Below are 57,671 nucleotides of genomic sequence, written 5' to 3' on the forward strand. Positions count from 1 at the left end.
ACCAAATAAAACTGCATAAGATGATTCGCGCACAGAAAGGCCTGAATACAAGGCCTGGTCCCTTAGGGAGTTCATCCAGGGTATTAGGATAAATGCAGCGCCCACTGCGCATGCCAACATACCTAGCAATATCCAGCGCATTGAACGGTAGCGCGACAACTCATGACGCACTAAAACGCTTGCCATCACCATTAATAGCGAGGAGATAACAACGCCTGCATAGGCTGTGACTTTAAAAAGATTCGCGGCCACCATGCCGGCGACTTGCCTATCACCTAGGCTTGAAAAAAGAATAGGTATAACTAAAAAACCAATAGCAATAAAGCCACCAACCCAGAGTCCTGATATCAGGCTAAATATTCTCTGGGTTCGGATGTGATGCATTAGACGTAACGCACAGCCAAGATTTCAACTTCGCGATTACCACCTGGTGCTTGCACTGCAACAACATCACCCTCTTCTTTGCCGATCAATGCACGAGCAATTGGAGAGCTGATAGAAATTTTATTGAACTCAATGTCAGCTTCATCGTCACCCACTATCTGATAGGTCAATTTAGTACCATCTTCTAGATCTTCCAAATCAACAGTCGCACCGAAAACTACGCGGCCTGTCACATCAAGTGAGGCTGGATCTATGATTTGTGCTGCCGAAAGTTTGCCCTCTAGCTCTTGAATACGGCCCTCAATAAAGCCTTGTTTTTCTTTAGCAGCATCGTATTCAGCATTCTCTGACAAGTCGCCTTGAGCGCGAGCTTCGGAGATGGCAACAATTACTGAGGGGCGCTCTACATGCTTAAGGCGGTGCAACTCTTCCTTGAGAAGTTCTGCACCGCGCTTGGTAATCGGAATTGTGCTCATGCTACTAACCTAACTTAATTTCGTGCGCAAAATTACGCGTATAAATGTCAATTTTAGATTAAATAAGCGCCCGATGTAAGTTTTGTAATGAATAGACCTCAAGCGACTCAAGCTTGCCATTTTGTGAAGCCAGCAACCCATCCATAACCGCACGTGCCGCGCTAATCGTCGTGTAATACGTCACACCATTAGCTTGTGCGCTAGTTCGAATCGATCTTGAGTCAGCAATCGCCGTCCGGGTCTCATCCACGGTAGTAAATACCAGCGAAATCTCACCATTCTTGATGAAATCCACAATATGTGGACGTCCATCCTTCACTTTATTAACCACCTTAACTGGTAAACCAGCTGCTTCAATTGCTGCTGCAGTACCTTTAGTCGCAACCATCGGGAAGCCCAGTTGATGTAACAACTTAGCAACTTCAATTGCTTTAGGCTTGTCACTATCTTTGACAGTCAAAAGAACTGTTCCGCTCTTAGGCAATTTGATGCCGGCACCCAACTGCGACTTAAATAAAGCCTCGCCAAAAGTCTTGCCAACACCCATCACTTCGCCAGTGGAACGCATTTCTGGTCCGAGAATTGGATCAATACCTGGAAATTTATTAAATGGGAATACAGCCTCTTTAACAGAGAAGTATGGCGGCTTCACTTCAGTCTTAATACCCTGCTGCTCTAGAGTCTGACCAACCATACAACGTGCCGCAATCTTCGCCAACTGCAAACCAGTGGCTTTTGATACAAACGGTACGGTACGTGAAGCGCGTGGATTTACTTCCAAGACATAGATGACATCTTTGCCATCTACATTCTGAATCGCAAACTGAACGTTCATTAAACCAACAACATTCAGTCCTTTAGCCATCGCTGCAGTTTGACGTTTAATTTCATCAACCGTTTCATCTGACAAAGAATATGGCGGCAAAGAACAAGCTGAGTCGCCAGAGTGCACACCGGCCTGCTCAATATGTTCCATTACGCCGCCAATGAAGACGGCCTCACCATCGCTAATACAGTCCACGTCGCACTCAATGGCATCATTTAAAAAACGATCTAACAGAACTGGAGAGTCATGTGAAACCTTTACAGCTTCACGCATGTAACGCTCAAGGTCGCGACCATCATGGACGATTTCCATTGCGCGACCACCTAAAACATAAGAGGGGCGAACTACTAATGGGTAGCCAATTTCTTCAGCAAGCTTGAGAGCTTCTTCTTCAGTACGTGCCGTACGATTAGGTGGCTGACGCAAACCAAGATCTTGAAGTAGCTTTTGGAAGCGTTCACGATCTTCTGCAGCATCGATCATGTCAGGCGAGGTACCAATGATTGGCACACCATTACGCTCTAGATCGAGAGCCAATTTCAAAGGGGTTTGACCGCCATACTGAACGATCACACCTTTTGGTTTTTCTTTGGCAACAATTTCTAATACATCTTCGAGTGTTAATGGCTCAAAGTACAAGCGATCAGAAGTGTCGTAGTCAGTAGAAACGGTTTCAGGGTTGCAGTTGACCATAATGGTTTCATAACCATCATCACGCATTGCTAAAGCAGCATGTACACAGCAATAGTCAAATTCAATGCCTTGACCAATTCGGTTCGGACCTCCGCCCAAAACCATAATCTTCTCTTTATTGGTCGGCTGTGACTCGCACTCACCATGCTCCGCTTCGTAGGTTGAATACAAGTAGGCGGTGTTTGTTGAGAACTCCGCAGCACAGGTATCGACTCGCTTATAGACAGGGACCACTTTCAAGCGATGACGTGCAGCACGAACTGAAGCCGCGTCAACTTTAAGTAGCTTAGCTAAACGACGATCAGAAAAGCCTTTTTGCTTTACAAAACGCAATTCAGGCGCTGTTAGGCTATCAATCTTGCGCTGCTTAAGTTCAGTTTCAATCGTAATGAGCTCTTCAATTTGCTCTAAGAACCAAGGATCAACCTTCGTTTCAGCGTAAATCTCATCAAGACCCATTCCCATGCGGAAAGCATCTGCTAGGTACCATATCCGATCAGGGCCTGGCTCATTGATTTCATTAATGATGTCATCTAGGTCCGTAGAAAACTCGTCAAGACCATCAACACCAACCTCTAAACCACGGAGTGCCTTTTGGAAAGACTCCTGGAATGTGCGGCCAATCGCCATTACTTCACCAACAGACTTCATCTGGGTTGTTAAACGAGAATCAGCTTGCGGGAATTTCTCAAATGCAAAACGAGGAATCTTCGTAACAACGTAATCGATTGAAGGCTCAAATGATGCTGGTGTTGCGCCACCAGTAATATCATTCTTGAGTTCATCGAGCGTATAGCCAACAGCCAATTTAGCAGCAATCTTCGCAATCGGGAATCCCGTAGCTTTAGAGGCCAACGCCGATGAGCGTGAGACCCGGGGATTCATCTCAATAACGATCATACGACCGTCAACTGGATTTATCGAGAACTGAACGTTTGAGCCCCCTGTATCAACGCCGATCTCTCTTAGAACCGCAATCGATGCATTACGCAGAATTTGATACTCTTTATCCGTTAAAGTTTGCGCGGGTGCTACGGTAATGGAGTCGCCGGTATGAACACCCATCGGATCTAAGTTTTCAATTGAGCAAACAATGATGCAATTGTCACTGCGGTCGCGCACGACTTCCATCTCGAACTCTTTCCAGCCAAGGAGAGACTCTTCAATTAAGAGCTCACGTGTTGGTGATAAATCGAGACCACGCTTACAAATTTCTTCAAACTCTTCGCGGTTATAAGCAATACCGCCACCTGATCCGCCCATAGTGAATGATGGACGAATGACTACTGGGAAACCGGAACTGCCGGTCTCTTTCATAATTTGTTGCTGAACTTCATGCGCCTCGTCCATTGAGTGCGCAATGCCCGACTTTGCAGAGCCAAGACCAATTTTGGTCATCGCCTCTTTAAATTTCTGACGATCTTCTGCTTTATCAATGGCTTCTGGTGAGGCGCCAATTAATTCACAACCGTATTTTTCTAACACGCCATGACGATGAAGATCTAATGCACAGTTCAGAGCTGTTTGGCCACCCATGGTTGGCAAAATTGCATCGGGCTTTTCAGTAGCAATAATCCGTTCAACCACTTCCCAAGTGATTGGCTCAATGTAAGTCACATCAGCCATCTCGGGGTCGGTCATGATGGTTGCGGGATTACTGTTCACCAAAATAACTTTGTAGCCCTCATCACGCAATGCCTTACAGGCTTGCGCTCCAGAATAGTCAAACTCACAGGCCTGTCCAATCACAATCGGACCAGCACCAATAATCAGGATGCTCTTAATGTCGCTACGCTTAGGCATTATTTGCCCTCCTTCTTGCTGGCAGCATTCATAAGCTCCACAAATCGATCAAATAAATAGGCAATGTCATGAGGACCAGGGGAGGCCTCAGGATGACCCTGAAAACAGAGTGCTGGCTTATCTTTCCAAGCCAAACCTTGTAAAGATCCGTCGAACAAGGAAACATGAGTGACGCGAATATTGTCTGGCAGAGTATTCGCATCAACAGCAAAGCCATGATTCTGCGAAGTGATCGCAACGCGACCGGTATCTAAATCTTTCACTGGATGATTAGCGCCATGATGACCAAACTTCATCTTCAAAGTTTTTGCACCAGCAGCTAAACCCATGATTTGGTGACCCAAACAGATGCCAAAAGTCGGCACACCCTTTTCAATAATTTCTTTTGCAGCTGCAATGGCGTAGTCACATGGGCCAGGATCTCCAGGGCCATTTGAGAAGAACACGCCATCGGGATTCATTGCCAAAACTTCTGCGGCAGTAGTTTGTGCTGGTACCACCGTCAATTGACAGCCACGCTCAGTCAGCATGCGCAAGATATTGCGTTTCACACCAAAGTCGTAAGCAACTACCTTTTTGATTGGCTTGCTGGTATTCAATGTTCTATAAGCAGGCGTGCCATTTGGCCCATGAAGATCCCATTCGGCCTCGCGCCAATCATAGGCTTTCTTGGTAGTCACTACCTTTGCAAGATCTAAGCCTGACATGCCAGGAAAAGCTTTAGCCAGCTCAAGAGCCCTCGCTCCCAAAGATTCATAGCTATCGCCTAATTTGCCAGCAACAATAGCGCCGGATTGCGCGCCTTTGTCTCGCAGAATTCTGGTGAGTTTGCGTGTATCTATGCCAGCAATTCCTAAAACACCTGCTTTAGTAAGGTAGTCATCCAAAGAACCCTCTGAGCGGAAATTGGATACGCGTTTTGGAAGATCCTTCACTACCAAGCCTGCCGCATGAATCTGATCTGATTCCGCATCTTGAGCGTTTACACCGACATTACCGATGTGCGGATAAGTTAAGGTAACAATTTGGCGTGAGTAGCTGGGATCAGTAATGATCTCTTGATATCCAGTCAATGCGGTATTGAATACGACTTCGCCAGTAGTTTCGCCAGGGGCGCCAATGCTAAAACCGGGAAATAATGTGCCGTCGGCTAGGGCCAACACGGCTGGGGGAAAAGAAGGAAGCAAGGGTGACAAACCATCTCCAGTCCCTGCTCCATCCGACGCTCAAAACCCCAAAAAAGACTAGCCCGGGGATATTTTTGCGGGTGGTGAGTGTCTTTAAGCGCTAGGGTATTTATTAAGTTTCGAACCTTGCAATCATAACATTTTTGCTCGTAAACCCTTGGATATGCAGCCAAATGGGGGCTGGAAGGTAAAAAGCTCCCCTAGCCTAATGGATGGGAGAGCAATTTATCTAAAAATGGGTGTTTTAAGTCTTGGCGCCTTGCTCAATGATGGTCTTAATTTGAGCTAAAACAGACTGGTCATCCATCGTGCTGATATCGCCAGGATCGCGTCCTTCGGCTACAGCCTGAAGTGCGCGACGCACAATCTTGCCTGAGCGTGTCTTTGGCAACGCAGTAACTATATAAACTCGCCCAGGTCGCGCAATCGCTCCTAAGGTGGTATCGACAGTCTTCATACACTCTGCCTCTAAGGCAGCAGTATTGGAGGCGTCTTTAGGAATCACAAATGCAATTGCAGCCTGGCCTTTCAACTTATCTTCAATGCCAACCACGGCAACCTCTGAAACATTCGGATGACTAGAAATACTTTCTTCGATTTCGCGTGTACCAAGTCGATGCCCGGCAACATTAATCACATCATCGGTGCGCCCTAAGATAAAGAAGTAACCATCCTTATCTTTGATACCCCAGTCAAAGGTTGAGTAAATTAACTTACCAGGAATGGTTTCCCAATAGGTGCTGACAAAGCGCTTGTCATCACCCCAAACTGTTTGCATACAACCAGGAGGTAATGGGCCTTCGATGGCAATAACACCCTTTTGATCTGGACCCAGCTCCTCAGAGGTGGCATCGTCGAGCAATTTCATGTTGTAACCAAAAGAAGGCACGCCTGGTGAGCCAAACTTATGAGGCATCACCTCTACTCCGTGTTGAATGGCTAGCATTGGCCAGCCAGTCTCTGTCTGCCAGTAGTTATCGACAATCGGCTTATTAATTGCTCCATGAATCCAACTTGCAGTTGGCTCATCTAAAGGCTCGCCCGCTAAGAATAAAGCGCGTAATTTTGAAAGATCGTACTTCGTTAAGAATGCAGGATCTTGCTTCTTAAGAACTCGCACAGCTGTTGGTGCAGAAAACATTACAGACACTTTGTACTTATCTACCAGCTCCCACCAAATGCCTGCATCAGGACGCAATGGCGTACCTTCATACATGATGGTAGCCATACCAGAAAGCAAGGGCGCATAAATAATATAGCTGTGACCGACAACCCAACCAATGTCTGATGTACAAAACATCGTTTCGCCAGGATTACCTGTGAAGATGTGCTTCATAGAAGCTGCTAGTGCCACAGCATAACCACCGGTGTCGCGTTGAACGCCTTTGGGCTTACCAGTTGTACCGGAGGTATACAAAATATAAGAAGGATGAGTCGCATCAACCCACTCAACCGGAACCACATCATTCAGATGCTTTTGACGCTCGCTTGCGTAATCTAAATCACGACCTGCCTCTATTGTAAATTCAGTGAGACCGCGATTCACAATCAATACTTTTTCTGGTTTGTATTCAGCCAAAGTAATTGCTTCGTCTAACAATGGTTTGTAAGGAACAGCCTTACCGCCACGAGCGCCAGCTTCGGAAGACACAATCAGCTTTGGTTTTGCGTCGTCAATACGGGATGCCAAGCTATGTGATGCAAATCCACCAAACACTACAGAGTGAATAGCGCCAATACGCACACAAGCAAGCATAGCAAAACAGGCTTCGGCAATCATCGGCATATAGATCAGTACGCGATCACCCTTTTTAACGCCATTGGCTTTGTAAATTGCAGCCATACGATTCACTTCCTCGTATAACTCTTTAAATGTATATGTCTTCTCTTGATTGGTTTCAGTAGACACTGCCACTAAGGCGATTTGATCAGCACGATCTTTTAAGTGACGATCAACTGCATTAAAGCAAAGATTCGTTAAGCCACCCTCAAACCATTTGGCAAATGGCGGGTTGTTGTAATTGAGAACTTTATCGAAGGGCTTTTCCCAATGAATCAATTGCGCTTGCTCACCCCAAAACCCATCTGGGTCATTTATTGAGCGTTCATGGTGTGCTTTATAGGACATGGTCAACCTGATTTCTTAAAAGTTACTTAAATTACTGGCTTTTGCTTGCCCCCTTACTGCCGTTATTGCTTCCAGGGGAGGCTGAACTACCATTTTTCGCAGATTTTGCAAGTCCTGTCGATGCGGATTTATGCTGAGATGCAGCATTTTTATCGGAAGAATTACCCTTAGATCCGCCTTTTTCAGCAGTTTTTGAGGCACTCGCTGGAGGACACTTAGCAGGTTTAGCGCCTTTAGCCCCCTTAACAGGCTTTGGACATTTAGCTGGAGGTGGAACTGGTTTTTCCAAGCTAAGACTAGCGTTGTCAGCCATGGCAGAAGACACATCGCCTAGTCGTCGACTTGTTTTCGGAATTAATACAGTAGAGCCGGCACGTATGCGCATCCCTCTAGGTATGCCATTAATTTCCCTTAAAGTATCCACATCCACGCCCAAAGTTTTCGCCGCCTGGTCAACACTTTCTGTTTTGGCAATTTGCACCGCCGTCCACGAAGATAGTGGCTTGGTGTATTGCTTTAGATTGTCTTGAAAGATCTCTGCATGGGCGAACGGCAACAGAATTTGCTGATTAGCGTTGCTCAAAATGACGGGTTTATTAAAAGATGGATTCAGGCTATGAAATTCATCTGTAGGTATTTCTGCTAACTTAATTACTAATGCCACATCAATGTCACTACCCACATCCACAGCCACAAAGTATGGGTGATTTTCAAGATCAGGTAAAACAATTCCGTAAGCCTGAGGATCTAAAACGATTTGTCGATAAGCCATCAACTTCGGAACGTAATTACGGGTCTCACGCGGCAAGGTCAAGCTCTCATAATCGGCTGGCAAGCCTGCGGCAATATTACGCTTTTGAGCTTTCGAAATATTTCCAGCGCCCCAGTTATAGGCAGCGAGTGCAAGCTCCCAGCTGCCAAATTGGTTATTAAGGCGCTGCAAGTAATCTAATGCTGCATCAGTCGACTGCACAACATCTCGACGCTCATCCCTAAAAACGTTTTGCGTTAAGCGAAAATCTTTGCCTGTGGCAGGCATAAATTGCCATAGTCCAACTGCTTTAGCACTGGATTTAGCATTTGTTACGAAAGCGCTCTCAACAAATGGCAGGAGCGCAATTTCTGTGGGCATATTACGAGCGTTGACTTCCTGAACGATGTAAAACAAATATCGCGAGGAACGTGTCATGGAGCGATTAACATAATCAGGCCTAGCAGCTAACCAACGCACCTGCTCTATTTCAAGCGGAGTATTCAGTGGTTCCATTTGAAAACCATCACGTATACGGATCCACAAGTTATCAGAAGGCGCATAGACCTTGCTCACAGATTGATTTTTGAGATTAACCCTTGTAGCCCTGGAAGCCTTTGTATTGGCTTTTGTTGGAGTGTCCGAAGACCACTCTCCAGTGCTCGCACATCCGCTTAACAAAGCAGCAATGAATATTGCTGCATACATCATTCGCATCAGAAACGATCTTTCCAAGCGCGGATAACGGCTAGTACATGCGCAGGGCTCGGCAAAGCAGTTTGACCTGAAACCTCTTTAGCCATTGCAATAACTTCTGGTTGATCGCAACGCATAAAGGGGTTGACTTGAAGCTCCTGACCAATGGTTGTTGGGAGGGTTGGTAAACCTTGCTCACGAAGTGATTTTGCTTGCTCAGACCATGAAATCAGATTGAGATTATTTGGCTCTACTGCAAGGGCAAAACGAATATTCGACAGGGTGTATTCATGAGTGCAGTAAACCAAGGTATTTTTTGGTAATGCTGCAAACTTTCCGAGTGACTCTGACATTTGAGTTGGCGTTCCCTCAAATAATCTGCCGCAGCCCGATGCAAAAAGAGTGTCGCCACAAAAAAGCATAGGCTCAACAACGTTAGCCTGCATATTTGCAAAATAGGAAATGTGACTTAAGGTGTGCCCAGGAACTTCAAAGACTTTAAAGCTTATACGAGGCTCAGAAATTTCTACCTTGTCATCCTGCATAACAACAACAGTTCTACCGGGGATGTTGTCCCCTACTGGACCCCACACGGGGATATCAGCCCCCAAGTTTTGCAACAGATTGAGAATGCCACCAGTGTGATCGGCGTGGTGATGGGTAATTAAAATTCCTTTAAGGGTCAATTTGCTTGACTTTAAATATTCAAGGACTGGCGCAGAATCGCCCGGATCAACTACTAAAGCAGAAATGCCATCGCGAATGCACCAAATATAGTTATCATCAAAAGCCGGTATTGGCCAGACCCGCAATAAAGTATTCTTATCCATACACCAATGATACCAACCCCACCCATCCCCTCTCAGATGCCTGCACCTCCCTGGAGCTCATGGGAAAAATGGCTTCAATCGCCTCCTGGACGCTATGTTCTGGACTGGGAACAACGCTGTTTTGATCAAATTGTGGCTGACGTCTTTGGTTTTCATGCCGTCCAAATTGGCCTGCCTCAAATAAACACCTTAGTTGAAAATCGGATGCCTTTGCACGCAATTCTGATTCACTCAAACGATAGCCTTACTAACGCCGCTCGTTACAACTGGCACCTGATTGAAGGCAACCCCACTGAGCTTCCGTTTGCTAATGAAAGCCTAGATTTAATTGTCTTGCCCCACGTTTTAGAGTTTGCTGCTGACCCACATCAAATATTGCGTGAAGTAGATCGAGTGCTTAGACCTGAGGGTCGCTTAATCATTTCTGGTTTTAATCCTGCAAGTCTATGGGGCGCAAGACAATACCTCAGTAGATTGATAGGCAACCCCTACCTTCCCAGGGATGGTCAATTCATTAGCCTTATTCGCATTAAAGACTGGCTGGAGTTACTCAACTTTTCTTTAGACCGCGGCCACTTTGGTTGTTATAAATTTCCATTACAAGGGGAATCTGTCATGGGGAGAATGAACTTTCTCGAAAAGATGGGAAATCGTTGGTGGCCTATATTTGGTGCAGTTTTTTTAGTTTCGGCTATAAAAAGGCAAAAAGGCATGCGCCTCATTGGTCCCGCTTCATTAGTGAGAATCCCAGCTATTCAGCAATTAACGCCTGCCGCTGAGCGAAGTAATATTCAAAAACACCTCAAAAGTAGCCGCACTAAATAGTTGCACTGAGTAGCTTCACTGAGTAACCAAGTAAATTATTGCCATGTCGCATTCAAAAGCCCATAGTCACCAACCCCACCACCCCCACATCGTGATTTACACCGATGGGGCCTGTAAAGGCAATCCTGGACCTGGAGGCTGGGGGGCAGTTTTGAGATCCGGCGGCCATGAAAAACATATTCATGGGGGTGAAAAGCTCACTACCAACAACCGCATGGAGATTTGCGCAGTTATTTATGCCTTAAAAGCCCTTAAACAGCGCAGTAACGTAGAGCTCTGGACTGACTCCCAATATGTTCAAAAAGGCGTAACCGAATGGCTTGAGGGCTGGAAAAAAAGGGGCTGGAAAACGGCCAGCAAAGATCCGGTTAAAAATGCCGATCTTTGGCAAGAGCTAGATGCCCTGCTCCCAGACCATGAAATCTCCTGGCATTGGGTTAGAGGTCATAACGGACACCCTGGCAATGAGCTGGCCGATCAGCTTGCTAACAAGGGTGTAGAGGAATTCTTGCCCTAAAGCTAGACCCCTGCTGAAGACACCTTTTAGGCCATCTTATGAGAGAATGGATCTGCCTTAAAGGCACTGAAAACAGCTTACAACCCACATAAAATCTAGAAAAACGAGACTGTGTCAAAAATAGAATCCTCACTCGATAAGGCCGTTGCCAAACTCGTGCAATTTAAAAATATAGGCAAAGCCCGCTTATGCGCACTTTGGCAAAAATATTCCCCTCAAATTGACCAACTCAAGAAATTGGATTACGCCACCGTTAAATCCTTTGCGGTGAGATTTAAATGGCGCATTTTGTTGGTCCTGATCATTCTTTATGCAGGCTCTAAAGCGTATGACTACTTTTTTCCCACCTCCGAAAAAGCCGGTGGCCCTGTAACAATTACTTCTGTTGTAGTTGAAAAGAAAGATGTACCCCTCATCATTGAAGCAACGGGTACGATCGTTTCCAATAGCATTGTTGATATCAGGCCCATGGTTACCAACACAGTAGCCAAGATTGAAGTTAAGGACGGCCAAGAAGTTAAAGCCGGTGACCTACTCTTCACCCTAGATGATCGTAACGATAAGGCGAACTACGAGAAGCTCAAGGCCCTAGCCGATGATGCTCAAAAGCAATATTTACGGGCCAAGGAGCTCGTAGCAAAAAACTTTATTTCTAAGGCTGGTTTAGAAACAAGTCTTGCTAATGCCAAGTCTGCTCAAGCTGCAGCACGCTCCGCAGAGGTGCAGCTCTCTTTTGATTACATTAAGTCCCCTATTGATGGTCGCGCCGGTATTGTTAATGTGTTCCCAGGTTCCCTGGTTCAGGCTAGCAATATTGTTTCTACGACAACCAGCTCTACTGCAACCTCAAGTGTTGGCTCGATGGTGACTATTACCCAATTAAATCCAATCAACGTTCAGTTTGTAATTCCTGAAAAAGATATCCCGATCATGCTAGAAAACCAGCTTGATGGCGAAGCAATGACAGTCAAAGTGGTGGTTGGTGATAGCGGTAAAAAAACATATGAAGGCAAAGTATTGGTGATTGATAACCAAGTAGACCCTTCAATCGCTGCTGTCCGCGTTAAAGCGCAAATTCCTAATAATGACAAGACTTTATTGCCGGGCCAGTTTGCTCGCGTCTCTCTGGTGGCTAATACACTAAAGGATGCCCTGGCAATTCCTTCGCAAGCAGTCATCATTAATGCTCGCGGCAAAATGGTCTATGTTGTAGACAAAGAGGGTAAAGCCGTTTCTAAACCTATCAAAGTAGTTTATGAATACCTAGGATCAACCGTGGTTACTGGCATTGAACCAGGTGACCGAGTGGTTGTTGAAGGAAAGCAAAACCTACGACCAGGAAGTAAGGTGCGAGAGGCTAAGAACACAGCGCCAACAGCTACCCCAAGCCCGGCTGCCTCTACAACTCCACCAGCCCCAGAGAAGAAATGACACTTTCCGAGTTATGTATTCGGCGTCCGGTAATGACGGTACTGCTCTCAGTAGCAACCGTCATAGCAGGTGCTGTTGCCTACGTCAAAATTCCGGTAGCCGCTTTACCAAGCTTTAATACACCGGTGATTTCTGTCAGCGCTTCCCTGCCGGGAGCGTCGCCAGAAAATATGGCATCTGCTGTTGCATTACCACTTGAGAAAGAGTTCTCCACCATTGACGGCATTAATGTCATTAGCTCAACCAACTCTCTGGGCAGCACCAGTATTACGCTGGAATTTAATAATGATAGAGATATTGATAAAGCTGCAGTAGACGTTCAGGCGGCCTTGTTGCGTGCGCAAAAGCGACTGCCAATCGAAATGACAGTACCGCCTTCGTATCGCAAAATCAATCCGGCAGATACACCGGTATTGGTAGTGCGCATGAGCTCGCCTTCTATCAGCCTCTCCGATATCAACCAGTACGCTGAAAATCTCGTCTCACCAAACTTATCAACCATTAGCGGCGTTGCCCAAGTGCTCGTCTACGGAGCTAAGCGCTATGCCGTGCGTGTGCGCGTTCATCCAGATGCACTCGCCAATCGCAACTTAACTATTGATGACATTGCACTGGCGGTCAATAAAGCAAACTCTAATAGCCCTGTAGGTGTATTAGACGGCCCTCGTCAAGCAATCACTATTTATGCAAATCCTCAATTAGTGAGGCCTGAAGAGTTTGCTAATTTAATCGTAAGCCAAAAAAATGGTTTGCCAATCTATTTAAAAGATGTGGCAGATGTTATTGAGAGCTATGAGGATGTCAAAACCCTTGCAAGCTCCAATGGTGAGCGCTCAATTGCAGTTGCAGTACTAAGGCAACCTGGAGCAAATACGGTTGACGTGGTTAAGTCGGTAAAAGAGCTATTGCCTCAGTTGCAAAAGCAAATGCCTGAATCTATTCGTCTACAACTACTCAATGACCGCTCCCTCTCAATTATCGAAGCGATTCATGACGTTAATCTCACGCTGGCATTAACGGTTTTGCTAGTGATCTTGGTTATCTTTTTATTCCTAAAGCATGTCTCAGCAACTATTATTCCCTCAATTAGCCTTCCTATCTCGCTGATTGGCGCATTCTTCCTGCTGTATTTCATGGGATATAGCCTAGATAACATTTCCCTCCTAGGGATTACATTGGCGGTGGGGCTTGTGGTCGACGATGCGATTGTGGTTCTTGAAAATATCATGCGCTATATCGAACAAGGCATGGATCCACTCAAGGCATCCCTCAAAGGCAGTAAAGAGGTTGGCTTCACCATCATCTCTATCTCCATCTCTTTAGTAGCCGTATTTATCCCACTCTTCTTTATGCCCGGTCCAATTGGATTGCTATTTAGAGAGTTTGCGGTAGTTGTTTCCCTCTCCATTCTAGTTTCTGCAGTAGTTTCGCTAACTGTTGTGCCGATGCTCTGCAGCCGCTTCTTACCTAAGCCAGGGCAACATGCCAAAGAATATGCCATCAATAAAAAGTTTGACCGTTTCTTTGATTGGATGCTCAAGACGTATATCCACTATCTTGATCTTGCATTAAAAAACCGCAAGATTGTTTTATGGGGTGCAGTCTCTACATTCGTGATTACCATTGTGCTGTTTATAAATAGCCCAAAAGGATTCTTTCCTGAGGAAGATATTGGGCAGATTCAAGCGACTACTGAAGCCTCTGAGGATATTTCGTTTAGAGCAATGTTAGCCTTGCAGGATCAAGCGGCTGAGCTGGTAAATACCGATCCCAATGTGGCTAACTCCATCTCTGTTATTGGTGGTGGCGCAAGTTCGGGCTACAACACCGGTCGAATTTTTATCATTCTGAAGCCTAAAGGTGATCGTGAAAAGATGGCTAAGGTCATGGAAGGATTGCGCAATAAGTTCAAGCAAATTCCAGGGCTTCAGGTGTATATGCGCCCTGTCCAAAACTTGCAGCTCGGCGGCAAGAGCAGTAAGAGTCGCTATCAATTTACATTGCAAAGCGTTGGCTTTGAAGGTGTAAATGAGTGGGCCGATAAGCTCATGCAGAAAATGCGCGCCGACCCCATGTTTAGAGATGTTACTAGCGACTCCCAAATGAAGGGTCTTAACGTGAAGATCGATATTGATCGAGAAAAGGCTGCTAGCGCTGGTGTCAGCATTGCAGATATTCGCTCTGCCCTCTATAACGCCTACGGAGAAAAACAGGTCTCCACTATTTACACCCCCGTCAATACGTACTACGTCATTCTTGAAGCCGCCGTTGAGGATCGGCAATACGAAACTGATCTTAATAAAATCTTTGTACGCGGTCGCGCTACCGACAAACTGATTCCACTGTCTAGCTTAGCCACCTATACACGGACCATTGGCCCGACAGCAGTTAATCATCAAGGGCAAATTCCTGCAGTTACCCTGTCATTTAACTTAGCGCCGGATGTTTTCTTGGGTGATGCTACAAAACAGATTGAATCCTTTACTAAGGCTATTGATCTTCCGCCTTCAATCATTACCAGTTATGGCGGTGACGCTGCTGTATTTAAAAGCAATCAATCTGGTCAGTTGATCCTCATCTTCTCGGCGCTTGGTGTGATCTATATCTTGCTAGGCGTTTTATATGAGAGTTACATTCATCCACTGACTATTTTGGCCGGATTACCATCTGCTGCTATTGGCGCAATCCTCGCATTACGCATATTTGGATTTGAATTAACCATCGTTGCATCCATTGGCATTTTGCTGCTCATTGGTATTGTGAAGAAGAATGCGATTCTAATGATCGACTTTGCTTTAGATGCACAACGCAATCAAGGCATGACTCCAGAAAAAGCGGTTCGTGAGGCTTGTATCTTGCGCTTTAGACCAATCATGATGACGACTTTTGCGGCCCTGATGGGCGCCATTCCGATTGCGTTCGGCTTGGGTGCTGGAGCTGAGTTACGTCAACCGCTCGGTATTAGCGTGGCAGGCGGCCTGATTTTTTCCCAATTCGTTACGTTGATCATTACACCGGTTATTTATCTTTATTTGGACAAATACGCTGGTAATGGCCCAATGGAAATTCCACCTTCCGTTTTAGAGGGAACCTAATGCGTCAAGTCATTCTCGATACTGAAACCACTGGTCTAAATCCAGCCACGGGCGACCGCATTATTGAAATTGGTTGCGTTGAAATGGTTGGTCGTCGCTTAACCGATAGAACCTTTCATTACTACATTAATCCAGAGCGCGATATAGATGCGGGCGCTTATGCAGTTCACGGATTATCTAGAGAGTTTTTATCTGATAAACCGGTTTTTGCCAATATCGTTGAACAGTTGATTGAGTTTGTGGATGGCGCTGAAATTGTTATTCATAACGCAGCATTCGACTTGGGATTTTTGGACAATGAATTTGCTTTGCTTAAACGTCCGCCGTTCCGCAACCTCGCAGCAAAGGTTACCGATACCTTACTAGATGCGCGCCAAATGTTTCCGGGCAAAAGAAATTCGTTGGATGCGCTCTGCGAACGTTTTTCTATCAGCAATAAACACCGCACTTTGCACGGCGCTTTATTAGATGCCCAGCTATTGGCTGAAGTCTATGTGTCAATGACCAGAGGTCAAGAAGATTTATCCATTGACCTCATTGACTATACGGTTGGCACAGACTCTGCTGGCCATACTAAAGCACTACCAACCAGCCTCAAGGTGTTGACCGCTTCGGATGATGACTTGCAATGCCACGAAAAAATATTGGCTGAAATCGCAAAGGCAAGTAAAAAGGACCCCGTATGGAGTCCTTTAAGTGTTGCTGGGTAAAAGGATTAGCGGTTCATTAGATCGCTGCAGCAATCGCCTTCCCTAGATCATCCGTCTTTGCAGTGCCACCTAGATCTGGTGTTAATGGGGCATTTCCAGGGCCAGATGCCAATACTTTTTCTATTGCAGTAAATATTGCTTTGCCAGCCTCTGGATAACCAAGGTGGTCTAGCATCATCGCCCCACTCCAAATTTGACCAATCGGATTAGCGATCATTTTGCCGAAAATGTCTGGCGCTGAGCCATGCACTGGCTCGAACAATGATGGGAATTTGCCCTCGGGATTAATGCTGCCTGATGGCGCTACAGCAATCGTACCTGTACAAGCAGGACCCAAATCAGACAAAATATCTCCGAACAAATTACTTGCTACTACTACGTCAAAACGATCAGGATTCATAACGAAATGAGCCGCCAAAATATCGATATGGTATTTGTCAGCCCTAACGTCAGTAAATTTCTTGGACATCGCCTCAACACGCTCATCCCAGTAAGGCATGGTAATAGCAATACCGTTTGACTTTGTTGCAGAGGTTAAATGCTTCTTAGGGCGACTTTGCGCTAAGTCAAATGCATATTGCAAGATTCGATCAACGCCCTGTCTTGTAAAAACAGATTCTTGAATCACGATTTCACGATCGGTATCTGGGAACATCTTGCCACCAACGCTGGAGTATTCACCTTCAGTGTTCTCGCGTACCACGAAGAAATCAATATCACCGGGCTTGCGATTCGCTAATGGACAAGGCACTCCAGGAAGTAAACGTACTGGACGCAAATTGACATACTGATCAAAGCCGCGGCGGAATTGAATTAAGCTTCCCCAAAGTGACACATGGTCAGGCAGAATGTCCGGCATACCGACTGCACCAAAAAAGATTGCGTCGTACTTCATGAGGATATCGAACCAATCATCCGGCATCATCTTTCCATGCTTGAGATAGTAATCACAGCTTGCAAAGTCAAAATGGTCAAACTGCATACCGAGATTAAATTTACGATTGGCCGCCTCTAGCGCGCGAACGCCCTCTGGCATCACTTCTTTGCCAATACCATCACCTGGGATAACAGCAATCTTTGGGTTCTTGAAAATTTTCTTTGCGTTCATAATTTATGCGTCTCTTTATATTTTTGTTGAATATTAATTTTACAAATTTCTAGCTGATTGCACGACGGATTTCGTCAGGTGCCTTCTTGCTACCTTTTTCAACTGATTCACCATCGTAATCAGTGGTATTTTCGATTGTCTCTGGAACAGCTTCTAGCATCCGGATATTGTCCTTGGGGCAGATTGGTGCTCCATAACTAGCCCACTTCTTGAGCAAAGTTACCTCGTAGCCACATTGCCCACATTTAGCCTTACTTCGACTAGCATTGCTAGGCCTTGGGGGCGGGAAAACAATCGCTTGATGTGGATATGGGCCTAGTTCCTGGCTAATCATCATCAGCTTCACTGTGAGCTCTTCAGTAGCATGGGCCATTCTGGCAGGACCTTCCAGACCCACCGTTTGAGCGATTCCCTTGAAATCTTCGCCGTGACCGCTAAAACAGTCGTCAACGGCATGGCAAAGCTCATGAACCAAGGTGTCCAAGAGTTGTACGGGCTCATCCAATTTAGGAGAGATAAATATCTCATTTACACCCCCGCCTGAGCGTTCTCGCGGCCAACATTGCCCTAGAGTGGTTCTAGGACTACTGGAGGCCGGAAATCCGCATGAGACCCTGACGGGAGGGATGGCATAACCTGCTTTTGAAAAGACCAGCTCTAGATGCCTTACAGCATCTTCTAGCCAGGCTTCACGTACTGTATGTTGCTTCATCTAACTTATCTTCTATCGTCATTCTGGAACAAAAAGGCTTAAATTGCGATCATACGCCACCATAAGTAGAATGGAAAAATGAAAGATCTCGAAAGCCTTAGCGCCACCCAAGCCATCAAAGCCCTCTCTAAGAGGGAAATTAAAGCAACTGATTTACTCCTATCCTGCCTAGACCGCATAGGGCAAAAGGAGAGTGTTGTTAAGGCCTGGGCAAGCCTGGGTAAGGAAAATGCCTTGTCTCGCGCCAAACAGCTTGATAAAGGTGCCTTTCAGGGTCTATTGCATGGTCTCCCAATTGGGGTTAAAGATCTTTATGACACCTATGATTTGCCGACCTCCTATGGTTCACCCATTTACGCCAACCATTACCCAGTAGCTGATGCTGTGGCGGTTGCCCTGTTGCGACAGTCTGGTGCCATTATTTTAGGCAAAACCGTTACAACAGAATTTGCAACATTTAAGAGTGGCTTAACTACGAATCCACATAACCCAAAGCACACTCCCGGCGGATCCTCTAGCGGCTCTGCGTCTGCGGTAGCCGATTTCATGGTTCCACTGGCAACCGGCAGTCAAACTGCTGGCTCAATTATTCGCCCTGCTTCTTTTTGTGGGGTAGTGGGTTTTAAACCTAGTCATGGCAAAGTGAGTATTGCGGGAATTAAAAGTCTCTCTGTAACACTCGACACCATGGGTTGCTTTGGTAGAACAGTAGAAGATGTTGGGCTCGGTGTGGCAGCTATGAGTGGCGATCATCGACTAGCAAAAATTGAAGTCTTGCATAACAAACCCCGTATCGCCATTTGCAAAACGTCTAGCTGGCCGTTTGCACAAAAGGAAACTGCTACAGCGCTTGCAGTTGCCCGGCATGCCGCAGAGAGGGTTGCTAAAGGCACCGTAATTGATCAGAAGCTACCAAAGACATGTGATGGACTCACTCAAGCCCAAACTCGCATCATGATCTCTGAAATGTCACGCAGCCTTACTTTTGAACGAGTGCATTACGCTAAAAAGCTCAGCCCACAACTTCTGAAGCAACTTAGTGAAGGCGCTGAAATTAGCTATGAGCAATATGCAAAAGATTTGAGCCTTGCCGATAAGTCAAGGGCGGCTATGGAAGACTTATTTAATAATGAAGTTGATATCTTGATCGCTCCGAGTGCAAATGGAGAAGCGCCCCTTACCAAAGATGGCACGGGAGATCCACTTTTTTCAAGAGCCTGGACTCTTCTAGGCTTGCCTTGCATCAATATCAACGTAGGCACTGGTCCCAATGGATTGCCAGTAGGCGTACAACTCATTGCTGGTCCAGGCAAGGATCATTTCTTATTAAGTGCTGCCCGGGCATTTACATTGGCATTGCCTGACCCCACCCTGCGAGATCAGGCTTAGCCAAGTTCTTAATCAAGAGTAATGTTTGCCGCTTTGATCGCTTTTGCCCAGAAAGGAAGTTCTTTCTTAACTAGCGCATCAGTTTGGTTTGGTCCTAAGTAACGAAGTTCAACACCAGCAGCATCAGCACGCTCTTTAATTTCAGGCAGCGCCAAGCTTTGCTTTACAGAATTAGTGAGCTTGGTAACTACTGGTGCAGGAGTTCCGGCAGGCGCATAGAGGGCTACCCATGATTCCAGCTGAAATGATGGTAGACCAGCTTCAGCAGTAGTTGGTACGTTTGGCATACCAGGGTGACGATTTTTACCGGTCACAGCAAGACCCTTGAGTTTTCCGCTTTGGACGTGTTGCATTACTGAGGGTGGCGTACTAATAAATACCTGTACTTGTCCCGCCAAAACATCCTGAATGGCTGGACCAGATCCCTTGTATGGAACATGCACCATATCCACACCCGTAGTTTGCTTGAAGATTTCCGTACCAATATGCGACACAGAACCATTGCCCTGTGAGGCGTAATTTAATTTACCTGGATTAGCTTTTGCATATGCAATGAATTCCTTCAGATTATTGACTGGCACTGAAGGGTGTACTGCAATGACATTGGTTGAAACAGTCAGCAAGGCTATTGGAGAGAAGTCTTTAATAGGATCCCACGGAAGCTTATCGAATAAAGCGGGATTACCAACGTGATAACCAGAATAGGAAATCAATAAAGTATAGCCATCGGGTTTTGCTTTGGCGACATACTGATAGGCTGTATTACCGCTTGCACCCGGCTTGTTATCAACAATCACTGGTTGACCGATCACACGCGTTAATGGTTCACTCAAAAGACGTGCCGAGGTATCAACCAGCCCACCAGGTGGATTGGGTACTACCAAAGTAATTGGACGATCAGGAAAGGATTGGGCCATAACTAGGCATGAAATCCCAAACCCCAAAATTACAAGCGCACTGCGTATCACTGAATATTTTTTCATTACTGTCTCCAACCTATGATTTTTGAGTACTTATCGCTGCCCTACTTTTACGTCACCAAATACGGCTTGCGCTTCTCGAGGTAAACAACGCCAATAACGCTCATTTGCAGTAACTGTGCCACCAAGGGCTGCTGCAGCTTCCCAACCCCAGCGAGGCTTGTATAGGAATGCTCTAGCCAAAGCTATGAGATCCGCATCACCCGCCAGCAAAATGTCTTCGGCTTGCTGTGGCTCGGTAATAAGTCCAACAGTCATGGTTGGCAAACCAGATTGATCTTTAACAATCTTTGCAAAAGGCACTTGGTAGTTTGGACCAATCGCAATCTTTTGTTTTGGTGAAATGCCACCAGAAGAAATGTGTACGAAATCACAACCCAATGGTTTAAGTTGTTTTGCAAAATTCGCCGTTTCTTCTGGGGTCCAACCGCCCTCAATCCAGTCACTAGCTGAAATGCGTATGCCAAGCACACCCTGGTATGCCGCTCGAACAGCAGCAAAGAGCTCTAAGGGAAAGCGAATGCGGTTTTCAAATGAGCCGCCATACTCATCTGTGCGCTGATTGGCAATGGGGGATAAAAATTGATGCAACAAGTATCCATGAGCACCATGGAGCTCAATCCCATCAATTCCAATACGATCTGCACGTTTTGCTGATGCTACAAAATCATCGATTAGCTTTTTTAATTCAGCCTTACTTAATTCATGAGGTAAGCGCTCTCCATCTAACTGGGGGATTGCTGAGGGCGCTAGTGTTTCCCATCCACCCTGATCTGTTGAGAGTAGTTGTCCGCCATCCCAGGGAGTTGCACTTGATGCCTTGCGACCTGCATGAGCCAACTGAATAAAAACAGGGACTACAGGAGCCAATCCACGCGCGCGACTTAATTTGTCTTTCAAAGCCGATTCAGTGCGATCATCCCAAAGCCCTAGACAAGCAGGCGTAATTCGGGCCTCTGGGCTTACCCCGGTGGCCTCAATAATGAAGAGTGCTGCGCCACTATTAAGCAAGTTTCCCCAATGCATGAGGTGCCAGTCAGTGGCTTCGCCGTTATTGGCGGAATACTGGCACATTGGAGCGACAACTATGCGATTTGCTAGCTCAAGGGGCCCACGTGGGGAATTGAGGGTATAACTTGAAAATAAAAGACTCATGGAATGCCTTTAAAAGCCCAAAAATAGGTCAAAAAATACGAAAATTGCCGTAAAGCGATAGAATACTTAAAAAGCAGAATAAACGAGACAGCGAAGTCGTGCAGGCTATTTAGCTAAGCGGCTTTTTTACCAAAAACCTGAAAAATACTCACCACAAGAGATTATGAACGAACCTCAAGCCTTTGAATCAAAAGAAGATATTGGCCACTTTGTTGGCGGCAATGTAGTTGCCCCTAAAGATGGTCGCTTTGCCGATGTTTACAACCCAACCAAAGGAACTGTAGCGCGCCGTGTTGCGCTTGCCAGCCGCAAAGAGGTTGATGAAGTTGTAGCCAATGCCCAAACAGCATTTGTGTCATGGAGTCAAACCTCCCCATTGCGCCGTGCACGCATCATGTTCAAGTATCTTGAATTGCTAAACGCTTATCGCGATGAGTTGGCTGCCATTATTACAGCAGAACATGGCAAGGTATTTACAGATGCCCAAGGTGAAGTAACACGCGGTATTGAGATCGTGGAATTTGCGACTGGCATTCCTGAGCTACTCAAAGGCGACTACACCGAGCAAGTATCTACGGGTATCGATAACTGGGTTATGCGTCAGCCTTTAGGTGTAGTTGCTGGTATCACCCCATTTAACTTCCCAGTCATGGTGCCAATGTGGATGTTCCCGGTTGCGATTGCTTGCGGCAACACTTTCATTCTCAAACCTAGCCCTACCGATCCTTCCGCATCTTTATTTATGGCCAAGCTTCTTAAAGAAGCTGGTCTGCCTGACGGAGTGTTTAACGTTGTTCAAGGCGACAAAGAAGCAGTTGATGCCTTAATTGAAAATCCAGATGTCAAGGCAGTTAGTTTCGTGGGTTCCACTCCAATCGCTAATTACATCTATGAGCGCTGCTCTCACTTTGGCAAGCGCTCCCAAGCCTTAGGCGGTGCAAAGAATCACATGGTAATCATGCCTGACGCTGATATTGATAAAGCAATTGATGCTTTGGTTGGCGCTGCTTACGGCTCTGCTGGTGAGCGTTGTATGGCAATTTCTGTAGCGGTATTAGTTGGTGATGTGGCAGAGAAGATCATGCCAAAGCTGATCGAGCGCACCAAGACTCTTAAAGTTAAAAATGGTATGGAACTTGATGCTGAAATGGGTCCAATCGTTACTAAAGCGGCTCTTGAGCGCATTACTGGCTATATTGATGCTGGCGTAGCCTCAGGTGCAAAACTTCTGGTTGATGGCCGCGGACTCAAGGTTCCTGGCAACGAGAGCGGCTTCTTTATCGGCGGTACATTGTTTGACAATGTCACACCAGACATGAAGATCTATTTAGAAGAAATCTTTGGACCAGTGTTATCTTGCTTGCGCGTGGCTAACTTTACTGAAGCCTTGAATTTGGTTAATTCCTGTGAGTTTGGTAATGGAGTAGCCTGCTTTACGAGCGATGGCAATATTGCCCGTGAATTTGCCCGCCGCGTTCAGGTCGGCATGGTTGGCATTAACGTACCTATTCCGGTTCCAATGGCATGGCACGGCTTTGGTGGTTGGAAAAAGTCGATCTTTGGCGATATGCATGCATATGGCAAAGAAGGCGTACGTTTCTACACCAAGCAAAAGAGTGTGATGCAACGCTGGCCTGAGAGTATTGCTAAAGGCGCAGAGTTTGTAATGCCTACCTCTAAGTAATATCAGGAAGTGATTAGCAAAAAAGCGATCTTCGGATCGCTTTTTTATTTGCCAGGATGAAGTAAAAAATTACTGTAGCGTATTTTTAAGAGCGGGAATCATTGGCATCGAGAGCACATCAATACCCTCTTCTCGTAAGGCCTCAGCCTCATCCAAAGTAGTTTGGCCACGAATACTTCTCTCGGGAGATTCCTTGTAGTGAATTTTTCTAGCCTCATCAGCGAACGAATTGCCAACATCTTCAGAGCGCCCCATTAGCTCACGCATACCTTTCAAAAAGGCGGCCTGTACTTGAGCCTCGAGATGAGAATGGTCGCTACCAGTTAGAGCAACAACACCCCCACTATGACTTTGAGGTTCGGCCTCAGGTAAAGTTAACTCAGTAGAGCTTGATTTACCAATATGTGGAGCTGAAGGCATGCGAGTAATTTCCGTGCTGTCGCATACTGGACAAGCAATCATCCCTTTGTCCTGCTGAGCAAGGCAATCCTGCTCTGAAGCAAACCAGCCTTCAAAGCGATGGTCTAGGGGGCATGCTAAGTTATAAACTTTCATAAAACATATATAGAGGTAAAAATGCCAAATTCAATACCTCTATTTTAGTCGGGTTTGGCTAATGCCTATTAGATAGGCTTGGGAGTAACCAATCCCCGGCGATAGCGGTCTAACCAATAGGCTGAAATAGTTGTTTTGACATCGGTGATTTCGCCATCCTCTACCCATGCCAGAAGTTGGTCTATGGAAGCAGCAAACACATCTAAAAACTCTTCCTCGTCAAGATGACTCTTCCCAGGAACTAAATCTTCCGCTAAATAGATATCTATGAACTCAGTTGAATAAGAGATTACTGGATGGATACGTCTTATATAACTCCATTTTTTGGCTGTATACCCAGTTTCTTCCTCAAGCTCTCGTCGTGCACAGACTAGATGATCCTCGCTAGGATCCAGTTTTCCAGCAGGAATTTCGATACAGGTCTTGGCAATTGGATAGCGATACTGGCGCTCAAGCAGCACCCGACCATCATCCAAGATTGCAAGAATGGCTACCGCACCAGGGTGTGTTAAATATTCGCGTATTGCCTCTTCACCATCAGGCAATGAGACTTTATCTCGTTTCATGTTTAAGAAGATGCCGCCGTAAATATCTTCGCCAGATAGGCGCTCTTCACGTAAATGTTTATCACCAGTTGGCAGATCTTCAAATGATTTTTCAGTCATAGCGTCTTAGTAAGTATTCCGTCTGTTATTGATTAATCCAGCTTAACTAAATTGAATGTCATATTGATGGCATCTGAAATGATAAAGGCCCCTTACGGAGCCTTTAGAAAGATGTTGATTCTTTTAAGATCCCAGTAAGGTACGGCGCATTGCATCTAAGCAAAGACTCATTAGACCAGCAGGAACAATGCCGATAACTAAAACCAAAATGCTATTAAGGCTCAAGAGCCCTTTGGCAATGCCGGAACCAGAGACCGTGATCTCGTGCTCAGGTTCATCAAAATACATCACCTTGACTACGCGCAAGTAATAGAAGGCACCCACTAAAGAGGCCATTACAGCGATGACTGCCAAGAAGGTATGCTCGGCATCCACTAGGGCTTCTAGAACGCCCAATTTAGCTGCAAAACCAACTGTAGGCGGAATCCCTGCTAAAGAGAACATCATGACTAGACCAATAAAGGCAAACCACGGATGCTTCTTATTGAGCCCCTTTAATCCATCCAAGGTTTCGCAATCGTAGCCTTTGCGTGACAAAGCCATCAACAAACCGAAGGTGCCAAGCGTTGTCAAAACATAAGTGATCGCGTAGAACATGGCAGCACTAAACGCATGATCGTCAAATACCGACAACATGCCCAAGAGTACAAAGCCCATTTGTGCAATGGCTGAATACGCTAACATGCGCTTGATATTCGTTTGGGCAATCGCTGTGACGTTACCAACAACCAGAGATAAGACTGCTAGCAAGACCAACATTGGCTGCCAATCACCCAATAACGGTAACAAGGTATTTACTAATAAACGAAATAGCAAAGCAAAGGCGGCTAGCTTAGGCGCTGCAGCAATCATCAAGGTTACCGCTGTAGGCGCACCCTGATAAACGTCTGGTACCCACATATGAAATGGCACCACACCCAACTTAAATGCTAGACCAGCAACAATGAATACCAAACCAAAGGCCATTACCAAATGATTCACGCGTGGATCAGCAACCACCTTAAAGATCTCGATTAGATCCAAGGATCCGGTAACGCCGTACAACATAGACATGCCATAGAGCAAGAAGCCAGAAGCTAATGCGCCCAAGATGAAATACTTAATACCAGCCTCAACACTCTTCTCGCTGCCGTGGCGCATCGCTACCAAAGCATAAGTTGGCAATGCCATCAGTTCTAAGCCAAGGTACAAGGTCAACAAATTTGCACCCGAGATCAATACAAACTGACCTAGCAAGGCAAGTAAAGCTAAAACAATGAAGTCCGGACGGAATAAAGCACGATCCATTAAGTACTGTTTGGAATAAATCAAACTGACTAATACGGCGATACAAGAGCAAGCTTTCAGTAAATTTGAAAATGGATCAGATTGAAATAAACCATTCATTGCTACCAGAGCAGGATCACCCATGCGACCGATAAACATGAAAATAAGATATGCCAACAAGATGAGTGAGAAAAAATACACAAAGCCAACTCCGCGTGGAGTATGGAAAATATCTTGCTCTACACCTGGGGTAGATATCACTTTCTCCGGAACATACACACTAACAACCAGTAATAAGGAGGTTGCTACGAGTAAAACAAGTTCTGGCAGGATGGCAAATAGATCGAAGGCTTGCATATGTACTTACTCAGAGTTTGCTAACAGCAACATGCTGTAGCAGATTAATCACAGCTGGATGAATGATGTCAGTAAACGGTTTTGGAAAAACGCCCATACCGATCACGCAGATCGAAAGCACCGCCATTAAGAAATATTCGCGATAGTTCAGGTCTTTTAATTCTTCAACATGAGCGTTATTGATAGTGCCAAAAAATACCCGCTTCACCATCCACAAGGAATATGCAGCACCCAGTATCAATGCAGTTGCTGCAAGGATGCCAATGACAAAGTCATAATCCACAGCAGCCAATATCACCATAAACTCACCTACAAAACCAGAGGTAGCAGGTAAACCACAGTTGGCCATAGCCATTAATACGGCAAATGCAGTAAATGCAGGCATGCGATGCACTACGCCACCGTAATCAGCAATCTGACGGGTATGCATGCGGTCATAGAGTACGCCAATAGAAAGGAACATGGCGCCGGCCACAAAGCCGTGTGAAATCATCTGCACAATACCGCCCTCAATACCCAGCGGACTAAAGAGGAAGAAACCTAAGGTTACAAAGCCCATGTGAGCAACTGAAGAATAGGCAACCAGTTTTTTCATGTCTTTCTGAACAAGAGCAACTGCTCCTACATAGATCACAGCAACCAAAGACAAGAAGATAACAAACGGGCCTAAGTACTGGCTTGCATCTGGAGCAATTGGTAATGAAAAACGCAGGAATCCATAAGCACCTAGCTTCAACATAATTGCCGCCAATACTACTGAACCGCCAGTAGGCGCTTCAACGTGAACATCTGGCAACCAAGTATGTAATGGCCACATTGGCACCTTCACAGCAAATGCCATGAAGAATGCAGCAAACAACAGAATCTGTTCAACGATATCTAAGCGCGCATTTTGCCAAGCCAAGATATCAAAAGTATTCGTTACGTTGTACAGATACAGCATAGCAACTAGGGTTAACAAAGATCCCAGCAATGTATACAAGAAGAACTTAAATGCTGCATAAATACGATTATGACCACCCCACACACCAATGATGATGTACATCGGAATCAGGGTCGCCTCAAAGAAGACGTAAAACAATAAGGCATCAAGTGCACTAAATACACCAATCATTAATCCGGAAAGGATCATGAAGGAAGCAAAATATTGAGAAACCTTAGTTTGAATAACTTCCCAGCCTGCTATCACCACAATGATGTTGATAAATGCAGTAAGCACAATGAACCAAACCGAGATGCCGTCAATACCGAGGTGGTAGTTAATGTCGTAGCGCGGAATCCAACTGATTTTTTCAACAAACTGCATTCCTGGATTGGCAATATCAAAATGAATCACCAATGGAAGGGTTGCAATAAATCCCAATACAGATCCAATCAAAGCTAACCAGCGAACACCGGCAGAAGGCTTCTCAGACCCATAAAATAAGATAATGAGTCCAAAGACAATCGGGGTCCAAATGGCGTAAGAAAGAATCATAGTGGCTACTTAAGTAACAAAGGCCTAGCGAACAAAAGGCAGGTAAGCGTACAAAACCCAAGCAAGCAATACCGCCAAGCCCGCAATCATTGCGAAGGCATAGTGATACAGATAACCGGATTGCAAATGACGGATAACTCCAGCAAAGCGCCCTACTGCATGGGCACTGCCATTAACAAAGAAACCATCGATGATCTTTTGATCACCGCGATGCCATAAGAAGCTGCCGATCCAAATAAGGCCCTTAGCAAATACAGCTTGATTGATTTCATCAAGGTAGTACTTGTTATCAAACAATTTCTTAATAGGTGCGAATGTCTGCGCAACTTTACCAGGCAACTTTGGTGCCCATAGATATCCAATCGCTGCAGTCAATACACCCAGCACTACCAATAACAACACTGGCGATGTAAAGGCATGAATAGCCATAGCAATGGGACCATGGAATTCATCTTCCAATTCCTTCATTACAGGATGGCGAGCTAAATCAATAAAGATGGAGTCGCCAAAGTAAGTTCCGAATAACAAGGGAGAGATGGTGTAGAAACCAATAATTACAGATGGAATCGCCAAAAGAATCAAAGGCAGAGTTACAACGAATGGAGATTCATGCGGTTTTTGACCTGGTGCCAAACCATGGTGCGCGTGATCATGGCCATGAGCATGTAAATCATCATGACCCCAGCGCGCTTTTCCATGGAACACATAAAAGTACAGACGGAACGAATACAAAGCAGTAACGAATACGCTAGCCACAACAGCAAAGTACGCAAATCCAGAGCCGGGTATATGGCTAGCTGCAACAGCTTCAATGATGGAATCTTTTGAATAGAAGCCTGAAAAGAATGGCGTTCCTACAAGCGCAAGATTACCCAATAACATCATGAGGCAAGTGATCGGCATGTACTTCCAGAGGCCACCCATCTTACGCATGTCTTGTTCGTGGTGCATACCAAGGATCACACTACCTGCAGCAAGGAACAACAGCGCCTTAAAGAACGCATGGGTCATCAAATGAAAGATGGCGACTGGGTACGCAGAAACACCTAATGCCACTGTCATATAGCCAAGCTGAGACAAGGTGGAATAGGCAACGACACGCTTGATATCGTTTTGCACAATACCGAGGAAACCCATGAAGAGTGTCGTGATTGAGCCAATCACCAAGATAAAGCTCAATGCTGCATCTGAAAGCTCAAATAACGGTGACATACGAGACACCATGAAGATGCCCGCAGTAACCATCGTTGCAGCGTGAATCAATGCAGAAATTGGTGTTGGGCCTTCCATCGAATCAGGCAACCAAACATGCAACGGGAACTGAGCAGATTTACCCATTGCTCCAATGAATAAGCAAATACAAGCGACAGTCATCAAATTCCAACTTGTACCCGGAAGTGTCTGGGCTGCTAATGCTGAGTTCTGGGAAAAGATGACGTCGTACTGCATTGAGCCTGTGCTGGCTAACAAAATGCCAATACCAAGGATGAAACCAAAGTCGCCAACACGATTCACCAAGAATGCCTTCATATTGGCAAATACAGCGGACTGGCGCTCAAAATAGAAACCAATCAATAAATAAGAAACTACACCCACCGCTTCCCAACCAAAAAAGAGTTGCAAGAGGTTATTACTCATCACCAGCATCAGCATGGCAAATGTAAATAATGAAATGTAGGAGAAGAAACGGTTATAACCTTCTTCACCTTTCATATAGCCAATAGTGTAGATATGCACCATCAGTGAAACAAAGGTCACTACACACATCATCGTTGCAGTTAATGGGTCAATCAGAAAACCAATATCTAAATTGAGTTCACCCAACTGCATCCAGCGATAAACAGTTCCATTGAAATAGAAGCCATCCATCACCTGCACTAAAACATTGCAAGATAGTACAAAAGCGATCGTTACACCCAAGATAGTCACAAACTGACTTGCGCCATGACCAATGCGGTTACCGCCTAACTTTGTACCAAAGAAACCGGCAATGATTGAGCCAACTAAAGGCGCCAATGGAATTGCGCAAAGTACGGGAATATTTAAGGTCAATTGCATGACTAGCCTTTTAGGTGGTCAAGATCTTCGGCATTAATAGTGTCAACCTTACGGAAGAGCACTACTAAAATTGCCAAGCCGATAGCCGCCTCAGCAGCTGCCACAGTCAAAATAAAGAATACGAATACTTGACCTGCCATATCACCCAAATAATGAGAGAAGGCAACAAAGTTCATGTTGACCGAGAGAAGCATCAACTCAATAGCCATGAGCAATACGATGATATTCTTGCGGTTTAAGAAAATGCCAATCACACTGGTTGCGAACAAAATCGCACCAAGTACTAAGTAATGAGCGAGAGTGATATTCATTTCTTCTCCCCCCTTGAATCTTGTTTTGCTGCCATATCAGAACCCATCTTCACAATACGCATACGATCTGCAGAAACCACATTAACCTGCTCATGGATATTTTGCGCTTTAGAATCTTTACGGTTTCGCAATGTCAAAGCAACAGCAGCAATAATTGCTACCAACAAAATCACGCCAGCAACTTCAAACGCATATACGTAATCAACAAAGATCAACATGCCTAAGGCTTGAGTATTGTTTGCCATTACTTCTTCAGGCATAGGCTGCACCGGTGCATTGGTACCTATGAAGCTACGAATAATCACAATCGATAATTCCAGAACAATCACCGCACCCATTAAAAAAGCGACTGGTAGATACTTTTTAAAATCTCTGCGTAGATGTTCTATGTCTAAATCCAACATCATCACCACAAATAGGAATAACACCATTACAGCGCCTACATAAACCAGAATCAAGGCTAAGCTTAAGAACTCAGCCTTGAGCAACATCCAGAGTCCAGATGCACAAAAGAATGCCAACACCAGAAATAGCGCTGCATGAACTGGGTTACGGGCTGTGATCACGCGGACTGCAGAGATAACTAACAGGCCTGCAAAGCCATAAAAGAAAACAGCAAATAAAGTGGATGGATCGAATGTCATATTAGTTCAGCTCGATTCGATTAACGGTAAGGTGCATCAGCTGCACGGTTAGCGGCAATATCTTTTTCGTATTTATCGCCCACAGCTAAAAGCATATCTTTGGTGAAATACAAGTCACCACGCTTATCGCCAAAATATTCAAAAATATTGGTTTCAACAATGGCGTCTACTGGGCATGCCTCTTCACAGAAACCACAGAAAATACATTTTGTGAGATCGATGTCATAACGACTGGTGCGACGAGTGCCATCATCGCGCTCAGCAGTTTCAATAGTGATCGCATAAGCAGGACATACGGCTTCACATAACTTACAGCCGATACAGCGCTCTTCACCATTTTCGTAACGACGAAGGGCATGTAAACCACGGAAGCGGTTTGACAAGGGCGTCTTCTCTTCTGGGTATTGAATAGTAATTTTTGGCTTGAAAAGATAGCGTCCAGTAATAGACATACCAGTCAAAATATCTTTAAGCATCAAGCTATCGAGGAATTGGGAAATTTTCTTAAACATGATTAATCAACTTATTTCCAAATATTCCATGGAGATACTACCCATGCGCCGATAACAACCACCCAGAATACCGAGATGGGAATAAAAATCTTCCAACCCAAACGCATGATTTGGTCATAGCGATAGCGTGGCAATGTTGCACGCAACCAAATAACGCAAGATAGCAGGAAGAATGTCTTACCGAACAACCAGAAGAAGCCTGGAATATCGCGCAAAATTGGTAAGTCAACAATGGGTAACCAGCCGCCTAAGAACATGATGGAGGCAACAGCTGCAATCAAAATCATGTTGGCATATTCAGCCAAGAAGAACATGGCAAAAGACATTCCTGAATACTCAACCATATGGCCAGCAACAATCTCAGACTCACCCTCAACCACGTCAAATGGATGGCGGTTTGTTTCAGCTACACCAGAAATAAAGTAAATCAAGAACATTGGTAACAAAGGCAACCAATTCCATGAGAGGAAATTAAGGCCTATGCTCGCAAAGTAACCCTGTTCTTGAGAGGCAACAATTGTGCTCAAATTTAAGGAGCCAGATGTTAGCAAAACAGTGACCAAAGCAAAGCCCATGGCGATCTCGTAAGAGATCATTTGCGCTGATGCACGCATTGCACCGAGGAATGGGTATTTAGAGTTGGATGACCAACCGGCCAAAATAACGCCATAAACACCGATGGATGAAATTGCCATGATGTACAAAAGTCCAGCATTCACATCAGCCAAAACCATCTTCGCCTGAAATGGAATTACTGCCCATGTAGCAAATGCGGGCATGATTACCATGATTGGCGCAATAAAGTACAACACTTTGCTAGCTCGAGCAGGAGCAATAATCTCCTTCATCAAGAGCTTTAATGCGTCAGCAATTGGCTGCAATAAACCCAGTGGACCTACGCGATTTGGTCCAAGGCGAATATGCATCCAACCAATCAGTTTTCTTTCCCAAAGGGTTAAGTAAGCTACGCAAGCAAACATTGGCAATACGATGATGACGATGCGAACTAAAGCCCAAACTAAAGGCCACAGTGAGCCAAAAATAGCCTCACCTTGGGTGGTAATGAGGTTCAAGAAATTATCCATCTCTAACCTTATGCCTTACTAATAGTTACTGGACCAAACATCGATCCCAATTTCGCACTAGCCATAGTTCCAGCAGAGATTCTGACAGCACTTGGCGATAGATTTACTTCTAATGTTGCCGGCATATCAACGGATTGAGCTCCTTGAGTAACTCGAACAGCATCACCCTCTTTAAGACCCAACTCAGCAAATATATTTTTACTCAAACCGACCTGATTGCCGCGCTTAGCATCACGAGTTAATTGCAGTGCTGATGAACGACGTACGATTTGGTCGCCTGCATAGATATTGACATCAGTCAAACGCTCGAGACCATTGAAAGGCGCTAGATTTCCATTTGCAATCGAAGAGCTTGTAGCTTTGTTATTTAAGCGATTGCAATAACCATCATCCAATGCTTCCCCCAGCACTTCCTCAGGAGCATTAAACATGAAACCGTCCAAACCTAAGAGACCACCTATTACACGCAAAACTTTCCATGCTGGACGTGAATCACCTAAAGGCTTGACTGAAGGTTGAACCGTCTGAACTCTGCCTTCTAAATTAACGAAGGTAGAGACTGTTTCTGAGAATGTAGAGATTGGCAGAATGACGTCAGCAACATCCATTAAATCAGGACTCTTATAAGCACTCAATGCAATAACGGTATTAGCCTTTGCCAATGCTGCACGAGCAGCTGCTGGGTTAGGCAAATCTGAATCTGGCTCGATATTCATCAAAATCACTGCGCGACGATCGCCAGATAAGACTGACTCAATACCTAGGCCGTTAGCATTCACTAAAGATGCGCCAACTGCATTGCCGCCAACAGGCAAGAAGCCTAAAGTAGCACTAGTCTGTTCAGCAATAAATTGCGCCATGATATGCAAGTCTGAAGCATGGTGGTGTGCAATAGCAGCAGAACCAAGCAATACAGCTTTAGAGTCGCCGGAAAGCAAGCTATCAGCAATCTTCTGCGCCCCTGGAGAAATAGGTAAATTAAATATACCTACTGGTGCCGTTACCGATTTTGCTTTTGCAACAGCAAGCGCAACTTCACTCAATGCATTCAACCATGCGCTTGGAGCTGCAGAAATACCGCTACTTGGAATCAACCAGTCATCGCCACCTGCATCGATACGCAATACTTGCAAGGCACGTTTGTTGGCAGTGCGAATACGAGCAGCCAATAGAGGCTGATCTTTACGTAAGAAACTACCAATAACTAATACGCGATCCAATTCATTAATCTTTGCAATTGGCATCCCCAACCAAGGCGCAGTTGCAGCAGCATTCACATCCGTCTGGCGCAAACGCGTTTCAATCTGCTTAGAACCCAAACCGCGGACCATCTTTTGCAAGAGATGCAATTCTTCTGTGGAAGATATTGGGTGAGCTAATGCGCCAATGGACTCTGGGCCACTTTCAGCTGAAATTGTTTTCAGAGAATGGGCAACATAATCCAAAGCTGACTGCCAATCCGTTTCTAACCACTGGCCACCCTGCTTCACCATCGGTGTGGTTACACGATCAGCACTATTTAAACCCTCGTAAGAGAAGCGATCACGATCACTAATCCAGCATTCATTAATGGCTTCGTTTTCTAGAGCAACTACACGCATGACTTTATTAGCTTTAGTCTGAACTGTAGTATTCGCACCTAAGCTATCGTGCGGACTAACTGAACGCTTGCGGCCTAATTCCCAAGTACGAGCTGCATAACGGAATGGCTTGCTAGTCAATGCGCCAACTGGACACAAATCAATCATGTTTCCAGACAACTCTGAATCTACCGTCTGACCAACAAAGGTAGTGATTTCTGAATGCTCACCTCGGTTGACCATACCCAGCTCCATAACGCCAGCAACTTCTTGACCAAAACGAACGCAACGTGTGCAATGAATGCAACGGGTCATCTCTTGCATGGAGATCAATGGGCCAACGTTTTTATGGAATACAACACGCTTCTCTTCGTCATAGCGTGAATTAGACTTGCCATAACCAACTGCTAAGTCTTGTAACTGACACTCGCCACCCTGATCGCAAATTGGACAATCTAATGGATGGTTAATGAGTAAGAATTCCATGACAGAACGCTGAGCTTCTACCGCTTTAGCAGAATGCGTAAATACCTTCATGCCTTGGGTCACAGGGGTAGCACAAGCAGGTAAGGGTTTAGGTGCTTTTTCAACTTCAACAAGACACATGCGGCAGTTAGCAGCAATCGATAACTTCTTGTGATAGCAGAAGTGAGGGACGTAGGTACCGAGCTTATTCGCGGCGTGCATCACCATCGAACCTTGCGGAACTTCTACTGTCTTACCATCTAATTCGATTTCTACCATGCTCACTTTTAGATATCCCGTGCTCTAAATCTTTATAAAGGTTTTGCAGAATCTAAGCAGCGCTTATGTTCTACGTGATACGCAAATTCATCCATGTAATGCTTCAACATGCCACGAACTGGCATTGCTGCTGCATCACCTAAAGCGCAAATCGTACGACCTTGAATATTGGCAGCAACGTCGTTTAGCAAATCCAAATCTTCTGGTCGCCCTTCACCATGTTCAATGCGGTGAACAATGCGCCATAACCAACCGGTACCTTCACGACATGGGGTGCATTGGCCACATGATTCTTCGTGGTAGAAGTAAGACAAGCGCTCTAAGGCGCGAACCATACAACGTGTTTCATTCATCACAATCACTGCACCAGAACCCAACATAGAGCCAGCCTTAGCAATACTGTCGTAATCCATAGTCAGGTCCATCATCTGCGCACCAGGAACAACTGGCGCAGAAGAACCTCCAGGAATCACGGCCTTCAAAGCCTTGCCATCACGCATACCGCCAGCAAGCTTTATGAGCTCTGCAAATGGAGTGCCCAACGGAATTTCATAGTTGCCCGGATGAACTACGTCACCCGATACAGAGAAAATTTTGGTTCCACCATTATTGGGTTTTCCAAGCTCTAAATAGGCTGGTCCGCCAATGGCCAAAATAAATGGCACAGCAGCAAATGTTTCAGTGTTATTGATGGTTGTTGGCTTGCCATACAAACCAAAGCTTGCAGGGAAAGGTGGCTTGAAGCGCGGTTGACCTTTTTTGCCCTCTAAGGACTCAAGCAATGCAGTCTCTTCGCCACAAATATAAGCACCCCAACCTGGGGATGCATGCAGTTGGAATGAGAAATCACTGCCTAGAATTTTGTCGCCCAAGTAACCTGCAGCACGCGCTTCTTCCAAAGCCTCTTCGAAGCGTGAATACACTTCCCAGATTTCACCGTGGATGTAGTTGTAGCCAGTAGTGATACCCATGGTGTAAGCACCAATAATCATGCCCTCAATCAAAGCATGTGGGTTATAGCGCATGATGTCGCGGTCTTTAAATGTGCCTGGCTCACCTTCGTCACTGTTGCAAACTAAATATTTTTGTCCCGGGAATTGACGTGGCATAAAGCTCCACTTCAAACCGGTTGGGAAGCCTGCACCACCACGACCACGTAATGATGAAGCTTTTAATTCAGCAATGATGGAATCAGGAGCTACTTTGTCGTTAATTAAACGACGTAGTTGTTGATAGCCACCACGACTTTCGTAATCTTTTAAACGCCAGTTATCGCCATTTAATCCAGCAAGGATTAAAGGCTTGATATGACGATCGTGCAAGCTGGTCATGCTGCTTTCCCTTCTGCACGTAATTCAGTTAACAAAGCATCAATCTTCTCTTTGCTCATAAAGCTGCACATGCGCTTGTCATTCACCAACATGACAGGTGAATCACCACAGGCACCCATGCACTCACCCTCTTTCAAGGTAAAAGTTCCGCATGGGGTAGTTTCGTTGTAGCCAATACCTAAGGTCTCTTTGAGGTATGTTGCTGCAGTTTCACCATGGGTTAATTGGCATGGCAAATTAGTGCAAATTACCAATTTGTATTTACCAATTTTCTTGGTGTTGTACATGTTGTAGAAAGTAGCCACTTCATCAACAGCGATGCTTGGCATTTCTAAAATCTGGGCAACCGTTTCAATCACTTCAGGAGAAATCCAACCCACCTCAGTTTGAGCAGCAATCAAACAAGCCATCACAGCGGATTGCTTATGCTCAGCAGGATACTTAGCGATATTGTGATGAATATCGGCTAGGGTTTTATCGGATAGTTGCAGAGTCGTAGTCATTAAATATTCCTTGGCACGCTCAATTAGCGGTCAATCTCCCCGAATACAATATCTTGGGTACCAATAATGGTTACCGCATCAGCCAACATATGGCCGCGTGACATCTCATCCATTGCTGAAAGGTGTACAAATCCTGGAGCACGAATCTTCATGCGATATGGTTTATTTGCCCCATCAGAAATCAAGTAAATACCAAATTCACCTTTAGGATGCTCAACGGCTGAGTAAGCCTCACCATCTGGAACGTGAATGCCTTCAGTAAATAATTTGAAATGGTGAATCAATTCTTCCATATTGGTTTTCATATCGACACGCTTGGGCGGAGAAACCTTATGGTTGTCGCTCATCACTGGACCTGGATTTGCTTTTAACCAAGCTACGCACTGCTTAATGATGCGATTCGATTGACGCATCTCTTCCATGCGTACTAAATAACGATCATAAGAATCGCCATTAACGCCAACTGGGATATCAAAATCTAAACGATCATAGACTTCATATGGCTGCTTCTTGCGCAAATCCCATTCAATGCCTGAACCACGTAGCATCGGACCGGTGAAGCCGAGCTGCAATGCACGCTCTGGAGTCACGATACCGATATTCACCAATCGTTGCTTCCAAATACGGTTATCAGTTAAGAGGTTGCAATACTCATCCACGTTGGCATCAAAGCCATTAGTAAATTGCTCAATGAAGTCCAATAATGTGCCGCTACGGTTTTCATTCAAACGTTTAATGGCAGATGTACTACGAATCTTGTTCTTGGTGTACTGAGCCATTTGATCAGGCAAGTCACGATATACGCCACCAGGTCGATAGTAAGCAGCATGCATACGTGCACCAGATACCGCCTCATACATATCAAAGATATCTTCACGATCACGGAATGCATACAAGAAGACAGCCATCGCACCAACGTCTAGACCATGACAACCAATCCAAAGCAAGTGATTTAGCAAACGAGTGAGCTCGTCATACATCACACGGATGTATTGAGCGCGCAGCGGAACATCAACTTGTAACAACTTCTCAATGGCCATGACGTAAGCATGTTCATTGGACATCATAGATACATAATCCAAACGATCCATGTAAGGAACGTTCTGAATCCAAGTACGTGTCTCAGCCAATTTCTCAGTAGCGCGATGCAATAAGCCGATGTGAGGATCAGCACGCTGAATCACTTCACCATCAAGCTCAAGCACTAAACGTAATACGCCATGTGCAGCAGGATGCTGAGGACCAAAGTTGAGTGTGTAATTCTTAATTTGTGCCATGACTTAAACCGGACCTCCGTACTGCTCTTCACGAACAATGCGTGGAGTAATTTCTCGAGCCTCAATCGTGACAGGCTGATAGACAACACGTTTCAACTCTGGGTCATAACGCATCTCGACGTTGCCGCTGATTGGGAAATCTTTTCTGAATGGATGACCGATAAAGCCGTAGTCGGTCAGAATGCGTCGCAAGTCATCATGACCATCAAACAAGATGCCGTAGAGGTCAAATGCTTCACGCTCAAACCAGTTAGCGGAATTCCACACTGGAGTAATCGAAGCAACTAATGGGTAACTATCATCAGGTGCAAATACGCGTACACGCAAACGCCAATTGTGCTGCAAAGATAATAAGTGGCTTACAACCCCGAAGCGTTGACCGCTCCATGCGCTATCACGAAAATCTTGGTAATCAACACCGCATAAATCTATTAATTGTTCAAATGCGAGCGATGGATCATCACGCAACAACAAAGCTGATTCCAAATACGTGTCTGCATTCACAACAACAGTCACTTCACCCAATGCAATTTCAATTGATTTCGCGCGCTTACCTAAAACTTTTTCTAAGTTGGCGGCTAACTGATTTAAACGATCTGACATAGCTTAAGCCTTTCGCGCAATCGTGCTGGTGCGAGCGATCTTAGATTGCAACTGAATGATTCCGTAGATCAATGCTTCTGCTGTTGGAGGGCAACCAGGCACATAAATATCTACTGGAACAATGCGGTCGCAACCGCGCACTACTGAATAAGAGTTATGGTAATAGCCACCGCCATTAGCGCAGGAACCCATAGAAATTACCCAGCGTGGCTCAGGCATTTGGTCATAAACCTTGCGTAATGCTGGTGCCATTTTGTTGCACAAAGTGCCTGCAACGATCATCAAATCGGATTGACGTGGCGATGGACGAAAAACCACGCCAAATCGGTCTAAGTCATAACGGGAAGCGCCCGCATGCATCATCTCCACGGCACAACAAGCCAGACCAAAGGTCATGGGCCATAAGGAGCCATTACGCGTCCAGTTAATCAACTGATCCGCAGTAGTGGTCACAAAACCTTCTTTAAGTACGCCTTCTAATGCCATATCTATCACTCCCAGTCGAGAGCGCCCTTTTTCCAGATATATACAAAGCCAACGATGAATTCCAAGAGAAAAATCACCATAGAGGCGTAGCCAAGCCATCCAATATCACGCAACGCAACACCCCATGGAAATAGGAATGCAGTTTCAAGATCAAACAGGATGAAGAGAATAGCAACTAAGTAGTAACGCACGTCGAACTTCATACGTGCATCTTCGAAAGCTTCAAAACCGCACTCATAAGGAGAGAGTTTTTCTGCGTCAGGCTTTGAAGGAGCCAAAATTTTTCCGAGGAACATGGGGACTAATCCCACCCCAATGCCTACGAGGATAAAAAGCAGAACAGGAAAGTAATTAGCGAGATTCAAAATAGCCCTGATTCGTTTGTCTGGTAAATCCTATAATAAGCAAATTATTCATTGTTCCACTACACAAAGCATTGATTTAGAGCAAAAAATATATCAATACTTCTTTACTGGTGCCGACGGCGAGACTCGAACTCGCACAGCCTAAGCCACTACCCCCTCAAGATAGCGTGTCTACCAATTTCACCACGTCGGCATCTTGCAAAACCACTCAATTCTACTGCATTGCACAACTACACTACCTCCCTTTTGAGGTAGCTTTATGCGTAAAAGCCTACTTTTTTACTTGGGAACTGCTGGCTTGCTTGGGTCCTGAACTGGGGCTACTGGAGCGGCCGGGGCTACTACAGGAGCCACCGTGCCGGAGAGGGCGCCAGGACTCACTTCCTTCTTATTGCCAATCCAGGTAATACTTAAAGTACAAATGAAGAAAACAGCAGCAAATACGGCAGTTGCGTGTGACAGGAAGTTTGCAGAACCACTGGCACCAAATAGGCTTCCAGAAGATCCAGAGCCAAAGGCTGCGCCCATATCGGCACCTTTACCCTGCTGCAAAAGGACCAAAAGAATGACAGCCAAAGCTGAAATTACCTGTAACACGATCAATAAAGTCTTAAACCATTCCACAGCTCATCTCCAAATAAAAAATCTATGCCTGACAAATGGCTAGGAAATCTTGAGGATTTAATGAGGCACCCCCAACTAATCCACCATCAATATCAGGCATCGCAAACAATTCAAGAGCATTGTCAGGCTTGACACTGCCACCATACAAAATTCCAACGTGAGAAGCTACATCCTCATTAAATTCAGCCAATTGAAGGCGAATAGCACGATGCATATCTTGCGCAACTTGGGCGCTGGCAACTTTACCAGTACCGATGGCCCAAACAGGCTCATAGGCAATTAAGCAGTCCGCAAGACGATCTTGCAATACCCCGACTTGCTTTGCAATCTGAGCACAAACAATCTCTTCCGCCCTGCCTGAATTTCTTTCATCAGCAGTCTCGCCCACGCAAATTACCGGAGTCATGCCATTGTCTAACACCTGCAGGGCTTTAGCAGCAACAGATTCATCCACCTCTTGATGCATTTGACGGCGCTCAGAGTGACCAACGATGACATATATACATCCGAGCTCTTTGAGCATGGATGCCGAAACTTCACCAGTATAGGCACCTGAACTATAGGCTGAAGCATCTTGGGCACCCAGATTCAAAAAGGCCAATGAATGCTCTTTAATTAACTGTGCACATTGAGACAAATACGGAAAAGGAGGACATACCGCATATTTACGTCCTGATGGCATTCCACTCTCCATGCCACGAGCAACGGTTTTGATCCAGTCTTGATTGCTTACAAGACTGCCATTCATTTTCCAGTTGCCGATAACGATGAGTGGTCGCATAGGGGGTTATGAATATTTCTAAACAGTTAAAACAATTTTGCCAACGTGCTCAGATGACTCCATCAATGCATGAGCATCTGCTGCCTGATCTAGCGAAAACGTTTTATAGATCACTGGCTTTAATTTGCCTGCATTGAGTAAAGGCCAAACATTTTCAAAAAGCTGTTTTGTAATTTGCTTTTTGAATGACACTGGGCGTGGACGTAATGTAGAGCCGGTAATCGTTAAGCGACGACGCAAAATCTGATTAGTGCTTACCTCTGCTTTTGATCCACCCTGAATTGCAATAATCACAATACGACCATCATCAGCGAGACAGTCAATTTCTTTTTGTACATAAGCGCCAGTCACCATATCCAGAATGACGTTAACGCCTTTGCCATCAGTAACCTTCTTCACCTCTTCGACAAAATCTTGCGTCTTATAATTAATGGCGAGATCAGCACCTAATGCCACGCATGCGGCACATTTTTCATCCGTACCAGCAGTGACAAATACTTTATGACCTAGGGCTTTAGCGATCAAGATCGCAGTAACGCCGATACCACTAGAGCCACCTTGAACCAATAATATTTCGCCTTCAGCCAACTGGCCGCGCATGAATACATTACTCCATACAGTGTAGAAAGTTTCAGGCAAGGCTGCAGCTTCTTGATCAGTAAATCCTTTTGGATATGGCAAACACTGCGCAACAGGGGCGGTACACAAATCAGCGTAACCACCACCTTGAACCAATGCGCAGATTTTATCGCCTACCTTTAAACCAAATACATTGTCAGCATGGGTCAAATCTCCACCGACGATTTCTCCAGCAACTTCCAGACCGGGAATATCCGATGCGCCAGCTGGAACCGGGTAATGTCCCTTACGTTGCAAAACGTCAGGTCGATTAATTCCCGCAGCTAAAACCTTAATCAAAATTTCGCCAGACCCAGCAGCAGGAGCCACTGGATCGGGACGAGTGGCCGGCACCAGCATTTCTGGGGCACCAAATTCTTTGATTTCAATGACGCGCATAAATACTCCTGCTCGCTACGCTAGTTAAGCAGACTCGCCAGATGCTGGAGCTGCTTCTGCAACGACCTCAGAAGCACCCGCTAAAGGCTCAATCGTGCCACCTTCATCAGCCATCGCAGCTTTCAATGACAAACGTAAACGACCACGCTCATCAGCAGCCAACAATTTCACGCGAACCACTTGGCCTTCTGCCAAATAGTCTTTAACTTCTTTAACGCGCTCATTAGAAATCTCAGAGATATGTAAGAGGCCATCTTTACCAGGAAGAATGTTTACTAAAGCGCCGAATTCGAGCAACTTCACAACTGGACCTTCGTAGATCTTACCTACTTCAGCTTCAGCAGTAATGCCTTCGATACGTGATTTTGCTTCAGCCATGCCTTCAGCGCTTGTAGAAGCGATAGTTACGGTACCGTCGTCTTTAATATCGATGCTGCAACCTGTTTCTTTAGTCAAGGCTTGAATAGTTGCGCCGCCCTTACCGATGACTTCACGAATCTTGTCTGGATGAATCTTGAAAGAAACCATACGTGGAGCATGAGCAGACAATTCTGTACGAACTGAACCCATTGCTTCTTGCATCTTGCTCAAAATGTGCAAACGACCTTCTTTAGCTTGCGCTAAAGCAACTTGCATAATTTCTTTTGTAATACCTTGAACCTTAATATCCATCTGAAGCGCAGTGATACCGTTAGCAGTACCTGCTACTTTAAAGTCCATATCACCTAAGTGATCTTCATCACCCAAGATATCTGTCAACACAGCAAAACGATTGCCGTCAAGAATCAAGCCCATTGCAACACCAGCAACGTGAGCCTTAACAGGAACGCCAGCATCCATCATAGCTAAACAGCCGCCGCAAACAGAAGCCATTGAAGATGAACCGTTGGACTCAGTAATCTCTGAAACAACACGAATGCTGTATGCAAAATCTTCTGCGCTTGGCAAGACTGGAATCAATGCGCGCTTAGCCAAACGACCGTGACCAATTTCACGACGCTTTGGGCTACCTACACGGCCAGTTTCGCCAGTAGCGAACGGAGGCATGTTGTAGTGGAACATGAAACGATCGCGGTACTCACCTTCGAGCGCATCAATAATTTGCTCGTCACGTGCAGTTCCTAAGGTAGCTACAACAAGAGCTTGTGTTTCACCACGGGTAAACAATGCAGAACCGTGTGTACGTGGCAATACGCCGTTACGAATTTCGATTGGGCGAACAGTACGTGTATCGCGACCATCTATACGTGGCTCGCCGTTCAAAATCTGGCTACGAACAATCTTCGCTTCGATTTCAAACAAGATATCGTTTACGGCAACTGCATCAACATCACCCTCTTCTTGTAACTTAGCAACCACTTCTTTAGTAATTTCTTTGAGCTTGTCTGAACGAGCCCCTTTTTGACGAATCTGATAAGCCTCGCGCAATGGCGCTTCAGCCAAAGCAGTAACCTTGGCGATAAATGGCTCATCTTTAGGAGCAGCAGTCCAATCCCACTCTGGCTTGCCAGCTTCAGAAACCAATTCGTTAATTGCGTTAATCGCGGTTTGCATTTGGTCGTGACCGTATACAACTGCTCCCAACATAATTTCTTCAGAAAGTTGATTCGCTTCAGATTCAACCATCAACACAGCTGCTTGTGTACCGGCAACGATTAAATCCAGTTCACTTGTAGCTTGCTCTGTGCGAGTTGGGTTCAATAAATATTGACCGTTAGCGTAACCAACACGTGCTGCGCCAACTGGACCAGCAAATGGAATGCCTGAGATAGCCAATGCTGCAGAGGCAGCGATCAAAGCAGGAATATCAGAAGGAACATCAGGGTTGATAGACAACACGTGAACCACTACTTGAACTTCGTTCAAGAAGCCTTCTGGGAACAGTGGGCGCAATGGACGATCGATCAAGCGGGAGATCAATGTCTCACCTTCTGATGGGCGACCTTCACGACGGAAGAAGCCACCGGGAATCTTACCTGCTGCGTAAGTTTTTTCTAAGTAATCAACAGTCAATGGGAAGAAGGATTGGCCTGGCTTTGCAGACTTAGAGGCAACTACTGTACCCATTACTACTGTGTCATCGACGTTAACGATAACGGCGCCACCAGATTGACGAGCGATCTCGCCTGTTTCCATAGTTACCTGATGATTGCCCCATTGAAAACTCTTTACTGCTTTTTTAAACATAGTCATTCTGATCTTCTCCAAATTGTTCACGCAACACTCACATGAGAGTTACGCTTGTCGTGGGATAAAGCAGTGTCACGACAACACTGGAGCGATTTAAGATCACAAGGGATGCCATTCCAGGGAGGCTCTGAATCAAGCTTCAGAAGCTCATTGGAATGACACAATCCCCTACACAAATAATCTTGAAACGCCCAAAAAACATGCCATCTGCTTAAGACTGATTCCGCGAAGAAACAACCCTAAGATAGATGGCATTGCATACCGATAAGAATTACTTACGGAGACCTAATTTCTCGATCAATGCGCGATAGCGGTCCAAATCTTTGCCTTTGAGGTAATCCAAGAGGCGACGGCGACGTGAAACCATCTTCAACAAACCACGACGGCTGTGATGATCTTTAGCGTTAGCCTTGAAATGGGGGGTTAATTCATTGATGCGGGCTGTAAGCAATGAAACTTGAACTTCAGGGCTACCCGTATCGTTTGCGCTGCGCGCGTTTTCTTTGACGATTTCCGCCGTTTTAATATGAGCAACTGCCATTTTTAATACTCCTTACTTGCGAACACTTGAGCTTTCACCCAATTCGTGTCGTGCATGATTAACAAAATAAAACAAAAAAAGCTTTACAAATCAAAGCCCTCGAATTGTAGCAGAGCCAGCGCCGGTTGATGTATTCGTAAGCTTGATTGGACATCCTGTATCATCGAAATCTAACACATATTTACTATAATCCCTTTAAAAACAAAGACTTACATATTATGCGCCTCATTTATCGCTCCACTATCGCCATTCTTTGCATCGGATTTGGCCTGTTACAACCTGCTTATGCACAGTTTGGCTCCCTTTTTGGCCCAGAAAAAACCATTGCCGAACAACGACAGGCTGTTTTAGCCAAGAACCAGACCACACTGAAGCAGCTTTACGAAGCGCAGCCTAAAGCCAGGGAATTAATTGAAAAATCCGTGGGCTATGCGACTTTTAGTAATTTTGGTATGAAAATTCTGATCGCAGGCGGCGGCACAGGTAGTGGTGTAGTGATGGCCAAGGACAGAAAGCCGGTATACATGAATATGGCTGAAGTACAGGCTGGACTCGGGCTAGGGATTAAGTCCTTCCAAAATATTTTCGTTTTTCAAACCGAAGCAGCCATGAACGACTTTATTAATTCAGGCTGGACTTTTGGCGGACAAGTTACTGCTGCAGCCAAATATGACAAAGATGGCGGCGCATTACAAGATGCGACTGTGGTTTCTCCGGGCGTGTTGATGTATCAACTGACCGACTCCGGCCTTGCCGCTGAAATTACCGGCAAGGGCACGAAGTACTATAAGAATACTGATTTAAATAAGTAAAACATCAATCGCTACAGATGATCCAATGATTAAGGGGTCATCTGTGCATTGATCTTTGCTTGGCTCGGGTCGTGCAATTTATTCAAAGCAGATAAATACGCTTTTGCAGAAGCGGCAATAATGTCTGGATCAGTACCCACGCCATTGACGATACGCCCACCTTTTGCCAAGCGCACAGTAACCTCTCCTTGAGATTGCGTTCCTGAAGTAATTGCATTTACTGAATAGAGCAACTGCTCCGCACCACTCTTTGCAACTTCCTCGATCGCATTCAAACTCGCATCTACTGGGCCATTACCTTCGGCTTCAGAGCTAATCTCTTTATCACCCATGCGGAATGTCACGCGTGATTTAGGGCGTTCGCCAGTTTCTGAATGCTGACTTAATGAAATAAATTTGTAGTGCTCACCCTCTTCAGCCGCGGCTGAATCAGACATGATGGCGATAATATCTTCATCAAAAATCTCAGACTTTTGATCTGCTAATGTTTTAAAACGGGTAAATGCCTCATTCAAATCAGCCTCAGCTTCAACGGTAATACCCAACTCTTGCAAACGCTGTTTAAATGCATTGCGACCGGATAATTTCCCCAAAACAATCTTATTAGCAGACCAGCCTACATCTTCTGCACGCATGATTTCATAGGTATCACGGTTCTTCAAAATACCGTCTTGGTGAATACCAGAGGTATGAGCAAATGCATTGGCACCCACCACAGCTTTATTCGGCTGCACTACAAAGCCAGTGATCTGAGAAACCAATTTAGACGCAGGCACGATTTGAGTCGCATCAATACCGCAAACCATGTCAAAGTAATCTTTACGTGTACGCAATGCCATCACAATTTCTTCTAATGCAGTATTGCCCGCACGCTCACCTAAGCCATTAATCGTGCACTCAATTTGACGTGCTCCACCGATCTTGACACCAGCCAAAGAATTTGCAACGGCCATACCCAAGTCGTTATGACAATGCACTGACCAGATAGCTTTATCGGAGTTAGGTACACGGGTACGCAAAGTTTTAATGAACTCGCCATATAACTCTGGAGTGGCATACCCAACTGTATCTGGAATATTGATCGTAGTGGCACCTTCATTAATAACAGCCTCAACTACTCTGCACAAAAAATCCATCTCTGAGCGGTAACCATCCTCTGCAGAGAACTCAATATCTGATGCCAAGTTTCGTGCAAAACGAATCGAGCGCTTAGCCTGCTCTAATACTTCTTCTGGCGACATGCGTAACTTCACAGCCATATGCAATGGGCTCGTAGCCAAAAACGCATGAATACGCTTCGCATTGGCTGTCTTCAAAGCATCGGCAGCGCGTGTGATGTCCTTGTCATTTGCTCTAGCCAATGAACAAACAATGGAGTCCTTGACCGCAGAAGCTACTGCAGAGATGGCTTGAAAGTCCCCCTCGGAGCTAGCAGCAAAACCCGCTTCAATCACATCTACCTTGAGGCGCTCCAATTGACGGGCAATACGAACCTTTTCATCCTTGGTCATCGATGCACCAGGGGATTGCTCGCCATCACGTAAGGTGGTGTCAAAAATGATTACTTTGTCGCTCATCACTACTCTCCGGTTTTGAATACTTCTTTACTAATTAATTTATTCGATCTGATAAAACAAAAACCCCAGCAATTTGCTGGGGCTGGTATGTGTTGGCTAATGAATTTTCTTTATCTCATTAACTCAGGCCTTACCCGCCCCAAGCTTTAGGCTTAGTGCTAGAAGCAGTTTCCCGCTAGGAAGGTTGGATAAAGAGAAATTCATAATCATAGAATTACTATACCCCAAAATTGTGGAATTAGCTAAAACGCTTGCCGCTGAGTCGCTCCCAGGCCCAAATGACATAGCCGGAGATGGAGTACACGACGAATAAACCAAATAAGGTTAAGGGCGGATTAGAAGAGATCAAAACAAAGGTCAGGATCATCAACACCATGACTCCAAATGGAACGCGATAGCGAACATCTAGGGCCTTGCCACTATAAAAACGGGCATTGGAAACCATCGTAAGGCCTGCATAAACCGCAATAAAGAAGGTGATCCAAGGGATGGCCGTATCACGCACTGGAATCTTGTTGTCGTCTGCCAACCAGATAAACCCAGCCATTAATGCACCTGCAGCTGGGCTAGGTAGACCTTGAAAAAACTTCTTGTCGACAACGCTAGTATTGACATTGAAGCGGGCTAAACGCAACGCCGCACCGGCGCAGTAAGTAAAAGCCGCTAGCCAGCCCCATTTGCCCAAATCCTTTAAGGCCCATTCATACGCCACTAAAGCAGGCGCAACGCCAAAGGAAACCATGTCAGCGAGTGAATCATATTGCTCACCAAAAGCACTCTGAGTATTGGTCATGCGCGCAATACGACCGTCCATCCCGTCAAGCACCAAAGAAGCAAAGATAGCAATCGCTGCAATTTCAAAATGGTGATTCATCGCATTAACGATGGCAAAAAATCCACTGAATAAAGCCGCAGTTGTAAATGCGTTAGGCAAAAGGTAAATGCCCTTGCTTCGTAAGCGGGACTTTTGAGGATGCAGCTCCTCTGCTTCGTAATCAACCCCATCGCCCAATTCCTCCGCCCACTGCCGCTCGCTTGATAAAGTAGAACGAGAAGAAAGACGGCTACGATCAATACGACCACGACGGCGAAATGTACTCAAAGCGTATCCCGGTAAAAGATTCGAATCAATCCAAGCCAGGCAAACGCGCCAAAGCTGTATTTGTTGCAAATACTTTATCACCAACAGAAACCAATGGCTCTGCAGTTAAGGGCAAATACACGTCAACACGTGATCCAAAGCGAATAAACCCATAACGCTCACCAGCTTTAAGGCGATCACCAACGTGGATATAGCAAAGAATGCGTCGCGCAATCAAGCCGGCGACTTGTACCAAAGTAACTATTTGGCCATTAGCATCAATCACAACGGCATTACGCTCGTTTTCGGTTGATGCCTTATCTAAATCAGCATTAACAAATTTGCCAGGGAAATACTGGATTTCCTTTACTAAACCATTTACTGCGCTACGGTTAGAGTGGACATTAAAGACATTCATGAATACGCTAATTTTGAGCGCTTCACGTCCAGCATAAGGATCGTTGGTTTTTTCAACCACAACAATGCGACCATCGGCTGGGGATAAAACAAGATCTCGACCCATAGCAGCAATACGCTGTGGGTCGCGGAAAAACTGCAGAACAAAGATAAAAATGATCCATAGAGGCCATGACCATGCAATGCCACCTAAGAAGTGAACCAGCAAAGTCAACGCCCCCAATAACGCTAAATACGGCCAGCCTTCTTTCGCAATAATGGGGTGTGGATACATCATCTTCGTTCTGAGCCTTTTAATGAACTGCTATTAATTTGATGCTTACTTCTATGTGATTACTTAGTTCTTGGTTTGATCCACTAACTTATTCTTCGCAATCCAAGGCATCATGGCGCGCAACTTAGCGCCAACAACTTCAATGTCATGCTCAGCATTCAAACGACGACGAGAAATCAAAGTAGGCGCGCCTGCTTTATTTTCCAAGATGAAGCTCTTAGCGTACTCACCAGTTTGAATATCTTTCAAGCATTGGCGCATTGCATTCTTAGTGTCTTCTGTAACAACACGTGGGCCAGTGACATACTCACCGTACTCAGCATTATTAGAGATGGAATAATTCATGTTGGCAATACCACCTTCGTAGATCAAATCAACGATCAGCTTAAGTTCATGCAAGCACTCGAAATAAGCCATTTCAGGAGCATAACCAGCTTCAACCAACGTTTCAAAACCAGCTTTGATCAATTCAACTGCACCACCACAAAGAACAGCTTGCTCACCGAACAAGTCCGTTTCAGTTTCTTCACGGAAGTTTGTTTCAATGATGCCGGCACGACCGCCACCGTTGGCTGTTGCGTATGACAATGCAACATCACGAGCAGAACCCGATTTATCTTGATAAACAGCGATCAAATGAGGAACACCGCCACCTTGAGCGTATGTACCGCGCACCGTATGGCCAGGAGCCTTAGGGGCGATCATGATGACGTCTAAGTCAGCGCGTGGCTGAACTTGACCGTAGTGAACGTTAAAGCCATGAGCAAAAGCCAATGCAGCTCCCTGCTTGATGTTGCCGTGAACTTCTTTGCTGTAAACATCAGCAATTTGCTCGTCAGGCAACAACATCATGACAACGTCAGCATCCTTTACTGCTTCGCCAACTTCTTTGACTGTCAAGCCAGCATTTGCAGCCTTACTCCAGGAAGCGCCATCTTTACGCAAACCAACAGTAACGTTACAGCCTGAATCTTTCAGATTCAATGCGTGTGCGTGACCTTGTGAACCATAACCAATGATGGTGACTTTCTTGCCCTTAATGAGGGACAAATCAGCGTCTTTATCGTAAAAAACTTTCATGCTCTTTCCTTGTATTGAAAATGTAATTAATGCAGTAATCAGTTAATAAAATTAAACCTTGAGAATACGTTCGCCACGACCAATTCCAGAGCCGCCCGAACGGACAGTTTCCAGAATCGATGTACGGTCGATCGAATCAATAAAGGCGTCCAACTTGGCACCATCACCTGTTAACTCAATGGTGTAACTCTTGTCAGTCACATCAATGATGCGACCGCGGAAGATATCAGTAGTACGTTTGAGCTCTTCGCGTTCTTTACCTACCGCGCGCACCTTAATCATCATGAGCTCGCGCTCAATATGAGGGCCTTCGCTTAAATCAAATACTTTTACCACCTCAACCAAACGGTTTAAGTGTTTAGTAATTTGCTCAATGACGTCATCAGAACCAAAGGTCACAATGGTCATACGAGAAAGGGACGGATCTTCCGTAGGTGCAACACTCAAAGTATCAATGTTGTAACCGCGTGCTGAAAATAATCCCACAACACGTGATAAAGCTCCCGGCTCATTCTCAATGAGTACAGAAATAATATGTCGCATTAGAGATCCTCGCTACCCAAAAGCATTTCAGTAATACCCTTACCTGCTTGAACCATAGGCCAAACGTTTTCTTCTGGGTCAGTCTGGAAATCCATAAACACTGTGCGATCTTTAAGACGAATCGCCTCTTTGAGCGCACCCTCAACATCCGATTTCTTTTCAATACGCATACCAACGTGGCCATAAGCTTCAGCCAACTTCACAAAGTCAGGTAAGGAATCCATATATGAGCTGGAGTAGCGTTTGTTATAGGTAAGCTCTTGCCATTGACGAACCATACCTAAGTAACGATTGTTCAAGGACACGATTTTTACTGGGGTGTTGTATTGCTTACAGGTAGAAAGTTCCTGAATACACATCTGTATGGAGCCTTCACCGGTAATCGCAAATACGTCCTTATCTGGAAAAGCCTTCTTGATACCCATGGCATAAGGCAAACCTACGCCCATAGTGCCTAGACCACCAGAGTTGATCCAACGACGTGGCTGATCAAACTTGTAAAACTGGGCGGCCCACATTTGATGCTGACCTACGTCAGATGTAATGAATGCATCCCCGCCAGTGAGCTCCCACAATTTTTGAACCACATACTGTGGCTTCACAATTTGCGAGGCTTCGTCGTACTTCAGGCAATCTTTTTTACGCCACTCATTAATTTGATCCCACCAAGCGGCAACTTTATCGCCATTCTTGCGTGGGCCAGCAGCTTTCAATTGGGCAGTCATCTCTACCAATACTTCTTTGAGATTGCCAACAATTGGAACATCCACCTTCACACGCTTTGAAATTACAGAAGGATCAATGTCGATATGAATAATCTTGCGCGGGTGACTTGCAAAGTGCGAAGTATTGCCAATCACGCGGTCATCAAAACGAGCACCAATCGCAATTAATACATCGCTGTGTTGCATCGCCATATTGGCTTCATAGGTTCCGTGCATACCAAGCATGCCTAAGAACTGAGGGCTTGTTCCAGGAAATCCACCCAAACCCATCAAAGTGTTGGTAACGGGATACCCGAGTAAATCGGCAAACTCTTTAAGCTCTGGAGCTGCATCAGACAAAATCACACCACCACCGGTATAGATGTATGGGCGCTCTGCCTCTTGCAGTAAAGCGACAGCCTTACGAATCTGACCACCATGGCCCTTAACAACAGGGTTGTAAGAACGCATCTCCAGGGTTTCTGGATAAACAAATGGGCCTTTAGCCGCTGATACATCCTTGGGGATGTCAATCAACACAGGGCCTGGTCGACCTGTTTGCGCAATATGGAAAGCTTTCTTCAGCACCAAAGGAAGATCTTTAACATCCTTAACCAGAAAGTTATGCTTTACCACTGGGCGAGTGATACCAACGGTATCAGCTTCTTGGAATGCATCTTCACCAATAGCGTATGTTGGGACGTTACCGCTAATGATCACCAAAGGAATGGAGTCGGTATACGCAGTCGCGATACCAGTAACAGCATTGGTAACACCTGGACCTGAGGTAACTAATGCAACGCCAACTTTACCGGTTGCACGAGCATAACCATCGGCAGCATGAACTGCTGCTTGCTCATGGCGCACCAAGATATGTTCAAACTTATCTTGTTTAAAAATTTCATCGTAGATAAAGAGAACGGACCCACCTGGGTAACCCCAGACAAATTCAACACCCTCTTTGTGCAGTGCATGCACGAGCATTTCAGCACCAATCATTTCTGGAGGTGCTGCATCATTGTTTGTATTTGTTGAGTCTTTGTTAGCTTTAGAAGCTAAGAATTCGGCGCTGCTTGTATTCATTTTCTTTCGTCCTTTGCAATTTTCGGCAAAAAATTGATTGGTCTGTTCTATCTCCTGCTTATGGCCTGAGTTCGAACGGCGCTGCTACCGGAAAAAACCACTTCTTGAATGAGATTCTAGGTAGTAAGCCCTATATTCTATAGCAATCACCTAAAATGGAGCAATTCTTACAGATTCAGGTCTAATCCATTGCATGGCATCAGCCCAAGAACTTTCTGACTTTCTGAGTAGTGTCGAGCAGCGCGCTTTTAAGCAGGCGGTGTACGCCGTCCGTGACGATGATGCCGCGTTAGATATTGTTCAAGATGCCATGATTAAATTGGCTGAAAAATATGGGGATAGACCTGCTACAGAACTCCCACTAGTTTTCACCAGAATTTTACAAAATCGCATTCATGACTGGTTTAGAAGACAAAAAGTCCGAAATACCTGGGTCACCCTCTTTTCCAATATGGGCAAAAAGAGTGATGAAAGTGATGATTTTGACCCCCTAGAGTCGCTTTCAGCCCCGGATGACAGTGAAATTCACCAAGATGGGGCTTTTAAGCTCGAAAAGAGTCAGCTTTTACAGGCTCTGGAGTCAGAAATATCTAAATTACCTGTACGTCAACGAGAAGCCTTCCTGATGCGTTATTGGGATGAGCTAAGCATTACTGAGACGGCCAAGGCAATGAGTTGCAGTGAAGGTAGCGTCAAAACCCATTGTTCTAGAGCCACTCAAACTTTAGCTAAAGCATTGAAATTAAAAGGAATTACGCTGTGAAACACTTTGATGACCAATTTACCCAGACCCAAGTCGACCAGTTTGGCCAGGCTAGCGCTGCCCTGCTTCGTCAAGGTACACAGAGCATTCCAAAGAATATTAAGGATCGCCTGTATGCAGCCCGCATGAAGGCACTTTCTGTCAGAAAACCTGAAAAAGTTCGCATTCAGAAGCAGGTTTTGGCGGGATCTGCTCGCAACTGGACTTCAGGCTCCAATGGAATTTGGGACACAGTAGGCTGGATTGCGCCTTTAATGGTTCTGGTTTTTGGCCTGATTGGTATTGCCCAATGGCAAGATGACTCACGCATCAATGACATTGCAGAAGTTGATGCAGCTTTACTGTCTGATGACGTGCCTCCTGACGCTTACGCCGATAGCGGATTTATGGCTTTCCTTAAAAATGGCCCTCTTTCCGAATCCGATAGCGCGTCTGATTCCATTCAAAGTAAATAATTCTCACGCGCTTGATGTCATTAACAAATACAACGCGCAAAGCATGCAGTCTAGTGCTGTTTGCGCTCGTTTGCGTAACACAAATGCACATAGCACATGCACAGTCATCTCCAAGCGCTCCCCATGGAAAAGCCGCTGCCATTCCGGAGAAGAAACCTGACGGCACCTGGGAAGGCCTTAAACCAACCCAACAACAAATTCTTGCTCCACTGGAAAGCGATTGGGATTACATGCTTCCGGATAGTCGCAAAAAATGGATTCAGGTTGCCACTATCTATCCGAAGATGAGCACTCAAGATCAAGAGCGCCTTCAGTCTCGCATGGCGAGCTGGTCAAATCTCTCGCAGAAAGATCGCCGTATTGCTCGTGAAAATTACCTCACAAGTCTCAAATTTCCTGCCGAGAAAAAAGCAGAGGCTTGGTATGCCTACCAAAAACTGAGCGACGAACAAAAGAAGAAGTTAGCCGAATCTGAGCTAAAGAAAAAACCTACTGCAGCTAACGCCCCAACACTTCAGCAGCATGCTATTTCATCCAAAGTCGCTCTGCCAGCTACCGTCTTAGCCCCAAGCATACCTGCACCAGCAGAAAGCTCTGGATCTAGCTCGGAAACTATCCCAACAAACAACCCATCCTCTAATTAAGCAGTCCCATGACGCCTGCTGAACTAGACGCATTGCCTTCGCCACAATTTTGGCGACGAGTGTCATGCTGCCTCTATGAACAATTAGTGTTGCTCGGCGTCATTGCCTTTACCTTCTTGCTTCCCAATCTTGGTCTCGGAATTCTATTTGGTATCTCATTACCAAGTTGGCTTACTTTTATATATCTCTACGCCGTCCTGGGGATCTATTTTGTCTGGTACTGGACCAAATCAGGTCAAACACTCGCCATGCAAACTTGGCGCGTTCGCCTTATTGGACAAGGTGGCAATAACTTATCGAAACGACAAGCTTTTTGGCGTTACGTTTACGGTTCTCTCTGGCTGATTCCTTGCGTTCTACTGCAATGGGCTTTTCATCTTGAGAAGTGGCAAATTATTGAAATGCTTTTCACTATCGCCTTGCTAATTTGGCCCTTAAGCACTTATTTAGATCGTCAGAATATTTTGCACCGACAAAGTCTTCCAGATCGTTTTGCTGGAACTCGCTTAGTTGAGCTACCAAAAAATCGTGTGAAACTAACCTAATACGGTTTACCTAATTAGTTAAGTTAAACTTCCCGAAGGCATTCAACTGCTGTCGCTTTCTGAATCCTTCTTTGAAAGCGATACCCCGAGAAGAGACAGGCGCTTACTCCAAATACAACCCCCATGAGCAGCGCCTCACCAAAAGCATTAAACGCAATTTCCATCACATAGCGACCCAGAGCCCAAGCGGCTATTCCTGAGGCAAGGCCGGCTAACAGCCCCGATAGCAAGCCAATCAGCACTAACTCGATATTCGCAATCTTTGCCAATGTCAGACGAGAGGCTCCCAACGCTTTTAATAAGGCGGCATTTTTATAGCGCTCATCTTGGGTGGCTGCAATTGCAGACATTAATACCAACATAGCCGCCGCAATCGTAAAGGCTAATAACAATCCCAATACTGATGAAAGCTTATTGAGTACTTCCTGGATTTGTTGCAAGGATGCTGAGACATCCACGATGGTTAAATTTGGATACGTTTGGCTTAATTGAAAATCTAAAGACTCTTGCTTAGGAGGCTGATAGTAAGAAGTAATCCAAGACTGTGGCAATGATTGCAACTGCGCTGGCGGCATGATGACAAAAAAGTTCACCCGCATCGAACCCCAATCCAATTTACGCAAGGAAGTAATGGGGGCAGTAATTTTCTCTCCCGCTACTTCGAAACTGAGCTGATCGCCTAGTTTTAGTTTCAGGGTTTTGGCAATCCCAGTTTCCATTGAAATTTGAGGCGCATCTCCCTCGATCCATTTGCCCGACATAATCTGATTACCTGATGGCAATTGATCTGTGTATGACAAATTAAACTCTCGATCAATTAAACGCTTGGCATTTTCCTCAGAAAAATCATTGGGTGTTACATCCTTGCCATTGATGTCTATCAAACGGCCTCGCACCATCGGATAAAACTCTGGACTTGACACTCCTGCATTCTCAAGCGACTGTGTGAGCCCCTGTTTTTGATCGACCTGAACATTAATCATAAAACGATTAGGCGCATCAGTAGGTATATTGCCCTGCCATGCACTTAGGAAGTCAGCTCGTAATAGCAGCACCAGTATGAGCGCCATTAAGGCAATACCGAGCGCTGTAATTTGCACTGCTGCTAATCCTGTTCTGCGCCCCTGAGCCAGGATGACAAATCCAAAAGCAAAGCGCTGAGTGCGTATCGTACTCAGAATACGTAGAGCACCCCAAGATGCAAATGCAAAGATAGCAATGGCAGCGCTAAAACTGAGGCAAGTCCATAAAGCCAACTTCCAATCGCGTGCAGCCAACATAATTAAGAATGCTCCAGCGCCCAAGCCACACAGACCAGTCCAAAAATTAGAAATACTAATGCCATCAAATTCTTTTCTAATGAGTCTGATTGGCGAAACTTTGACTAAGCTAAAAATTGCGGGGCCTGCAAAACCAAGCAGTAAGCACCAAGCTACTAAAACACTCCACAACACAGGCCAAAAAGATACTGACGGTAATTCTGCTAAGACTAAATTACCCAAAAGGAGTGTCAATATGTATTGGCCAAAGTAACCTAAAAGTGATCCCAAGAACGCTGCAATGAGACCTAGCCCAATTAAGGTCTGTGCCTGACGTTTCAGAATCGTGCCAGAGCTTGCACCTAGACATTTAAGAACTGCGCAAGCATCTGACTGTTTGCGTGTGTAGCGATGGGCAGACAACGCTATAGCTACTGCTGCCACCATAGCGGTCAATAAGGCAATCAATGATAAGAATCGATCTGCACGCTCCAATGTTTTGCGCATCATGGGCTGTGCATTTTCCAGAGTCTCGATACGAATGCCTTTGAGACCGCCTTTTTCAATGTATTGATTTGCCCAAGAACCATAAGCACTGATTTGCTCGTCAGAGCCAGCCAAAAGAAGACGGTATGTCACTCTGCTACCCAGCCCTATAAGGCCCGTATCACTTAAATCTGCAAGTGACATCATGACTCGGGGGGCAAAGTTCATAAATCCAGCACCTCGGTCTAGCTCTCGCTCAAGGATGCCGCCAATAGTAAAAGTCTTTTGACCCAGCACAATAGACTCTCCTACTGACGCATGCAGGCTAGCCAACATGGCAGGATCTACCCATACAAAGCCTGTTTTAGGGCCCGAAGTGAGTGGCATGGCAAGGTCATTGGTTTGAACCCGTAAAGCCCCGCGAAGCGGATATTGAGGGCTGACCGCTTTTAGTGAAGCTAATTTACTATGCGTCCCGACAGTTGCCATACTCGGAAATACAACTGTCTGAGCCAACTGTAAATTTTTGCTCTTTGCTTCATCTAAAAATAGATTGGGCAGTGGCTGATCAGAAACAATCAATAAATCCGAAGCTAGAAGTTGGCGGGCATCAAAAGCAAATGCCCTTTGCATGCGATCCGCTAAAAAACTAACGCTAGAAAGCGCTGTAACTGAGAGCGTTAACGCAACTAGCAACCAAGCTAACTCGCTTGATCGGACATCACGCCGTAAAGCCTCTAAGAAGCGAAGAATAAATTGACTCAAATTGCCTGAATTTGGCCGCCGTCAACACGCATGACAGTGCCTGTAATGAAAGATGCATTTTGACTAGCTAGGAATGCTGCAGCATCGCCGTACTCCTTAGGGTCACCATATCTCCCCATCGGAATTTGTCCTAAGCTAGCCTTAACCACATCTTCATAGCTCGTACCCTCACGTTTTGCACGAGCCTCGTCTAACTGGCGTAGGCGGTCTGTTGCCACCCTACCAGGCATGATGATGTTAACGGTAATTCCTTCCGCAGCAACTTCCGCAGCCAAGGTTTTGGACCATCCAAGCAGTGCTGCACGCAAGGTGTTAGAAATAGCTAAATTTTTAATAGGGGCAATAGCGCCAGAGGTAGTGCTGGTAATAATGCGACCCCATTTACGCTGACGCATGCCAGGCAATACTCGATCTGTAATAGCAATAAGTGACAACACCATATCGTTAAAGCTTTTTAGCCAAAGAGCCGGATCTTGACCCGCTGCTGGCGTTGGCGGCGGTCCACCAGTGTTATTAATCAAAATATCAATCGGACCTAACTCCTTTTCAACCCTAGAAACCAATCCATCAATCACGGATGCATCTGAAAGATCCCAATTGAGCGCGAGAGCTTGACCTCCAGCAGCTTCGATTAACTGCACGGATTGCTGCAAACCTTCAGCATTGCGGCCAGTGACAGCGACTTTGACGCCTTCGTTCGCCAATGAAACTGCCATTGCTTGCCCTAAACCGCGACTAGAAGCAATCACTAGGGCAACTTTGCCTTTTAATCCTAAATCCATTTCGTCTCCAACTGACTCTAATTGTTTATTTATATTAATCTAACTGCAA

Annotated in this window: 53 protein-coding genes and 1 tRNA gene (2 of these 54 cut by a window edge); 12 read left to right on the top strand and 42 right to left on the bottom strand. The window is 45.4% G+C overall.

Annotated features, from left to right (window positions below):
- The 7 genes from ICN48_RS09025 to gloB form a co-directional block, all read right to left on the bottom strand.
- Nucleotides 1-384, bottom strand: partial view of a DUF4149 domain-containing protein gene (locus tag ICN48_RS09025; RefSeq protein WP_216153366.1) — the 5' portion only. It extends 90 nt beyond the left edge of the window; only the first 384 of its 474 coding nucleotides appear in the window; it begins with the start codon at nucleotides 382-384; the stop codon falls past the left edge of the window.
- On the bottom strand, nucleotides 384-860 hold the full coding sequence (gene greA / locus ICN48_RS09030) for a transcription elongation factor GreA (protein ID WP_216153367.1): 477 nt from the start codon (nucleotides 858-860) through the stop codon (nucleotides 384-386). The genes ICN48_RS09025 and greA overlap by 1 nt, the downstream gene beginning before the upstream one ends.
- 58 nt (nucleotides 861-918) lie before the next feature.
- Nucleotides 919-4,182 carry a carbamoyl-phosphate synthase large subunit gene (gene carB / locus ICN48_RS09035; protein ID WP_216153368.1) on the bottom strand — a complete coding sequence of 1,088 codons (3,264 nt, stop codon included), beginning with the start codon at nucleotides 4,180-4,182 and terminating at the stop codon, nucleotides 919-921.
- A complete protein-coding gene (carA, locus tag ICN48_RS09040; RefSeq protein WP_216153421.1) occupies nucleotides 4,182-5,369 on the bottom strand; it encodes a glutamine-hydrolyzing carbamoyl-phosphate synthase small subunit in 1,188 nt (395 codons plus the stop codon). The genes carB and carA overlap by 1 nt, the downstream gene beginning before the upstream one ends.
- A gap of 244 nt (nucleotides 5,370-5,613) precedes the next feature.
- Nucleotides 5,614-7,497 carry a propionate--CoA ligase gene (locus ICN48_RS09045; protein WP_216153369.1) on the bottom strand — a complete coding sequence of 628 codons (1,884 nt, stop codon included), beginning with the start codon at nucleotides 7,495-7,497 and terminating at the stop codon, nucleotides 5,614-5,616.
- A gap of 31 nt (nucleotides 7,498-7,528) precedes the next feature.
- Nucleotides 7,529-8,965, bottom strand: a complete 1,437-nt coding sequence (locus ICN48_RS09050) for a transglycosylase SLT domain-containing protein (protein WP_216153370.1) — start codon at nucleotides 8,963-8,965, stop codon at nucleotides 7,529-7,531.
- Complete coding sequence (gloB, locus tag ICN48_RS09055) at nucleotides 8,965-9,774, bottom strand: hydroxyacylglutathione hydrolase (protein ID WP_216153371.1); 810 nt, start codon at nucleotides 9,772-9,774, stop codon at nucleotides 8,965-8,967. Before gloB ends, ICN48_RS09050 begins: the two co-directional genes overlap by 1 nt.
- 6 nt (nucleotides 9,775-9,780) lie before the next feature.
- On the opposite strand from gloB, the gene ICN48_RS09060 reads away from it, so the two are divergent.
- The 5 genes from ICN48_RS09060 to dnaQ all read left to right on the top strand — a co-directional run bounded on the left by ICN48_RS09060 (nucleotide 9,781) and on the right by dnaQ (nucleotide 16,352).
- A complete protein-coding gene (locus tag ICN48_RS09060) occupies nucleotides 9,781-10,599 on the top strand; it encodes a class I SAM-dependent methyltransferase (protein WP_216153372.1) in 819 nt (272 codons plus the stop codon).
- Nucleotides 10,600-10,642: 43 nt separating this feature from the next.
- Nucleotides 10,643-11,116, top strand: a complete 474-nt coding sequence (gene rnhA, locus ICN48_RS09065; RefSeq protein WP_216153373.1) for a ribonuclease HI — start codon at nucleotides 10,643-10,645, stop codon at nucleotides 11,114-11,116.
- Between the two features lie 111 nt (nucleotides 11,117-11,227).
- Nucleotides 11,228-12,547, top strand: coding sequence for an efflux RND transporter periplasmic adaptor subunit (locus tag ICN48_RS09070; RefSeq protein ID WP_216153374.1), 1,320 nt, complete (start codon nucleotides 11,228-11,230; stop codon nucleotides 12,545-12,547).
- Nucleotides 12,544-15,642 (top strand): efflux RND transporter permease subunit, encoded by a 3,099-nt coding sequence (locus ICN48_RS09075; protein ID WP_216153375.1) that lies wholly within the window; start codon nucleotides 12,544-12,546, stop codon nucleotides 15,640-15,642. Before ICN48_RS09070 ends, ICN48_RS09075 begins: the two co-directional genes overlap by 4 nt.
- On the top strand, nucleotides 15,642-16,352 hold the full coding sequence (gene dnaQ, locus ICN48_RS09080; RefSeq protein WP_216153376.1) for a DNA polymerase III subunit epsilon: 711 nt from the start codon (nucleotides 15,642-15,644) through the stop codon (nucleotides 16,350-16,352). The genes ICN48_RS09075 and dnaQ overlap by 1 nt, the downstream gene beginning before the upstream one ends.
- A gap of 16 nt (nucleotides 16,353-16,368) precedes the next feature.
- On the opposite strand, the gene ICN48_RS09085 is transcribed toward dnaQ, so the two are convergent.
- Entirely contained in the window at nucleotides 16,369-17,460 is a 1,092-nt protein-coding gene (locus ICN48_RS09085) for a tartrate dehydrogenase (RefSeq protein WP_216863782.1), read from the bottom strand.
- 49 nt (nucleotides 17,461-17,509) lie between these two features.
- Nucleotides 17,510-18,172, bottom strand: a complete 663-nt coding sequence (locus tag ICN48_RS09090; protein WP_216153377.1) for a SprT family zinc-dependent metalloprotease — start codon at nucleotides 18,170-18,172, stop codon at nucleotides 17,510-17,512.
- A gap of 78 nt (nucleotides 18,173-18,250) precedes the next feature.
- On the opposite strand from ICN48_RS09090, the gene ICN48_RS09095 reads away from it, so the two are divergent.
- Nucleotides 18,251-19,561 carry an amidase gene (locus tag ICN48_RS09095; RefSeq protein ID WP_216153378.1) on the top strand — a complete coding sequence of 437 codons (1,311 nt, stop codon included), beginning with the start codon at nucleotides 18,251-18,253 and terminating at the stop codon, nucleotides 19,559-19,561.
- 8 nt (nucleotides 19,562-19,569) lie between these two features.
- Here ICN48_RS09095 and ICN48_RS09100 read toward each other — a convergent pair whose 3' ends face one another.
- Together ICN48_RS09100 and ICN48_RS09105 are read right to left on the bottom strand one after the other, a co-directional pair.
- Nucleotides 19,570-20,544 (bottom strand): tripartite tricarboxylate transporter substrate binding protein, encoded by a 975-nt coding sequence (locus tag ICN48_RS09100; protein WP_216153379.1) that lies wholly within the window; start codon nucleotides 20,542-20,544, stop codon nucleotides 19,570-19,572.
- 30 nt (nucleotides 20,545-20,574) lie between these two features.
- On the bottom strand, nucleotides 20,575-21,696 hold the full coding sequence (locus tag ICN48_RS09105; protein ID WP_216153380.1) for an NADH:flavin oxidoreductase/NADH oxidase: 1,122 nt from the start codon (nucleotides 21,694-21,696) through the stop codon (nucleotides 20,575-20,577).
- Between the two features lie 163 nt (nucleotides 21,697-21,859).
- Here ICN48_RS09105 and ICN48_RS09110 point away from each other — a divergent pair, with 163 nt between their 5' ends.
- Complete coding sequence (locus ICN48_RS09110) at nucleotides 21,860-23,380, top strand: CoA-acylating methylmalonate-semialdehyde dehydrogenase (protein ID WP_216153381.1); 1,521 nt, start codon at nucleotides 21,860-21,862, stop codon at nucleotides 23,378-23,380.
- Between the two features lie 69 nt (nucleotides 23,381-23,449).
- Here the strand turns inward: ICN48_RS09110 and ICN48_RS09115 are convergent, their stop codons facing one another.
- From ICN48_RS09115 to rpsO, 22 genes are all read right to left on the bottom strand, one after another.
- Nucleotides 23,450-23,935 carry a DUF1178 family protein gene (locus ICN48_RS09115; protein WP_216153382.1) on the bottom strand — a complete coding sequence of 162 codons (486 nt, stop codon included), beginning with the start codon at nucleotides 23,933-23,935 and terminating at the stop codon, nucleotides 23,450-23,452.
- 68 nt (nucleotides 23,936-24,003) lie between these two features.
- Complete coding sequence (locus ICN48_RS09120; protein ID WP_216153383.1) at nucleotides 24,004-24,600, bottom strand: NUDIX domain-containing protein; 597 nt, start codon at nucleotides 24,598-24,600, stop codon at nucleotides 24,004-24,006.
- A gap of 123 nt (nucleotides 24,601-24,723) precedes the next feature.
- Complete coding sequence (gene nuoN / locus ICN48_RS09125) at nucleotides 24,724-26,223, bottom strand: NADH-quinone oxidoreductase subunit NuoN (protein ID WP_216153384.1); 1,500 nt, start codon at nucleotides 26,221-26,223, stop codon at nucleotides 24,724-24,726.
- 10 nt (nucleotides 26,224-26,233) lie between these two features.
- Nucleotides 26,234-27,700, bottom strand: a complete 1,467-nt coding sequence (locus tag ICN48_RS09130; protein ID WP_216153385.1) for an NADH-quinone oxidoreductase subunit M — start codon at nucleotides 27,698-27,700, stop codon at nucleotides 26,234-26,236.
- Nucleotides 27,701-27,724: 24 nt separating this feature from the next.
- The gene (nuoL, locus tag ICN48_RS09135; RefSeq protein WP_216153386.1) at nucleotides 27,725-29,758 is read right to left on the bottom strand and encodes an NADH-quinone oxidoreductase subunit L; all 2,034 of its coding nucleotides are present in this window, start codon (nucleotides 29,756-29,758) and stop codon (nucleotides 27,725-27,727) included.
- Nucleotides 29,759-29,760: 2 nt separating this feature from the next.
- Entirely contained in the window at nucleotides 29,761-30,069 is a 309-nt protein-coding gene (nuoK, locus tag ICN48_RS09140; protein WP_215364463.1) for an NADH-quinone oxidoreductase subunit NuoK, read from the bottom strand.
- A complete protein-coding gene (locus ICN48_RS09145) occupies nucleotides 30,066-30,713 on the bottom strand; it encodes an NADH-quinone oxidoreductase subunit J (RefSeq protein WP_216153387.1) in 648 nt (215 codons plus the stop codon). Before ICN48_RS09145 ends, nuoK begins: the two co-directional genes overlap by 4 nt.
- A 20-nt stretch (nucleotides 30,714-30,733) precedes the next feature.
- A complete protein-coding gene (gene nuoI, locus ICN48_RS09150; protein WP_216153388.1) occupies nucleotides 30,734-31,225 on the bottom strand; it encodes an NADH-quinone oxidoreductase subunit NuoI in 492 nt (163 codons plus the stop codon).
- 11 nt (nucleotides 31,226-31,236) lie between these two features.
- Complete coding sequence (gene nuoH, locus ICN48_RS09155) at nucleotides 31,237-32,310, bottom strand: NADH-quinone oxidoreductase subunit NuoH (RefSeq protein WP_216153389.1); 1,074 nt, start codon at nucleotides 32,308-32,310, stop codon at nucleotides 31,237-31,239.
- A gap of 8 nt (nucleotides 32,311-32,318) precedes the next feature.
- Nucleotides 32,319-34,634 (bottom strand): NADH-quinone oxidoreductase subunit NuoG, encoded by a 2,316-nt coding sequence (nuoG, locus tag ICN48_RS09160; protein ID WP_216153390.1) that lies wholly within the window; start codon nucleotides 34,632-34,634, stop codon nucleotides 32,319-32,321.
- 32 nt (nucleotides 34,635-34,666) lie between these two features.
- A complete protein-coding gene (gene nuoF, locus ICN48_RS09165; protein WP_216153391.1) occupies nucleotides 34,667-35,965 on the bottom strand; it encodes an NADH-quinone oxidoreductase subunit NuoF in 1,299 nt (432 codons plus the stop codon).
- Nucleotides 35,962-36,468 (bottom strand): NADH-quinone oxidoreductase subunit NuoE, encoded by a 507-nt coding sequence (nuoE, locus tag ICN48_RS09170; protein ID WP_216153392.1) that lies wholly within the window; start codon nucleotides 36,466-36,468, stop codon nucleotides 35,962-35,964. Before nuoE ends, nuoF begins: the two co-directional genes overlap by 4 nt.
- Before the next feature lie 23 nt (nucleotides 36,469-36,491).
- The gene (locus tag ICN48_RS09175) at nucleotides 36,492-37,745 is read right to left on the bottom strand and encodes an NADH-quinone oxidoreductase subunit D (RefSeq protein WP_216153393.1); all 1,254 of its coding nucleotides are present in this window, start codon (nucleotides 37,743-37,745) and stop codon (nucleotides 36,492-36,494) included.
- A gap of 3 nt (nucleotides 37,746-37,748) precedes the next feature.
- Nucleotides 37,749-38,348, bottom strand: coding sequence for an NADH-quinone oxidoreductase subunit C (locus ICN48_RS09180; protein ID WP_216153394.1), 600 nt, complete (start codon nucleotides 38,346-38,348; stop codon nucleotides 37,749-37,751).
- Between the two features lie 3 nt (nucleotides 38,349-38,351).
- Complete coding sequence (locus tag ICN48_RS09185) at nucleotides 38,352-38,834, bottom strand: NADH-quinone oxidoreductase subunit B family protein (RefSeq protein ID WP_011902891.1); 483 nt, start codon at nucleotides 38,832-38,834, stop codon at nucleotides 38,352-38,354.
- A gap of 5 nt (nucleotides 38,835-38,839) precedes the next feature.
- Complete coding sequence (locus ICN48_RS09190; RefSeq protein ID WP_215358987.1) at nucleotides 38,840-39,199, bottom strand: NADH-quinone oxidoreductase subunit A; 360 nt, start codon at nucleotides 39,197-39,199, stop codon at nucleotides 38,840-38,842.
- Between the two features lie 108 nt (nucleotides 39,200-39,307).
- Nucleotides 39,308-39,392, bottom strand: a tRNA-Leu gene (locus ICN48_RS09195).
- Between the two features lie 86 nt (nucleotides 39,393-39,478).
- Nucleotides 39,479-39,823: a preprotein translocase subunit SecG gene (secG, locus tag ICN48_RS09200; protein ID WP_216153395.1), complete on the bottom strand. Its 345-nt coding sequence runs from the start codon at nucleotides 39,821-39,823 to the stop codon at nucleotides 39,479-39,481.
- A gap of 22 nt (nucleotides 39,824-39,845) precedes the next feature.
- Nucleotides 39,846-40,604: a triose-phosphate isomerase gene (gene tpiA / locus ICN48_RS09205; protein WP_216153396.1), complete on the bottom strand. Its 759-nt coding sequence runs from the start codon at nucleotides 40,602-40,604 to the stop codon at nucleotides 39,846-39,848.
- An 18-nt stretch (nucleotides 40,605-40,622) separates the two neighbouring features.
- Complete coding sequence (locus ICN48_RS09210; RefSeq protein ID WP_216153397.1) at nucleotides 40,623-41,621, bottom strand: NAD(P)H-quinone oxidoreductase; 999 nt, start codon at nucleotides 41,619-41,621, stop codon at nucleotides 40,623-40,625.
- 24 nt (nucleotides 41,622-41,645) lie between these two features.
- On the bottom strand, nucleotides 41,646-43,814 hold the full coding sequence (gene pnp / locus ICN48_RS09215) for a polyribonucleotide nucleotidyltransferase (protein WP_216153398.1): 2,169 nt from the start codon (nucleotides 43,812-43,814) through the stop codon (nucleotides 41,646-41,648).
- 268 nt (nucleotides 43,815-44,082) lie between these two features.
- Nucleotides 44,083-44,352, bottom strand: coding sequence for a 30S ribosomal protein S15 (gene rpsO, locus ICN48_RS09220; protein WP_216153399.1), 270 nt, complete (start codon nucleotides 44,350-44,352; stop codon nucleotides 44,083-44,085).
- 218 nt (nucleotides 44,353-44,570) lie between these two features.
- On the opposite strand from rpsO, the gene ICN48_RS09225 reads away from it, so the two are divergent.
- Nucleotides 44,571-45,164, top strand: coding sequence for a YSC84-related protein (locus ICN48_RS09225; RefSeq protein ID WP_216153400.1), 594 nt, complete (start codon nucleotides 44,571-44,573; stop codon nucleotides 45,162-45,164).
- Between the two features lie 29 nt (nucleotides 45,165-45,193).
- On the opposite strand, the gene ICN48_RS09230 is transcribed toward ICN48_RS09225, so the two are convergent.
- The 6 genes from ICN48_RS09230 to ICN48_RS09255 all read right to left on the bottom strand — a co-directional run bounded on the left by ICN48_RS09230 (nucleotide 45,194) and on the right by ICN48_RS09255 (nucleotide 51,923).
- A complete protein-coding gene (locus ICN48_RS09230) occupies nucleotides 45,194-46,741 on the bottom strand; it encodes a 2-isopropylmalate synthase (RefSeq protein ID WP_216153401.1) in 1,548 nt (515 codons plus the stop codon).
- Between the two features lie 238 nt (nucleotides 46,742-46,979).
- Nucleotides 46,980-47,753, bottom strand: coding sequence for a CDP-diacylglycerol--serine O-phosphatidyltransferase (pssA, locus tag ICN48_RS09235; protein WP_370624196.1), 774 nt, complete (start codon nucleotides 47,751-47,753; stop codon nucleotides 46,980-46,982).
- 115 nt (nucleotides 47,754-47,868) lie between these two features.
- The gene (locus tag ICN48_RS09240; protein WP_216153403.1) at nucleotides 47,869-48,516 is read right to left on the bottom strand and encodes a phosphatidylserine decarboxylase; all 648 of its coding nucleotides are present in this window, start codon (nucleotides 48,514-48,516) and stop codon (nucleotides 47,869-47,871) included.
- Between the two features lie 60 nt (nucleotides 48,517-48,576).
- A complete protein-coding gene (gene ilvC, locus ICN48_RS09245) occupies nucleotides 48,577-49,593 on the bottom strand; it encodes a ketol-acid reductoisomerase (protein ID WP_046329933.1) in 1,017 nt (338 codons plus the stop codon).
- Nucleotides 49,594-49,644: 51 nt separating this feature from the next.
- Nucleotides 49,645-50,136 (bottom strand): acetolactate synthase small subunit, encoded by a 492-nt coding sequence (ilvN, locus tag ICN48_RS09250; protein WP_216153404.1) that lies wholly within the window; start codon nucleotides 50,134-50,136, stop codon nucleotides 49,645-49,647.
- Entirely contained in the window at nucleotides 50,136-51,923 is a 1,788-nt protein-coding gene (locus ICN48_RS09255) for an acetolactate synthase 3 catalytic subunit (protein ID WP_216153405.1), read from the bottom strand. Before ICN48_RS09255 ends, ilvN begins: the two co-directional genes overlap by 1 nt.
- Before the next feature lie 193 nt (nucleotides 51,924-52,116).
- Here ICN48_RS09255 and ICN48_RS09260 point away from each other — a divergent pair, with 193 nt between their 5' ends.
- From ICN48_RS09260 to ICN48_RS09275, 4 genes are all read left to right on the top strand, one after another.
- The gene (locus tag ICN48_RS09260; RefSeq protein ID WP_216153406.1) at nucleotides 52,117-52,686 is read left to right on the top strand and encodes an RNA polymerase sigma factor; all 570 of its coding nucleotides are present in this window, start codon (nucleotides 52,117-52,119) and stop codon (nucleotides 52,684-52,686) included.
- On the top strand, nucleotides 52,683-53,141 hold the full coding sequence (locus ICN48_RS09265; protein ID WP_216153407.1) for a DUF3619 family protein: 459 nt from the start codon (nucleotides 52,683-52,685) through the stop codon (nucleotides 53,139-53,141). Before ICN48_RS09260 ends, ICN48_RS09265 begins: the two co-directional genes overlap by 4 nt.
- An 83-nt stretch (nucleotides 53,142-53,224) precedes the next feature.
- Complete coding sequence (locus ICN48_RS09270) at nucleotides 53,225-53,785, top strand: DUF3106 domain-containing protein (protein ID WP_255539520.1); 561 nt, start codon at nucleotides 53,225-53,227, stop codon at nucleotides 53,783-53,785.
- Nucleotides 53,786-53,793: 8 nt separating this feature from the next.
- Entirely contained in the window at nucleotides 53,794-54,330 is a 537-nt protein-coding gene (locus tag ICN48_RS09275) for an RDD family protein (protein WP_216153409.1), read from the top strand.
- A 23-nt stretch (nucleotides 54,331-54,353) separates the two neighbouring features.
- On the opposite strand, the gene ICN48_RS09280 is transcribed toward ICN48_RS09275, so the two are convergent.
- The 3 genes in view from ICN48_RS09280 to ICN48_RS09290 are tightly spaced (at most 34 nt apart) and all read right to left on the bottom strand, a layout consistent with a single transcriptional unit that may run on beyond the window.
- A complete protein-coding gene (locus tag ICN48_RS09280) occupies nucleotides 54,354-56,840 on the bottom strand; it encodes an ABC transporter permease (protein ID WP_216153410.1) in 2,487 nt (828 codons plus the stop codon).
- Complete coding sequence (locus tag ICN48_RS09285) at nucleotides 56,837-57,622, bottom strand: SDR family oxidoreductase (RefSeq protein ID WP_216153411.1); 786 nt, start codon at nucleotides 57,620-57,622, stop codon at nucleotides 56,837-56,839. Before ICN48_RS09285 ends, ICN48_RS09280 begins: the two co-directional genes overlap by 4 nt.
- 34 nt (nucleotides 57,623-57,656) lie before the next feature.
- Nucleotides 57,657-57,671 carry the 3' portion of a tripartite tricarboxylate transporter substrate binding protein BugE gene (locus ICN48_RS09290; protein ID WP_216153423.1) on the bottom strand. The gene runs 963 nt beyond the window's last position, so only the last 15 of its 978 coding nucleotides appear in the window; its start codon lies off the right edge, out of view; its stop codon occupies nucleotides 57,657-57,659.

Source organism: Polynucleobacter sp. JS-Safj-400b-B2 (assembly GCF_018881975.1).
Lineage (GTDB): Bacteria > Pseudomonadota > Gammaproteobacteria > Burkholderiales > Burkholderiaceae > Polynucleobacter.

Excerpts from the sequence above, each read along its gene's own strand:
- greA (WP_216153367.1), bottom strand. The coding sequence starts at position 860 with ATGAGCACAATTCCGATTACCAAGCGCGGTGCAGAACTTCTCAAGGAA.
- carB (WP_216153368.1), bottom strand. The coding sequence starts at position 4,182 with ATGCCTAAGCGTAGCGACATTAAGAGCATCCTGATTATTGGTGCTGGT.
- ICN48_RS09045 (WP_216153369.1), bottom strand. The coding sequence starts at position 7,497 with ATGTCCTATAAAGCACACCATGAACGCTCAATAAATGACCCAGATGGG.
- ICN48_RS09050 (WP_216153370.1), bottom strand. The coding sequence starts at position 8,965 with ATGCGAATGATGTATGCAGCAATATTCATTGCTGCTTTGTTAAGCGGA.
- gloB (WP_216153371.1), bottom strand. The coding sequence starts at position 9,774 with ATGGATAAGAATACTTTATTGCGGGTCTGGCCAATACCGGCTTTTGAT.
- ICN48_RS09060 (WP_216153372.1), top strand. The coding sequence starts at position 9,781 with ATGATACCAACCCCACCCATCCCCTCTCAGATGCCTGCACCTCCCTGG.
- rnhA (WP_216153373.1), top strand. The coding sequence starts at position 10,643 with ATGTCGCATTCAAAAGCCCATAGTCACCAACCCCACCACCCCCACATC.
- ICN48_RS09075 (WP_216153375.1), top strand. The coding sequence starts at position 12,544 with ATGACACTTTCCGAGTTATGTATTCGGCGTCCGGTAATGACGGTACTG.
- dnaQ (WP_216153376.1), top strand. The coding sequence starts at position 15,642 with ATGCGTCAAGTCATTCTCGATACTGAAACCACTGGTCTAAATCCAGCC.
- ICN48_RS09085 (WP_216863782.1), bottom strand. The coding sequence starts at position 17,460 with ATGAACGCAAAGAAAATTTTCAAGAACCCAAAGATTGCTGTTATCCCA.
- ICN48_RS09090 (WP_216153377.1), bottom strand. The coding sequence starts at position 18,172 with ATGAAGCAACATACAGTACGTGAAGCCTGGCTAGAAGATGCTGTAAGG.
- ICN48_RS09095 (WP_216153378.1), top strand. The coding sequence starts at position 18,251 with ATGAAAGATCTCGAAAGCCTTAGCGCCACCCAAGCCATCAAAGCCCTC.
- ICN48_RS09100 (WP_216153379.1), bottom strand. The coding sequence starts at position 20,544 with ATGAAAAAATATTCAGTGATACGCAGTGCGCTTGTAATTTTGGGGTTT.
- ICN48_RS09105 (WP_216153380.1), bottom strand. The coding sequence starts at position 21,696 with ATGAGTCTTTTATTTTCAAGTTATACCCTCAATTCCCCACGTGGGCCC.
- ICN48_RS09110 (WP_216153381.1), top strand. The coding sequence starts at position 21,860 with ATGAACGAACCTCAAGCCTTTGAATCAAAAGAAGATATTGGCCACTTT.
- ICN48_RS09115 (WP_216153382.1), bottom strand. The coding sequence starts at position 23,935 with ATGAAAGTTTATAACTTAGCATGCCCCCTAGACCATCGCTTTGAAGGC.
- ICN48_RS09120 (WP_216153383.1), bottom strand. The coding sequence starts at position 24,600 with ATGACTGAAAAATCATTTGAAGATCTGCCAACTGGTGATAAACATTTA.
- nuoN (WP_216153384.1), bottom strand. The coding sequence starts at position 26,223 with ATGCAAGCCTTCGATCTATTTGCCATCCTGCCAGAACTTGTTTTACTC.
- ICN48_RS09130 (WP_216153385.1), bottom strand. The coding sequence starts at position 27,700 with ATGATTCTTTCTTACGCCATTTGGACCCCGATTGTCTTTGGACTCATT.
- nuoL (WP_216153386.1), bottom strand. The coding sequence starts at position 29,758 with ATGCAATTGACCTTAAATATTCCCGTACTTTGCGCAATTCCATTGGCG.
- nuoK (WP_215364463.1), bottom strand. The coding sequence starts at position 30,069 with ATGAATATCACTCTCGCTCATTACTTAGTACTTGGTGCGATTTTGTTC.
- ICN48_RS09145 (WP_216153387.1), bottom strand. The coding sequence starts at position 30,713 with ATGACATTCGATCCATCCACTTTATTTGCTGTTTTCTTTTATGGCTTT.
- nuoI (WP_216153388.1), bottom strand. The coding sequence starts at position 31,225 with ATGTTTAAGAAAATTTCCCAATTCCTCGATAGCTTGATGCTTAAAGAT.
- nuoH (WP_216153389.1), bottom strand. The coding sequence starts at position 32,310 with ATGGATAATTTCTTGAACCTCATTACCACCCAAGGTGAGGCTATTTTT.
- nuoG (WP_216153390.1), bottom strand. The coding sequence starts at position 34,634 with ATGGTAGAAATCGAATTAGATGGTAAGACAGTAGAAGTTCCGCAAGGT.
- nuoF (WP_216153391.1), bottom strand. The coding sequence starts at position 35,965 with ATGACCAGCTTGCACGATCGTCATATCAAGCCTTTAATCCTTGCTGGA.
- nuoE (WP_216153392.1), bottom strand. The coding sequence starts at position 36,468 with ATGACTACGACTCTGCAACTATCCGATAAAACCCTAGCCGATATTCAT.
- ICN48_RS09175 (WP_216153393.1), bottom strand. The coding sequence starts at position 37,745 with ATGGCACAAATTAAGAATTACACACTCAACTTTGGTCCTCAGCATCCT.
- ICN48_RS09180 (WP_216153394.1), bottom strand. The coding sequence starts at position 38,348 with ATGTCAGATCGTTTAAATCAGTTAGCCGCCAACTTAGAAAAAGTTTTA.
- ICN48_RS09185 (WP_011902891.1), bottom strand. The coding sequence starts at position 38,834 with ATGGCATTAGAAGGCGTACTTAAAGAAGGTTTTGTGACCACTACTGCG.
- tpiA (WP_216153396.1), bottom strand. The coding sequence starts at position 40,604 with ATGCGACCACTCATCGTTATCGGCAACTGGAAAATGAATGGCAGTCTT.
- ICN48_RS09210 (WP_216153397.1), bottom strand. The coding sequence starts at position 41,621 with ATGCGCGTCATTGAAATCAAAGAATTTGGTGCCCCAGAAATGCTGGTG.
- pnp (WP_216153398.1), bottom strand. The coding sequence starts at position 43,814 with ATGACTATGTTTAAAAAAGCAGTAAAGAGTTTTCAATGGGGCAATCAT.
- rpsO (WP_216153399.1), bottom strand. The coding sequence starts at position 44,352 with ATGGCAGTTGCTCATATTAAAACGGCGGAAATCGTCAAAGAAAACGCG.
- ICN48_RS09225 (WP_216153400.1), top strand. The coding sequence starts at position 44,571 with ATGCGCCTCATTTATCGCTCCACTATCGCCATTCTTTGCATCGGATTT.
- ICN48_RS09230 (WP_216153401.1), bottom strand. The coding sequence starts at position 46,741 with ATGAGCGACAAAGTAATCATTTTTGACACCACCTTACGTGATGGCGAG.
- ICN48_RS09240 (WP_216153403.1), bottom strand. The coding sequence starts at position 48,516 with ATGATGTATCCACACCCCATTATTGCGAAAGAAGGCTGGCCGTATTTA.
- ilvC (WP_046329933.1), bottom strand. The coding sequence starts at position 49,593 with ATGAAAGTTTTTTACGATAAAGACGCTGATTTGTCCCTCATTAAGGGC.
- ilvN (WP_216153404.1), bottom strand. The coding sequence starts at position 50,136 with ATGCGACATATTATTTCTGTACTCATTGAGAATGAGCCGGGAGCTTTA.
- ICN48_RS09255 (WP_216153405.1), bottom strand. The coding sequence starts at position 51,923 with ATGAATACAAGCAGCGCCGAATTCTTAGCTTCTAAAGCTAACAAAGAC.
- ICN48_RS09260 (WP_216153406.1), top strand. The coding sequence starts at position 52,117 with ATGGCATCAGCCCAAGAACTTTCTGACTTTCTGAGTAGTGTCGAGCAG.
- ICN48_RS09270 (WP_255539520.1), top strand. The coding sequence starts at position 53,225 with ATGCACATAGCACATGCACAGTCATCTCCAAGCGCTCCCCATGGAAAA.
- ICN48_RS09275 (WP_216153409.1), top strand. The coding sequence starts at position 53,794 with ATGACGCCTGCTGAACTAGACGCATTGCCTTCGCCACAATTTTGGCGA.
- ICN48_RS09285 (WP_216153411.1), bottom strand. The coding sequence starts at position 57,622 with ATGGATTTAGGATTAAAAGGCAAAGTTGCCCTAGTGATTGCTTCTAGT.